Below are 48,708 nucleotides of genomic sequence, written 5' to 3'. Positions count from 1 at the left end.
GGGTGGGGGTCAGGGCTTCGGTCAGGTCGGGGGTGAGGAGGTTGATCTGCCACTCGCGGGCGTTGAGGCCGCGCAGGGTCTCCGCCACCGACTCCGGGGTGATCTCCTCCGGTGGGGTCCAGGCCAACCGGCGGATCGAGTCCGGAGTGATCAGGTTCTCCGGCGGCAGGTTGTGCTCACCGGCGATGCGGATCACGACCTCCCGGCAACGGGCCAGCCGACCCGCCGCCACCGGGTCCCGTTCGGCCCACCGGTGCGGCGGAGGCGGGCCCTCCACCGCCGGCGAGACCGGCAGGGAATCCTCCGGCAGCTGCCGGGCGTCGTCGAGCGCGGCCAGCCAGGTGCGGGCCAGCCGACGGACCGACCGACCACCGAAGCCGGGCAGGGTCAGCAGGGTCTTCTCGTCCTTCGGGTCCAGCTCCGCCGCGGCGATGATCGCCGAGTCGGGCAACACCCGCCCGGGAGCGGCGTCCCGCCGGGCCGCGATCTGGTCCCGGGCGTACCACATCGAGCGGACCCGGGCCTGGGCCCGCGCCCCCCGCAGCCGGTGGATGCCCGAGGTGCGCCGCCACGGCTCCGCGCGCACCCGGGGCGGGCGGGCCCCGGTGCGGACCAGCGCGGCGAACTCCTCCGCGGCCCAGGCCGACTTGCCCTGCCGGGTCAACTCCGCGTCGAGCGCGTCCCGCAGGTCGGTGAGCAGCTCCACGTCGAGGGCGGCGTACGTCAGCCACGACTCGGGCAGCGGTCGGCTCGACCAGTCGGCCGCCGAGTGGTGCTTCTCCAGGGTGAACCCGAGCAGCTGCTCGGTGAGCGCGGCCAGCCCGACGCGTTCGAAACCGGCCAGCCGGGCCGCCAGTTCGGTGTCGAACAGTCGGCGCGGGCGCAGCCCCACCTCGGCCAGGCAGGGAAGATCCTGGCTGGCCGCGTGCAGAACCCACTCGGCCTCACCGATCACCGCGTCCAGCGCGCTGAGGTCGGGCAGCGGCAGCGGGTCGATCAGCGCCGTGCCCGAACCGGCCCGGCGCAGCTGCACCAGGTACGCGCGTTGGCTGTAGCGGTAGCCGGAAGCGCGTTCGGCGTCCAGGGCGACCGGGCCGGTGCCCGCCGCGAAGCGGGCCACGACCTCGGCGAGCTGGGCCGGGGCGGCCACCGGATCGGGGGTGCCGTCACGCGGGGCGGTCAGCGGAACTGGCCCACCGTCGGCCGGGTCAGCCCCCTCGCCCGCCGGCTGCGGCTGGGCCGACGGCGGGTGCTGGGGCGCGTTTCCCGGAAGTTCCTCGGTGGGCCGACGGCGCAGGGGTGGTTCGTCGGTCACCTGACAACCCTAGTGCGCGCGGAGATCCGGTGGGTGCAGCCGGTCCGGCGTGTGTCGGCCAGGTGTCCGCAAAGTTGCCAGCCGCATGCCGACCATCAGGCCGCGCCGGCCGGACGCCGGTCGGAGAGGGCGGTGACACCGGGCGGGGGGAGGCCGGCGGTGGAGGCGAGCAGCGCGCACCAGCCGAGCAGATGCGGGGTCAGGTCGTCGTCGACCGGCGTCCAGGACGCGCGGATCTCGATGTCACCGATGGTCGGTGGCCCGGCAAGATCGCCGAACCGGGTCGACATGGTCTGCGTCACCGTCCCGCCGATCGCGCGGTGGCCGGCGTCCTGGGCGTCCAACGCGTCGGTCAGCCACGTCCAGCCGACCCCGGGCAGCAGCGGGTCGGCGGCCAGGTCGACCTCCAACTCGGCGGTCACGTAGGTGACCAGCCGCAGGGTGCCCTGCCACGCCTCGTGCCCGGCCGGGTTGTGCAGCAGGATCAGCCGACCGGTCGCCACCTCGTCGTCGTCGCGCAGCACCGTCGCGGAGAGCGCGAACGCGTACGGGGCCAGCCGCTGGGGAGCGCCGACCTCCTCCAGGGTGATCTCCGGCCGGGGGGCGGCCGACCGCAGCCCGGCGACCGCGCGGGCGAACGTCTCCGGGAGCGCGATCGGGGGGGCCATGGTGGCAGCCTATGCCGACGTCCGCCCGCCGCTTCGACGGCGCGCCGACGCTCACCGAGGGGCCCCCACGCCGGTTCGGGGGTAAGGAACGGTGCCCTTCCTCTCACCCCCACCCGGTTGGGGCTGGTGGGCGTGGCACGATTGCGGCGATGAGCACGGACACCACGGGCACTGTCGCCCGAGACGGAGACCCACGCCCCGGCGGACCAGCCGACTCGCCCTTCATCCGGGCCTGTCGTCGCCGCCCCGGCCCGCACACGCCCGTCTGGTTCATGCGCCAGGCCGGCCGCTCCCTGCCGGAGTACCGGGAGATCCGGGCGAGCGTGCCGATGCTGGAGTCCTGCCGTCGTCCGGAGCTGGTCACCGAGATCACCCTCCAGCCGGTGCGCCGGCACGGGGTGGACGCGGCCATCCTGTTCAGCGACATCGTGGTGCCCGTCGCCGCGGCCGGGATCGACCTGGACATCGTGCCGGGCACCGGCCCGGTCGTCGCCGAGCCGATCCGCACCGCCGCCGACGTGGAGCGGATCCGCCCGATCATCCGCGACGACGTCCCGTACGTGGACGAGGCCGTTCGGCAGTTGGTGGTCGAGCTGGGCGACACCCCGCTGATCGGGTTCGCCGGCGCGCCGTTCACGCTGGCCAGCTACCTGGTCGAGGGCGGGCCGTCGCGCACCCACGCGAAGACCAAGGCCCTGATGTACGGCGACCCCGAGCTGTGGCACGCGCTCTGCGCCCGGCTGGCCGAGGTGACGCTGGCGTTCCTGCGGGTGCAGATCGAGGCCGGGGTGTCCGCCGTGCAGCTGTTCGACTCGTGGGCCGGCGCGCTCTCCGAGGCCGACTACCGCCGTTTCGTGTTGCCGCACTCGACAGCCGTGCTGAGCGGGTTGGCGTCCGCCGGGGTGCCGCGGATCCACTTCGGGGTGGGCACCGCCGAGCTGCTCGGCGCGATGGGCGAGGCCGGCGCGGACGTGGTCGGCGTCGACTGGCGGACGCCGCTGGACGTGGCCACCGGCCGCATCGGCCCGGACAAGGCGGTGCAGGGCAACCTGGACCCGTGCGTGCTGCTCGCGCCGTGGCCGGTCGTGGAGGCCGAGGTGCGCCGCATCCTGGAGCAGGGCCGGGCGGCCCCCGGGCACGTGTTCAACCTCGGCCACGGGGTGCTGCCGGAGACCGATCCGGAGGTGCTGACCCGGGTGGTCGCGCTGGTGCACGAACTGTCCAGCCGCCGAGCCGACCAGGGCTGAGAAACGTGACGCGGCAGCCCTGGCGGGTGGCGGTGGTCGGCGGCGGGATCGCCGGGCTGGCCGCCGCGGTCCGCTTGCGCGACCGCGCACCGGCCGGCACCGAGATCACCGTGTACGAGCAGTCCGGCGCGCTGGGCGGCAAGCTGCGTACCGGGGAACTGGCCGGTCAGCCGGTGGAGTTCGGCGCGGAGTCGTTCCTGATGCGCGACCCGACGGGCGCCGAGAGCGCGGCGGTGGCGTTGGCCCGCCGGCTCGGGCTGGCCGAGAGGATCGTGCACCCCACGGTGGGGCAGGCCGCGCTGGTCGTCGACGGAGGGCTGCGCCCCATCCCGGGCGGCACCCTGGTGGGCGTACCCGGGGATCTGGATCGGGTGGCCACCGTCGCCCGCCCGGCCGCGGACGCCGACACCGACGGTGGCCGGCCGCTGGTCGGGCCGGACGAGGACGTCTCGGTCGGTGCGCTGGTCCGGTCCCGCTTCGGGGACGAGGTGGTCGATCGGCTGGTCGACCCGATGCTGGGCGGCGTGTACGCGGGCCGCGCCGACGATCTGTCCCTGGTCACCACGATGCCGGCGCTGGCCCGGACGGCCCGGGTGGAGCACACCCTGGTCGGCGCGGTCCGGGCCGCGCAGGCCGCCGCGCCGCGGGTGCCCGGCGCCCCGGTCTTCGGCACCCTGGTCGGCGGGCTGAGCACCCTGGTCGAGGCCGCGGTGACGGCCAGCGGCGCGACGGTACGGCGCGACGCCGCCGTGCGTGAGCTGACAGCGACCGGCACCGGTTGGCGGCTCACCGTCGGCCCGACCCGGGACCCGGAGCTGGTGGACGTGGACGCCGTGGTGCTGGCGGTGCCGGCGCGACCGGCCGCCCGGCTGCTCGCCGGGGCGGCGCCGGCGGTGGCGGCGGGCGTCGGCGCGTTGGACTACGCGAGCGTCGCGCTGGTCACCATGGCGTTGCCGCAGCCGCGCCTGCCCGAGCTGTCCGGCTTCCTGGTGCCGAGCACCGAGGGGTTGCTGATCAAGGCGGCGACGTTCTTCACCACCAAGTGGGGGCACCTGCGCCGGCCGGACGGGTTGGCGGTGGTGCGCGCCTCGGTGGGCCGGTACGGCGAGGAGTCGCAGCTTCAGCGCCCGGACGCGGACCTGGCGGCCACCGTGCACCGCGAGCTGTCGGCGGTGCTCGGCACCCCGCTACCCGCCCCGGTCGACGGGCACGTGCAGCGGTGGGGCGGGGCCCTGCCGCAGTACGCGCCGGGGCACGCCGACCGGCTCGCCGCCGCGCGGACGGCGTTGCGGGCCGCGCACCCCACAGTGGCCCTCGCCGGCGCCGGCTACGACGGCGTCGGTATCCCGGTCTGCGTCCGCTCCGGCGAGACGGCGGCCGAGGAGATCATCACAGCACTGGGAGGATCGGCGAGATGACCGAGCAGACCAACGCGGCCCGGTTGCGGGAGCTGAACGACAGCATCCGCTACACCATGTGGTCCGTGTTCCGGGCCAGCGCCCCGCTGCCGTCGCTGCGGGACAACGTCACCGGCGAGGTCGAGTCCCTCTTCGAGGAGTTGGCCGGCAAGGACGTGGTGGTCCGGGGCGTGTACGACGTCTCCGGGCTGCGCGCCGACGCGGACGTGATGATCTGGTGGCACTCCGCGTCCAGTGACGCGTTGCAGGACGCGTACCTGCGGTTGCGTCGCACCACGCTGGGGCGGGCGCTGACGCCGGTGTGGTCGCAGATGGCACTGCACCGGCCGGCGGAGTTCAACAAGAGCCACATCCCGGCGTTCCTGGCCGGCGAGGAGGCCCGCGCCTACATCTGTGTGTACCCGTTCGTCCGCTCGTACGAGTGGTACCTGCTGCCCGACGCCGAGCGGCGCGAGATGCTGGCCGAGCACGGGAAGATGGCCCGTGGCTACCCGGACGTGCGGGCCAACACTGTCGCCTCGTTCGCGCTCGGTGACTACGAGTGGATGCTCGCCTTCGAGGCCGACGAACTGCACCGGATCGTCGACCTGATGCGGGACCTGCGCGCCTCCGGCGCCCGCCGGCACGTCCGCGAAGAGGTCCCGTTCTACACCGGCCGCCGCCGCTCGGTGGCCGAGATCGTCAACTGCCTGGTCTGACGCCCGCCGGCCGGCGCCGCACCCCCGCCCGGGTGCGGCGCCGGACGGGGGTCAACTGGTCGTCGTACAGGAGACCAGCGGAACCGGGTTGCTGCCGTTCCACGAGCCGAGGAATCCGAACGTGGTGCTCGCTCCGGCGGCGAGGGTGCCGTTGTGCGCGGCGTTGCGCGCGGTGACCTGCGTGCCGCTGCTGCTGACCGTCGCGTTCCACGACGACGTGACCTGCTGGCCGTTGGCGTAGTTCCAGGTGACCGACCAGCCCCGGGTGGGTGAACCACCGGCGGTCACCTTCACGTCGGCCTGGAAGCCACCGGACCACTGACCGGTGACCTGGTACGTCGCCGTGCAGGCACCGGCCGGCGGCGGGGTGCTCGGCGGCGGGGTCGTCGGCGGCGGGGTCGTCGGCGGCGGGGTGGTGGGCGGCGGGGTCGTCGGCGGGGGAGTGGTCGGCGGCGGGGTGGTCGAGCCGCCGCCGAAGTCGACGTCGCTGCACAGGTAGTACGACTGGTCGAAGTGGCTGGCCTGCCAGACGGTGTAGACGATGTGCCGCCCGGTGCGTCCGGGCGCGCTGACCGGGATCTGGATCGAGACGCCACCGGTGTCCGGGTCCCACTGCGAGGCCGGGGTGTTGCCGATCTGGCCCGCCAACTCCAGGTTGCCCCAGCCCAGCGGTTGGGTGGCGGAGTTGAAGCCCTGCTTGGTCACGTACACCCGGATGTAGTCGGCTCCGTGACTGGCCTGGTCGAAGAAGCGCAGCCGGAAGTTGTTCGACACCGCCGTGGTCTTCCAGGCGCCGACGGTGTCCAGCGCGTTGTAGCGGGGGCTCTGGGTGCGTCCGCCGCTGCACAGCTGGCCGTCGGGGACGGCGGCCTGGTGGTTGCCCCCCACGCCCTCGCGGAACAGGCCGTTCCAGTTCCACATGGCGGCCGGGTCGGCCTGCCAGGCCTGCCAGCACATCGGGTCCTCGGTGGCCATCCGAGGGTTCTGGAAGTCGCCGCCCCACCGCTGCCAGCAGCTGTAGTTGCGCGAGGCCGGGTCGACGACCGAACCGTGCGCCGAGGCGGGCCTGGTCAGCACGGTGGTCAGTGCGGTCGTCAACAGGAGCGTGGTGGTCGCCACGATGGCGAACAGCCAGAGCACGCGTCGTGATCGGGTGAGAGTGGACATGGAGCCCCCGGGGGGATGAGGTCGGACGTCGACACCCGGATCGCCGGGAGTTGCCCACTCCCAGGCCTCATCGCTGGCTCCCGCGACGGCGCTACCCGGCACGATGCCATTTTGATCGTCACACGTCAATGGGTTCGCGTCGCATCGGCGTGTGCGGGATGCCGTCCTCGACGTACTCGGGGCCGCTGACCGCGAAGCCGTGCCGGGCGTAGAACCCGACCAGGTGCGACTGGGCCTCCAGCACGCACCGCCGGTTGCCCACCACCTCCAGCGCCGCGCTCATCAGCCGGCCGGCGTGTCCGCCGCCGCGCGCCGCCGGGGCCACCACCACCCGACCGATCCGGGCGGTGCCGTCCGGGTCGGCCAGAATCCGCAGGTACGCCAGCGGCGCGCCGCCGTCGGTGAGCCAGAGGTGGCGGGTGCCCGGCTCGACGTCGCGCCCGTCGAGCTCCGGGTACGGGCAGTTCTGCTCCACCACGAACACGTCGATGCGCAGCTTGAGCAGGTCGTGGAAGGTGCGGGTGTTCAGGTCGGCGAAGGAGGCCGTCCGGACCTCGGTGGTCTGCTGGGGCATCCACCGATCGTAGGTCGGGCGGTTTCACCTGCTGTCCGCCCGGTCGGGCGCGAGGTAGGTGGCGGCCACGGCGGTGAGCAGCAGGACGCCGCCGACGATCACCGGCAGGGGAAGCGGTTCGCGCAGCAGCGCCACCGCGAGCGCCGCGGCGGTGAGCGGTTCGAGCAGCGTCAGCACGGCCGCGACGCTGCCCGGGGTGGTGCGCAGTCCGGCGTAGAACAACGCGTACGCGACCGCCGTGGTGACCACGCCGAGGTGCAGCAGCAGCGCCACGGTGTCCAGGCGTACCGGCAGGCCGACCCCGGCGACCAAGGCGAACGGCGCCAGGGTCAGCGCGCCGACCACCGTGGAGATGGTGGTCAGGGTCATCGGCGCGGTGCGCTGCGACACCTGGCGGCTGATCAGGGTGGTCACCGCGTACCCGAGGCCGGAGCCGGCCGCCGCGAGCAGGCCGAGCAGCGGGGCGGGCGCCGCCGCGCCGGGCTGCCCGGTGGCGCCGGTGATCAGGACGAGGCCGGCCACCGCCGCGACCAGCGTGCCGAGGCGCAGCGGGCCGGGGAGCCGGCGGGCCTGCACCGACTCCCAGGCGGCGGCGAGCACCGGGGCCAGGCCCAGGCTGACGATGGTGGCCACGCTGACGCCGGCCCAGGCCACGGCGGCGAAGTAGAGCGCCTGGTAGAGGCCGAGGCCGACGCCGGTGAGCAGCAGCGGTACGGGTGCGGCGCGCAGCGTGGACACGATCGTGCGGAGCCGGCCGGCGGTGCAGGCCAGCAGCACGAGCGCGGCGATGGCGAGGCGGTGGAAGCCGATGCTCACCGGGCTGAGCCCGGTGCCCTCGCGCAGGAGTTGCACCGCCACGCCGGTGGTGCCCCACAGCACGCCGGTGACGGTGATCTGGATCAGGCCGCTGCGGGCGGCGTGGCGGGCGGCCGAGGCGGCCGGCAACGGGGTACGGGTGATGGACACGGGAGCGCTCCGAAGGGTGAGCCGTTGACGGGGACGACGTCGACGGAGCGCGTACGACAGGATGGCCGAGCGGGGTCAGGTCACCCGGTCGGCGAGAGGCGCGGCGCTCCGCTCAGGAGCGCGGCGGGGGCAGGACGCCCAGAAACGGTCGCATGGCGACGACCGTACCCCAGTCTGGTGACCCGGCTGACCCGCGGCCGGTTTGGCGCGGTCAGGCCGGGCGGGCGCCGACGGCGTCGCGGACCTCCGCGCCCACCGCGCCCTCGACGGCGCGGGCGCAGTGCGCGCAGCAGAAGAAGCGGCCGTTGACCTCGACACCGTGCCCGACGATCTTGACCTGGCAGTGCTCGCAGATGGGTGCCATCCGGTGGATCGCGCATTCGAACGAGTCGAAGGTGTGCACGTCGCCGCTGACGGTGTGCACCTCGAACGCCATCCAGTAGTCGTTGCCGCAGACCTCGCAGGTTGCCACCGAAAAACCTCCGTTACGTGGACAAGTGCCTACAGAATCCCCCAGGGCTGTCGGGGCGCGCGGCGGAACGTCGACGCCTGACCCGGGTGGCGGCGTGTCGGCGTCGGCGTGTTGCCCGTTGTGCCTGGTGAACCGCCGCGACCCCCGGAGGATCACCGTGATCAAGCGCAACAGGCTCTTCGGCAACCAGACCCGGGTCACCTTCTGCCTGCCCCGTGACGTCCCGCCCGGCCCGGTGAGCGTCGTCGGCTCCTTCAACGGCTGGGAGCCGGGTCGACACGAGTTGGTGGCCCGCCGCGACGGCACCAGGACGGTGACGGTGAAACTGCCGCCGGGGGAGCACCGGTTCCGGTACCTCGGCACCGGCGGCGTCTGGTTGGACGACGAGTCCGCCGATCAGGTCGACGACCGGGGCAGCCTGCTGCGGCTCTGAGAAGAAAACCGTCACCATCGATGTATTTATCGATGAGAGTCTTTACTGTTAACAATGTTTAAATTACGTTGAGGGGCACCTCACCGCACCTGGAGAAGGAGCTGCCCCGATGCGTCGAAGAATCACTGTTCCGCTGGTGGCGGCGGGCGCCGTCGCCGCCACCCTGACCGTCGCCGCCCCCGCGCAGGCGCACGGTTACGTCTCCGCCCCACCGAGCCGGCAGGCGCTCTGCGCGCAGGGCCGGGTGCCCGACTGCGGGCAGATCAAGTACGAGCCGCAGAGCGTCGAAGGGCCCAAGGGTCTGCGCAGCTGCAACGCCGGAATCGCCCAGTTCGCTGTCCTCAACGACGACAGTCGGGGCTGGCCGGCCACCTCGGTGGGCAGCTCGCTGACCTTCACCTGGGTGAACACCGCCCGGCACGCCACCAGCAACTGGGAGTACTGGATCGGCAACACCCGCGTCGGCGTGGTCAACGGCAACGGTCAGCAGCCCGGCGCCACCGTCTCGCACAACGTCAACCTCGGCGGCTTCACCGGCCGGCAGAAGATCCTCGCGGTGTGGAACATCTCCGACACGGCGAACGCCTTCTACTCCTGCATCGACGTGCAGATCGGCGGCGGCGGGACGAACCCCACCCCCACTCCCACACCCACCCCCCCGGCGACCCCACGGCCCACCCCGACCCCCACGCCGACCACTCCACCCGCGCAGGGCGGCACCTGGGCGGCCGGTCGGGCGTACCAGGTCGGCGACCAGGTCACCTACGGCGGAGCGACGTACCGCTGCCGGCAGGCGCACACCGCGATCGCGGGCTGGGAGCCGCCGAACGTACCGGCGCTCTGGCTCCAGGTCTGACCGCACGGGTGCGGCCGGTCGGTCGCACCCGTGTCGCCACCCTCGCGTGAACGGAGCATCGGCATGCCCCGCCGTACCCCACTGGCGTCCCTCGTCGCCGCTCTGCTGCTCAGCGGAGCGTGCGCCGGATCACCCACGTCGAGTCCGTCGGCAGTGCCGCAGCCGGCCCCCGCGTCCCCGGCCAGCTCAGCGCCGGCCGGGTCCGCGGGCGTCGGATCGTCGACCGACGGGGCCGCGATGAGCGGGATCGACGTGGTGTTCCTCAGCACCATGGTCGGGCACAGCGAACGCACCCTGCAGATCGTCCGGCTGGCCCGGGAGCGGCTGCGCGACGATGCGCTGCGCACCCTGGCCGCCGCCATCGAGGCGACCGAGGCCGACGAGCTGACCACGATGCGCGGCTGGCTGGCCACGGCCGGGCCGGGCGCCAGCGCGGCGGCACACCACCACGACGGGCACGGCGATGACGCCGCGCTCGACCGGCTGCGGACCGCGCCGGACGCGGACGTCGACCGGGTGTTGCGCGAGGTGCTCGCCGACCACCAGCGATCGGCCGCCGACCTGGCCCGATCCCACGTCGACGTCGGCCGCGACGACCGGGTCCGCGACCTGGCCCGGCGCGTCGAACAGTCCCGGACCGCCGAGATCGAGCTGCTCAGGGGTAGGCAGTGAGTGGCTCCGTGGTCAGCGGGGTTCCAGCTTGATGGAGACCGAGTTGACGCAGTGCCGGGTGTCCTTCGGGGTGAAACCCTCGCCGTGGAAGACGTGCCCGAGGTGGCTGTCGCAGCGGGCGCAGCGGATCTCCGTGCGGGCCATGCCGAGGCTGCGGTCCTCGATCTCCTTGACCCGGCCCGGGATGGCGTCGTCGAAGCTCGGCCAGCCACAGTGCGAGTCGAACTTGGTGTCGCTGGAGAACAGCTCCAGCCCACAGGCGCGGCAGTGGTAGACCCCCTGGGTCTTCGTGTCCACGTACTCGCCTGTCCACGGGCGTTCGGTGCCGGCCTCCCGCAGGACGTGGAACTCCTCGGGGGTCAGCCGGACCCGCCACTCTTCGTCGGTACGGGGCAGCTCGTTGTCGTCAAGACTCACCCGTCAACGGTACGTCGAACGTCGGGGGCGTGGCATAAGGTCGCGGGATGGGTGGCACCAAGGCCACGGCCGCCGAGATCGAGGTGGCCGGGCACACCGTCCGACTGAGCAGTCCGGATCGGGTGATCTTCCCGCAGCGGGGGTTCACCAAGGCGGACGTCTTCCACTACTACCTCGCGGTCGGCGACGGGATCATGCGCGCCCTGCGGGACCGGCCGACCACCCTGCAACGCTTCCCCGAGGGCGTCGAGGGCGAGGCGTTCTTCCAGAAGCGGGTGCCCACCCGAGGGGTTCCGCCGTGGGTGACGACCGCCCAGATCACCTTCCCGAGCGGCCGGAGCGCGGCGGAGCTGTGCCCGGTCGACCTCGCGCACGTGGCCTGGGCGGCGCAGATGGGCACCATCGTCTTCCACCCGTGGCCGGTGCGGGCCGCCGACGTCGACCGTCCCGACGAGCTGCGCATCGACCTGGATCCGCAGCCCGGCACCGACTTCGCCGACGCGGCCCGGGCCGCCGGGGAGGTCCGTGCGCTCCTCGACGAGCTGGGCGCGACCGGTTGGCCGAAGACCTCCGGTGGCCGGGGCGTGCACGTCTACCTGCGCATCCAACCCCGCTGGACGTTCACCGAGGTGCGCCGGGCCACCATCGCGCTGGCCCGGGAGGTGGAGCGCCGCAACCCCGACCTGGTCACCACCGCCTGGTGGAAGGAGGAGCGCGGCACCCGGGTGTTCGTCGACTTCAACCAGATGGCGCGGGACCGGACGATCGCCTGCGCGTACTCGCTGCGGGCCAACGCGCGGGCCACCGTCTCGACCCCGGTCACCTGGGACGAGCTGCCCGACGTCGACCCGGACGACTTCGACCTGCGCACCGTCCCGGCGCGGCTCGCCGAGCGCGGTGACCCGCACGCCGGCATCGACGACACACCGTGGGACATCACCCCGCTGCTGGAGTGGGCCGAGCGCGACGCCGCCGCCGGCCAGGGCGACCTGCCGTACCCGCCGGACCACCCGAAGATGCCCGGCGAACCCAAGCGGGTGCAGCCCAGCCGCGCCAAGCGCACCCCCGACGGTCCCTGACGGGTTTCCCGGGTGGGGCCAGCGGGCCTTCCGCGCGCCGCCCCGGCCTTGCGCCGCCCCGCCTTGCGCCGCGCCCTCCGCGCCGCCTTGCACCGCGTCGCGCCAAGGTTCGAGCAACTTTCCCGATGTTGCTGCCTCCGGTGGGTGGGAGACAGCAACATCGCTGATGTTGTGCGGATCTTGGCGACAGGCATTCCGTGCGGCGCCTGCGCCGGTGGTTCCGCACGTCTGTGACGGCCGAATTTTTGTCGTACACCTGTTCTAGAGTTTGTATGTGATCGATGAGTTGGTGCGGGCCGAGGCGGCAGTGGTGAGCTGTGCCGACGCTGCCGCCTGGGCCCTCTCCGAGCGCGATCTCATCGCGGCGCTCGACGCCACGCACCGGTTGCAGCAGCGGCTGGCGGCGGTGCAGTTGGCGGTCGTCCGGGAGTTGGACGGGCGCGGCGTCGCGCTGGCGCAGGGCGCGTCCTCCACAGCGGTGTGGTTGCGCGAGCGGCTACGTCTCGATGTCTCGGCCGCGCGTCGGCTGGTCGGCCTCGCGGCTTCGATCGACGTTGCGCCACCCGCGGTGCGTGACGCCCTGGCGAGCGGGGCGGTCAGCGTGGAGCAGGCCCGGGTCATCGCCGAGACGGCCGCCACGGTGACGGCGTCGGCGGGCTCCGAGGTGGCCGACAAGGCCGTCGGTGTGCTGGTCGAGTGGGCCAGGCAGTTCGACCCCACCCTGCTCCGCAAACTCGGCACCCGCATCCTCGACCACGTCGCTCCCGACCTCGCCGACGCTGCCGCCGCAGCGGCCCTGGCCGCCGAGGCCGCCCGGGCCACCCGCGACCGACACGTCACCATCTCCGAGCAGGCCGGCGGGCGGCTACGGCTCAGCGGCACCCTCGACGCGGAGGCCGCAGCACTGTTGCGTGCCGTCATCGACCCACTCAGCGCGCCCGCCGGCCCCGACGACACCCGCTGTGCCGGGCAGCGCCGCCACGACGCCCTCGCGGACGTGTGTCGGCTGGCGCTGCGCACCGGCGAGCTGCCCGAGAACGGCGGCGACCCCGCCCAACTCGTCGTCACCATCGACTACGACGGGCTGGCACGGCAGGTGGGTGGCGGGACCCTCGACGTCGGCCTGCGGCTCACCCCCGACACGGTGCGCCAACTCGCATGCGACGCGGCCATCCTGCCCGCCGTGCTCGGCGGCGCCGGGCAGGTGCTCGACGTGGGCCGACAGCGTCGCCTTGTCACCGGCCCCCTGCGCCGGGCCCTGGTGCTTCGCGATGGCGGCTGCGCCTTCCCCGGCTGCGACCGGCCACCCCGCTGGTGCGCCGCCCACCACATCCGGCACTGGGCCGACGGGGGCCCGACCAGCCTCGACAACGCGGTGCTGCTCTGCGGCCACCACCACCGGCACATCCACCAGACCGACTGGTTGGTCCGGCTGGGCGGCAACGGACACCCCGAGTTCGTGCCGCCGGCCTGGCTCGATCCAGACCAGATTCCGCGCCGCAACCACTACCACCAACGAACATAGGCCGACCGACTGCCACCGCCGAACGGAGGCCGACCGGCTGCCATCGCCGAACGGCGGCCGACCGGCATCCACCATCGAACGGAGGCCGACCGACTGCCACCATCGAACGGAGCCCGACCCGGTGCCGCCAGTCGGCACGGCGGTCGGGAGGTGGGGCGTCTTCGGTGGGCTGCCACTCGGCGACGGCCCGCCGTCGGGCCACGTAGCTCTCGTCGTACCAATGTGGATCTTGTCGACTAGCCTGTGTCGCATGGCCATGCGACCGGATGAGTTCTACGACCACGCGGTTGCCGCCGCGGACGACGAGCGCCGCCTTCCCCTGGCGCGCATGACCGGGTGGGAGATCAGTCCGTTCGAGCCGGACGGACTTCGCGTGGCGCCGCTGCGGCCGCCGGTGCTCCCCGAGCCGCCGCGCCACGGCGAGGATCCGTCAGACTGCGACGCCTGCCGCAAGCGGGACGAAGGGATCTGGTTCAACGAGCGGTGGCGGCTGACCCGGATCGAGGGTGTGGGTGTCCCGCTGGTGCTCATGCTGTTGCCGCGCGAGCACTACGACATGGCGGACCTGCCCGACGAGTTGGCCGCCGAGCTGGGGTTGTTGAGCACCCGCATCGTCCGCCACGTGCAGGCGCTGCCGCACATCTCACGCGCCCACGTCTACCGCTTCGGCGACGGCGGCGCCCACCTGCACATCTGGTTCTTCGCTCGGCCGGAGGGGCAGGCCCAGTTGTTCGGGTCGTGGCTGGTCGCCTGGGACGACCTGCTGCCGGAGTACCCGGCGCAGGTGGCCGACGCCGACGCCGACGTGGTGGCGGACGCGTTGGTCGAGTCCCACGGCGGGCACCGACTGTCAGACCCGGGGGTTAGCCTGCCGGCATGACGAGCGCTGAGCTGGACGAGCTGATCGTCGCTGACGCCGACGCGCTGCGCGCCTGGTTGTCGGCGAACCACGCCTCGTCGCCCGGTGTCTGGCTCGCGCTGACCAAAAAGGGCGGCACGGTCACGACGGTGACCTGGCAGCAGGCGGTCGACGAGGGCCTGTGCTTCGGCTGGATCGACGGGCAGGCCCGTAAGCGGGACGAGGGGTCCTCGTGGATCCGGTTCACCCCGCGCCGGTCCCGCAGCTCGTGGTCGCAACGCAACGTGGCGAACGTTGCCCGGCTGGAGGAACAGGGACGGATGCTGCCACCGGGTCGGGCCGCGGTGGATGCGGCGAAGGCGGACGGTCGGTGGGCGGCGGCGTACGCCCCGCCGTCGGAGGCCGAGGTGCCGGCCGACCTCCTCGCCGCGATCGCCGCCGAACCCGCTGCGCAGGCCATGTTCGACGTGCTCACCAAGGCCAACCGGTTCGCCCTCATTCACCGCCTCAACGCGGTCAAGCGGGCGGAGACTCGCGAGCGGAAGATCGTCGACTTCGTCGCCATGTTGGCCCGACACGAGGCGTTCTACCCGCAGAAGGCCAGGCCGTCCTCGGCGGCCGACGCGCCCGGCGCAACAGGCGGCAACTGACGAACCGATTGACTTTCGATAGGTAGCGAGCGAAACTCGATGCATGGTTACTGAGCATCGAGCGGTTGCCGCTCTCAGAGTCTTTCTCGTGGTGCTGTTCGGGGTGCTGGTCGTGTTCCAGACCCTCTCGCTGCCCGGCCAGTTCGCGTACATGGCTGAGCAGTCGCCGCAGGACGCCCACCTGCGCTGGCCGGCGACCGCCGTGACGGTGTTCTGGGTGCTCTGCGTCCAGGTGGTCATCGTCGCGACGTGGCAGTTGCTCAGCCTGGTCAAGAGCGACCGCATCTTCACCGAGGCGTCGCTCAAGTGGGTGGACGCCATCGTGTGGGCCATCGCCGCCGCCTGGGTGGTGCTGGTGGGCGTCTTCCTCTGGGTCGGCTTCAACGCGGACGACCCGGGACTACCCCTCCTGCTCTTCCTCCTGACGGTGGGCGTCACCGTGCTGGGGCTCCTCATGGTGGTGATGCGTGCGCTGCTGCGGCAGGCCACCACGCTGCGCAGCGACATGGAAGCGGTGATCTGATGCCCATCGTCGTCCGCATCGACGTCGAGTTGGCCAAACGCAAGATGAGCGTCGGTGAGTTCGCCGAGCGCGTCGGGCTCACGCCGGCCAACGTGGCGGTGCTCAAGAACGGCCGCGCCAAGGCCGTCCGGTTCAGCACCCTGGAAGCGATGTGCCGGGTGCTCGACTGCCAGCCCGGAGACCTGCTCGAGTGGGTGGAGGAGGAAACCCCATGAGGTACGCCCTGATCGCTGCCGCGGTCCTCGGGGTGGCGCTCGGCGTCGCCGCCGTCGTGCTCGGCGGGGCCGACGACTCCCCGGGCCTGCAGGGCATCGGCGTCCTGCTGGTGATCGGCGCGGTGGTGTTCGGCATCCGCAACGTTCGACGCGGCAGCTAGGCATTACAGCTAGCCGCCCGGCTTCGGCCGACCCTCCCGTAATAACGATCAAGTAACGGGCGCGAACCTTTCCCGGTAGGTGGCCTGTCTTGATGGTCGTCGGCCCGCCAGGGCCAGGGGAGGCGTCGGATGAAGCTGGTGTGGAGGCGGGCCCGGGAGGCGCGCGGGTTGCTGATGGCGGCGGTGATCGCTGCCCTCGTCGCCGTCGCGTTGGTCACGGGACTGTCCGACTACAACCGTCGGGCCGTCGACGCCGGGCAGCGGGCTCTCGTCGCCGCCTCGCCCGCCGAGGAGCGCGGCCTACTGGTCAGTGGCTCGGGCGGGCGGGACGCGGCGGAGTTCGCAACCCGGGACAAGGCGGTCCGCGCCGAGTTCGCCACCGGGCTCGGCGGCGTCCCGGTCGCTGTCACCGCCGCCCGGTACGGCACCGGCCGGGAGCTGACCGGCGACCTCGGGCAGATTCCGCGTACCGCCGACGAACCGGTCTTCGCGAGCCTGGCCACGCTCGACGACCTCGCCAGCCACGCCGAGCTGACCAGCGGTGCCTGGCCCCGCCCCGGAGCCAACCCCATCCAGGTGAGCCTGCCCGAGCGGGTCGCCGGCACCCTCGGCCTGACCGTCGGCGAACGCGTCCCGGTGCGGGACCGGGCCACCGAACGACGGGGAGAGTTGGTGCTCGCCGGCACCTGGCGGCCCCGCGACCCGACCGACGCGTACTGGCTGCTGGCCCCCGGCGTGGGAGCGGGCAGCGCCGGTTCCGGCACCTCGTACGGCCCGTTCACGCTCGACCCGGCGGACTTCGCGGCCACCTTCCCGGGCTCCGTGTCGGCGTCCTGGCTCGCCCAACCGGACCTCGGCGGCGTCGACACCGCCGACCTGCCCGCCGTTCGGAAAGCCCTCACCGAGGCGTTGTCGGCAGTGCCCGAGGCTGCCCAACTGGGCAGCTCCGGGCAGGCGGTGACGAAGATGGCGCAGCTGCTGGACCGGATCTCCCGCGCCGACCTGGTGGGTCGCTCGTCGCTGGCCACCCCGCTGCTGCTCATCCTGGTGCTCGGCGGGTACGCGCTGGTGCTCGTCGCCGCGCTGCTGCACGAGGACCGTCGCCCACAGACCGCGCTGCTACGCGCCCGTGGCGCCGCCCGTCGGCAGCTGGCCGGCCTGGCCGCCCGGGAGGCGACCCTGGTGGTCGCCCCGGCGGCCGTGCTCGGTCCGCTGATCGCCGGTGAGGCGCTGCGGTACATCCGGCCCGGCGGGTCGAGTGACCTCTCCACCGCCGGCGGCAACACCACACTGATCTGGGCGGCGGCAGCGGCCACCGCGGCCGGTTGCCTCGTCGCCATGGTCCTGCCGACGCTGCGCGGCGCCGGGACGTACGTCGCGGACATGGCGGCCCGATCCCGCCCGAACCGGGCCGCGAGCGTCCAACGCGCCAGCGTCGACCTGGTGCTGGTGGCGCTGGCCGTGCTCGCCTGGGTGCAGCTACGCCGCTACGCCTCGCCGCTGGCCGGCTCGGGCGGTCGGCTCGGCCTCGACCCGCTGCTGGTCGCCGCCCCCACACTCGGCGTGCTGGCCGGTGCCGTGCTGGCGCTGCGGGTGCTCCCACCGCTCACCCGGTTCGCGGAGCGGTTCGTCGACCGTCGTCCGTGGACCGCCACCATGTTCGGCATGTGGCAGGCCGGTCGGCGTCCGCACGCCGGCCCGGTCCTGCTGCTCGCCCTCGCCGTCGGCGGCAGCACCCTGGCCTGGTCCCTGATCAGCACCGGCGAGCGGTCCCAGGTCGAGCAGGCCGGCTATACGGTCGGCGCCGACATCCGCGTCACCGAACGGGCCGGGGGAGCCCCGCCGACCCGGACCGGTCAGCTCGCCGCGCTGCCGAGCGTGGACCGGGTGCTGCCGGTGTGGCGGGACGAGATCCGGGTCGGCCGGCAGAACCTGCCGGCGACGGTGATCGGCGTCGACCCGACCAGCGCCCCGGGCGTCGTCCGCCTCGCCGACCGCCTCGCCGACGGGTCGGCCTCCGAGCAGTACCAGCGCATGATCGATGAGCGTGCGGCACCAGCGGGTATCGAACTGCCCGCCGGGGCGCGCGCCGTCACCGGCACCGTCCGTACCCCGGTGAGCAACGCCGCCCGGCAGGTCCGGGTCGCGGTGACGCTGCTGGTCACCAGCCCCGACGGGCTCGCGGTACGGTTGCCGGCGACCAACGCCGACGGCGACGGTCGGGCTACCCGGTTCACCGTGCAGCTGCCCGACCTGGGTGGGGCGCGGCTGCGGTTGGCCGGATTCGAGGCCGACGGCGGGCTGGCGGCCGGCAACGCCTACCGACTCGAGATGGACGATCTGAGCGTGGTCATGGCCGACGGCGCAACCCAGCCCGCCGACCTTGGCGGCGACTGGGTGCTGGCCGCCCCCGGCGAGGCATCCACGCCGGTGCGGACCAACGGCGCCGGGTTCGCCGCCGTCCACGACGTGGAGGTGATTCCCGGCGGGCAGTTCGCGTACCAGCCGCCGACACGGTTCTCCGTCGTGCCGGGCGGGGACAACAAGCCCGTACCGGTGCTGATGACCCCGCAGGTACGCGAGGCGCTGAGCATGAACGTCGGCGACACCGTCGACCTCACCCTCTCCGGGGCGACGTTGCCGGTGCGACTGGTCGGTGAGCTCAGCGCCGTGCCGACCACCACCGCGGCCGGCGTGCTGCTGGACCTGCCCGCGGCGGTCGACGCGCTGATCCGTAGCGACGGGATGGTGCGACCCGTACCGGAATGGTGGATCCGCACCGCCGACGCGAACGCCGCAGCCCAGGCGGCCAGCGAACTCCCGGGCGTCACAGTGCTCAACCGGGAGGCGGCCATCGAGGCGGCCGCCGACGACCCGTACTGGCGCGGCTCCCGTACCGGAATGCTCGCCGCCGCGCTCGGCGCGGTGCTGCTCGCCATCGTCGGCCTGATGGTGGACGTGTGGGCGACCGCCCGGCGACGGCTCGGCGAGTTCGCGGTCCTGCACACCCTCGGCGCCACGCCCCGGCTGATGGCCAGGGCGCTGCTGGCCGAACAGACGTTCCTCGCCGGCATCGGCGTGGGCGTCGGGTTGCTACTCGGCACCGCCGTCGGCGCGACGATGGCCCCACTGGTCATCCTCACCCCGGCCGCCGGCCGGCCGGTCCCCCCGGCGGCGTTCGCGCTGCCCTGGGTGCCGATCGGCCTGACCGCGGTCGGTCTGCTGCTGGCGGCGCTCGCCTTCAGCGCGTTCATCGCCACCGGCATCCGTCAGCGGGTGGCGGCGGCGCAGCTGCGAATCGGGGGAGAACGATGAGCGTCGGGGCAGCCGTCCGGCGGGTCCGGGCGTACGGGGGGCAGTTCCTGCTGTTGGCGGTGCTGACCCTGGTGGTCACGCTGCTGATCAGTGGGGTGCCCCGGCTGGTCAACCGGCTCGCCGAGCAGGGGTTGCGAGCGCAACTCACCAGCGAGCCGGCGGAACGCCGGGACCTCACGTACACCAGCACCATGGCGCCCGCCCCGTCGCAGCGGACCGCGATGGGCAACGCCGTGGAGCGGTTCAACACCCTGGCCGCGGAGATGCCAGAGCAGGTGCGCTCGGCGGTGACCGAGCGGTGGTACAGCGTCGAGACCCAGGCGGCCCGGGTGGTCGGACCGGATCTGGCGGCCCGCAACCTGCTGCTCGACATGGGCCTGCGGGCCATGCCCGACATCCAGGGCGCGGGCACCCTGGTCGAGGGCGCATGGCCGAGCGAGACGTACGTTCCCGACCGGCCGATAGAGGTGGCGCTCGACGTCGACGTGGCCCGCAAGCTCAACCTGCGCGCCGGGAGCCAACTGCGCATCGGCAACACCGATGACAAGGGCAACCTCGTCGACGGTTCCCCGCTGCTGGTGTCCGGGCTGTTCAGCCCCGTCGACCGTTCGAACGGCATCTGGGACGCGCTGCCCCAAATGCTGCAGATCATCGAACCGGTGGGGGACGGCCAGCCGTTCATCATCACCGGCGTCGTCGCGCAGTCGGCCCTCAACAAGCGGGCTGTGGAGGGTTGGCCGATCCAGTCGATCTGGCGGTACCGCCTGGGCGTCGACCGGATCGACGCCCGCGAGCTGGACCAGCTGATCGACGGCCTGCAGGTGATGCAACGCAACCAGCCTGCGGACCTCGCCCTGACCCAGGGCGTCGACGTTCCGTTGCGCGCGTTCGCCGCCCAGATCGACGCGGTCCGCACCCTGCTCGCGGTGATCGCAGCCGGCGTACTGGCCACCCTGGCCGGGCTCATCGTGCTCGCGGCAGGTCTCGCCACCAGACGGCGTCGGTCCGAGTTCGTGCTGCTGCGTGCCCGCGGCGGCGGGGCCACCGCCGGCGCCCGGCGCAGCCTCGCCGAGTCGGTGCTGGTGGTGCCGGTGGCCGCCGTGCTGGGCTGGTGGCTGGGCACCCTGGTCCCCGGCGCCCCCGACCCGACAGTGCCGTACCTCATCGCGGTGACCGTGCTGGTCACGCTGGCGCTGCCGTTGGCGACGCTGGCCGTACCGGCTGGCGCAGCGGCGCGCCGGGACCTGATCCGGGTGCGCCCGTCGGCCCGTCGACTCACCGTGGAGGTCTCCCTGCTGCTCCTGGCCGGGCTCGCCGCGGTGCTGCTGCGCCGACGGGGGCTGACTCTCGGCGAGGTGGACCCGCTGCTCGTGTCGGTGCCCGTGCTCCTCGCGGTCGCCGCTGCGGTAGTGGCGCTGCGGGCGTACCCCTGGCCGTTGTTGCTGGTCAGTCGGCTGGCCGCGCGGACCCGGGGCAGCGTGGCGTTCCTCGGCACGGCCCGCGCCGGCCGCGCGGCGGTCGCCGCCCCGCTGGTCGTGGTGGTGCTGGCGATCGGCACCGCCGCGTTCTGCGCGGTCGTCGCCGCCGGCGTCGACGCGAGCCGGGAACGCGCCGCCGCGCAGCTCGTGCCCGCCGACGCGGTGATCCGGGGGGAGCGCTTCGCACCCGACACCGTCGACGAGTTGGGTCGCCTGCCGGGGGTCCGGGCCGTCACGCGGGTGCTGTACGAGGACGATGAGCGGCTGGCCGCCGACGAGGTCGGCACCGACGCCGCCATCGGGCAGACGGACGTGCTGCTGGTCGACGGCTCGGGGTTGGACCTGGTGGCCCACGAATCCCAGGTGGACCTGTCGATTCCGGCCGCGCTGCGCACCGCCCTGCCCGGCCCGGGTCCGCTGCCGGCGATCGTCTCACCGGCGATCGCCGCCGACCTGGCGAAGGCCGGGCTGGCCGACTCCGCCTTCGTCGTGGTGCAGGGCGAGCGGTACGAGTTCCGGGTGGCCGGCACCGAGGCCGGTTTCCCGATGCTGGCGGCGAACGCCAGCCGGTTCGTGATCCTGCCCTGGCAGGCCCTGCCGACGCGGACCACCACACCCGTGCCGACCAGCCTGCTGATCGCCGGGGACGCACTGGACGCGGAAGCGCTGCGCGTCGTCGGCGACCAGGGCCAGGAGCGCTACCAGCGCGACGGCGCCGTCACCGGTCGGGAACGGCTGATCGGGGTCACCGTCGACACCCGGGCGGACGTCCGCCGGGATCTCGGCGAGGGCGGGGCGAACGGTGTGCTGGCCTTCGGGTTCCTGGGCGGTGCCGTCGGCGGCACCCTGCTCGGACTGTTGGCCATCGCGTTCACAGTGCTGGCCGGCGCGCGGTCCCGGGGCCAGGTGCTGTCCCGGCTGCGCACCCTCGGCCTGTCCCGCCGTCAGTGGCGAGGGCTGCTGCTGGTCGAGTTGACCCCGCTGGTCGCGGTGTCGGTGCTGACCGGTGCGCTCGTCGGCGCGGTCCTGCCCCTGCTGCTCAACCCGGTGCTCGGCCTGTCCGCGTTCACCAGTGGTGTGCCCGTCCGGGTGGCATTCGAGCCCAGTCTGGTCGCCGCGGTGCTCGCGCTCGGGGCGGTCGCCCTCGGCTTCGCGGTCGCCGTCGAGGCCTTGAACAACCGCCGGTTGCGCCTCGGAGAGGTGCTTCGGCTCGGAGAGGAGAGCTGAGATGACCGCTACCGCCCAGACGCCACTGGTGCCTGACCTGGCCGCGCTGCAACAGCGGGCAGCGCTTCGCGCCGCCGAGCGGGCCGGCGGGCAGGACCGTCTCCGCGGGCACATCGTCTGCGACGGCCTGGTGCGCATCTTCAAGACCGAGGGGGTGGAGGTGGTCGCCCTACAGGGGCTCGACCTGGTCATCGACCGGGGTGAGCTGGTGGCGATCGTCGGTGCCTCCGGTTCGGGCAAGTCGACCCTGCTCAACATCCTCTCCGGCCTGGACACGCCGACCGCCGGTATCGCCCGGGTGGCCGACTACGACCTGCTCTCGCTGTCGGCCAAGCGGCGGCTGAGCTACCGGCGGCAGCTGGTCGGGTTCGTCTGGCAGCAGACCGGCCGCAACCTGCTGCCGTACCTCAACGCGCTGGAGAACGTCGAGCTGCCGATGCAGTTGGCCGGCAGGCGCAGCCGCAGGGCTCGCCGGGAGCGGGCCCGGGAACTGCTCGACCTGGTTGGCGTGGGCTACTGCGCCGACCGGCGGCCGGGGCAGCTCAGCGGCGGCGAGCAGCAGCGGGTCGCGGTGGCGGTGGCGGTGGCCAACGACCCCGAGGTGCTCTTCGCCGACGAGCCGACCGGTGAGCTGGACGAGGCGACCGGCGCGGAGGTCTTCGCGGCGCTGCGCACCATCAACGCGGAACTGGGCGTGACGATCGTGGTCGTCACCCACGACCACGCCGTGGCCACCCAGGTCCGCCGGACCGTCGCGATCCGCGACGGCCGAACCGCCTCCGAGGTACGCCGGACCGCCCGGATCGACGCGGACGGCAACACGGAGTTGGTCAGCGAGGAGTACGCGGTGCTGGACCGCAACGGTCGGATGCAGCTGCCGGCGGCGTTCGTCGACGCGCTCGCGCTGAAGGAGCGGGTCCGGCTCGACCTGGAGCCCGACCATGTGCAGGTACGGCCCGGCGACCGGGCCTCGGAGGATCGGGGGGCGCGGGCATGAGCCGGCGGAACATGGTGGTGACCGGCGCGACCGGCTTCGGCGGCGGGCTGACGACGAACTCCGACGAGGTGGTCCGCGTCAGTGGGGTCAGCCGCACCTTCGGCCGGGGTGAGCACGCCGTGCACGCCGTGCGGGACGTGTCCTTCACTGCCGGGCGAGGCGAGTTGGTGGCCATCCGAGGCCGCTCCGGGGCCGGTAAGACCACGCTGCTGAACCTCATCGGCGGGCTGGACCGACCGGACAGCGGTCAGGTGGTGGTGGCCGGGCACGAGGTGACCTCCGCCGGGGAGGCGGAGCTGCTGCGGCTGCGCCGGGGCACCGTCGGGTTCGTGTTCCAGACCTTCGGGCTGGTGCCGATCCTCTCCGCCGCCGAGAACGTGGGCGTGCCGTTGCGGCTGGCGCAGGTGCCGGCTGCGGAGCGGGAAGAGCGCGTCGCGGTGCTGCTGGAACTGGTCGGCCTGGGCGGGCACGCCGCGCAGCGCCCGTACGAGCTCTCTGGCGGGCAGCAGCAGCGGGTCGCGGTGGCCCGCGCCTTGGCCAACGAGCCGGACCTGCTCATCGCCGACGAACCCACCGGTCAGCTCGACTCGGAGACCGGGCGGTCCATCATGGACCTGCTGCGCGCGGTGGTGCACGCCCGCGGCATGACCGCACTGGTGGCCACGCACGATCCGGCCCTGATCGACCTCGCCGACCGGGTGCTCGTCCTGCGCGACGGTCGTCTGGTCGACGGCTGAACGCTGTCGCGGCTGGCGCTCTTGGGCGCTGGCCGCTGTCGGGCGCTGGCCGCTGTCGGGCGCTGGCCGTTGTCGGGCGCTGGCCGTTGTCGGAGGCTGGCTGCTGTCGGCTTGTCGGGCGGCCGGCGTGACAGGTAGGGCATGGTGTTCGCGCCCACTGTGGAGCTGATGTCGTAGCTGAATCGCGGCGGTGAATCGTTTACGACATCAGCTCCAAAGGGCCCGAGGGAGAAGTGCTGGCCCCCGTCCGGTATCGACACCGGCCTCGCCCGGTCAGGGCATCCAGCCCTCGGGCTGGTTGCCTCCGGGCTGGTTGGTCGGTTGGTGGCGCTCGGGAAGCGCGCCGGCGAGCGGGATCAGGAGGCAGCCCACCAGGGCCAGCACGATGCCGGGGCCCGGCGCGGTCGAGAGCAGCTCGTGGCCGACGAAGGGATCCTCGGCCTCGAAGTACCAGTACACGCCGGTGAGGCTGCCGCAGGCGAGCGCGTTGGCGATGAGCAGTCCGCGGCTGGCCTGCCGCCACACCCGACGAGCGGGACCCTCCGTGGTGGTCAGCGAGAGCACCGCGCTCCCGGCGGCGATCACCGCGAAGGGCAACGCCCAACCGACCAGCCGTGCGCCCGGGACGACCTCGGTCCGGTCGGGGTACACGCTGCGCCACCCGGGCAGCCAGAACGCCGCCACCAGCAGCACCACCCCGACCGCCAGGAGCAGCAGACCTCGCCGACGCCGTGGTGGGCGCTGCTGCGGGCTCCCGGGGCTCCTCGGCTGGCTCATGGCGGCGAACGTAGCCCGTGTGCGGTCAGAGGGCGAGCTTCATGCCCTCGTGGCTGGCCACGAAGCCGAGGCCCAGGTAGAAGCGGTGTGCGTCGGTGCGGGTCTTGTCGGTGGTGAGCTGCACCAGCGCGCAGCCGCGCTGCCGGGCCTGGTCGATCGCCCAGGTCATCAGGTCCCGGCCCAACCCCTGGCCACGTCGGTCGGAGCGGACCCGGACCGACTCGATCAGTGACCGCTCGCTGCCGTGCCGACCCAGACCCGGGATGTAGGTGATCTGCAGGCAGCCGACCAGGTCGCCGCACTGCTCGGCCACGATCAGCTGGTTGCGCGGGTCGGCGTCGATGGCCGCGAACGCCCGCTCGTACGCCTCGTCGACCTCGGTGAAGTCGCGGGCCTTGCCCAGCACGTCGTCGGCGAGCAGGGCGATGACGGCGGGCAGGTCAGCCCGGACCGCTTCCCGGTAGATCAGATCGGTCATGCCGGGAGCCTGTCACACCGCTCAGCGGGGCGGGCAGCGCAGGCCCTCCCGGGGGACCGTCAGGTCGAGCAGGTAGGCGTCGACCGCATCGGTGATGCAGGACGTCTGCGGGTACGCGGTGTGCCCCTCGCCCTCCCAGGTCAGCACCCGGCCGACGCCCAGCATCGACGCGAGCCGGGGGGTCTGCTCGTACGGTGTCGCCGGGTCGCCGGTGGTGCCGACCACCACGATCGGCGGTGCGCCGTTCGCCTTGCCGGTCGGGTACGGGTCACGCCCGCCCGGCCACTCGACGCAGCTCAACATGCCGACCGCCAACGCCGGCCCGAACAGCGGATACTTCGCGCGCCACTGCGACTGCAACTGTCGGATCTGCTCCCGGCTCGGCTTCTCCGTCTCGTCGGCGCAGTTGATGGCCAGGTTGGCGTCGAACAGGTTCGAGTAGTGCCCGTCGTCTTCCCGGCCGGCGTACGCGTCGGCGAGCCGGAACACGTCCTTCGGGTCGCCCTCGGCCAGCTTGTCGATCGCCTGTGCCAGCTCCTGCCAACCCGACTCGGTGTAGAGCGAGGAGATGACGGCGTAGAACACCCAGCCGGCGGTGGCCTCCCGCCCGTCCGCGCCGCGTACCGGGGAGACCTTGGCCTTGTCGATGGCCGAGGTGACGGCCGCGCGGGCGTCCGGAGCGATCGGGCAGCGGCCCGCGTTCGCCGCGCACCAGGTGGTGAAATTGGTGAAGGCCCGTTCGAAGCCGCGGGCCTGGCTTTCCGAGCCCTCGACCAACCGTTGCTGCGGGTCGACCGCGCCGTCGAGCACCAGCGCCCGCACCCGCTGCGGGTACAGCTGGGCGTACGTGGCGCCGAGCAGGGTGCCGTACGAGTAGCCCAGGTAGGTGAGCTTGTCGTCGCCCACGGCGGCGCGTACCGCATCCATGTCCCGGGCGGCCTGCTCGGTGCCGTACAGCGGCAACTGGTCGCCGTACCGGTCGCCGCAGCCGCGCCCGATCCGCTGGCTCAGGCCGACGAAGCCGTCGAATGCCGCCTGGCTCGCCGGGTCCGGGTCGTAACCGAAGCTGGCGTCCAGGTCGGCGTCGGAGATGCACTTCACCGGGCTGGACCGGGACACCCCGCGCGGATCGAAGCCGACGATGTCGAAGCGCTCGGTGATCGACGTGGGCAGCCCGCCGAACTGGGGGCCGAAGGACAGGTAGACGGCGGTGTCGACGCCGGACCCGCCCGGACCGCCCGGGTTGACCACCAGCGAGCCCACCCGGTCGCGCTGCTTGGTGGACCGGGCGCGCAGCAGGGCGATCTCGAAGGTCTCCCCGGCGCCCGGGCCGGTGCTCGCCCCGCCGCCGGTGCCCCAGTCACGGGGCACGGCGATGCGGGTGCACTCGTAGCGCATGTTCGGCGCGCTCCGCCCGACCAACTCATCGGGCACCTCCGGGCACGGCCGCCAGGTGGGTGCGCTGCCGGTCGGGGCAGCCGCGCCCTCCACCTCGGTGCGCGGCGCGAACGCCGGCAGCGTGCAACCGGCGGTGAGCAGCGCGGCGACGCCGAAGGCGACGAGAGTGCGACGGACCCGGCGGCTGGTCGCCATCCGAGGCTGGTCGGCGGTGCGGGTCACGTGGTCCTCCGGGATCGGGTCGACGGCCAGGCTACGCCGGGCCGGTGGCGGCGCGGTCCACGGTGGCCGTCGGATCGCCGCGCAGCACCTGGTCGACGTCGAAGCGGATCGGCCGGTCGAGCTGGTCGTAGCGGCAGGACCGGGGGTCGCGGTCCGGGCGCCACCGGACGAACTGGGCGGTGTGCCGGAAGCGTTCGCCCTCCATCGCGTCGTAGCCCACCTCGACCACCAGCTCCGGGCGCACCGGCTCCCACTCCAGGTTCTTCGTGCCGGTCCACCGGCTCACCCCACCCGGGATGCGTTGGCCGCGCTCGTGGTCGCCGTGCACCCACGGGTGCTCGCCGCCGGTGTCCCGGTAGGGCGCCAGCTCGTCGAGCAACTCGGTGCGGCGGGCCATGCTGAACGACGCGCTCACCCCCACGTGGTGCAGGACCCCGGCGTCGTCGTACAGGCCGAGCAGCAGCGAACCGACCACCGGGCCGGACTTGTGCCAGCGGAAGCCGGCCACCACCGCGTCAGCGGTGCGGGCGTGCTTGACCTTGAACATCAAGCGCTTGCCCGGCTCGTACGGCAGGTCGGCCGGCTTGACGATCAGACCGTCCAACCCGGCGCCCTCGAAGACGTCGAACCAGCGCCGGGCGGTGTCCGGATCGGTGGTGACCTGGGTGACGTGCACCGGCGGACGCACCCCGGCCAGCGCCTGGACCAGCCGCTCCCGGCGGCGCGGGTACGGCTGGTCGAGCAGCGCCTCGTCACCGATGGCCAGCAGGTCGAAGGCGACGAAGTCGGCCGGGGTGGTCTCGGCCAGCATCTTCACCCGGGACGCGGCGGGGTGGACGCGCTGGGCCAGCAGCTCGAAATCCAGCCGGGGCTGGCCGCTCGGCCCGTCGCGCCGAATCACGATCAACTCACCGTCGACCGCGCACCGCTGCGGCAACTGCCGGCGGGCCTGCTCGACCACCTCGGGGAAGTAGCGGGTCATCGACTTGCCGCCCCGGCTGGCCAACTCGACCTCGTCGCCGTCGCGGAACACGATGCACCGGAACCCGTCCCACTTGGGCTCGTAGGTCACCCCGGGGGTGGTGGGCAGCTTGGGAACACTCTTGGCCAGCATCGGCTCGACCGGCGGGTTGATCGGCAGGTCCACGCCGACCAGTCAATCAGACGGTGCCGACAGTCGTGAGGCAGATCACCGTGGGTGCCGGGGCGGCGTGTCCGCCTACGCGTCGCTCGTCCCGACCGGGCGAATCGAATAACCCCAGGTCAGAGCTACTTTCGCGAGGTGTCCGAGTGGGTCTGTGACTGCTGCGGGCGGTGGCGGGTGAGCGTCGAGCTGATCCGGGGCCGCTACCGCTTCCGGCTGACCCGCCGTTACCCGGAGCGGTTCGGCGGTGGCCGCAACGTGCTGGGCGAGGTCGGTTCGGTGCCGGAGCTGGAGGAGCTGCTGCGTCGGCGTACCCCACTCACCCTGGCCGACCTGCACGAGGCCGCCTGACCGCGGGCCGGCCGCCGGCCTCCACTGAGGAGGCTCGGACTGTCACAATGCTCGCGGCGGCCTCGTCCGTACCCGGGGCGGTGCCGAGCGGCGCCGCCGGGGAGGAAACGTGATGCGGTTCGAGGCCGATACCGAGATCGCCGCGGACGCCGAGCAGGTCTGGGCGGTGCTCGTCGACGTGGGGAGCTGGCCCGAGTGGACCGACTCGGTGACCCAGGTCGAGCGGGGGGAACCGGGGCCGCTCGCCGTCGGCGCGACCGCCCGACTGACGCAGCCGAAGCTGCGGCCGGCCCTCTGGCGGGTCACCGAGTTGACCGAGCGGCGGGAGTTCGTGTGGGTTTCCGGCGCGCCGGGTGTGCGGACCACGGGGGAGCACCGGCTGCTGTCGCTGCCCGACGGGCGTACCCGCGTCGAGCTGGCCATCGACCAGTCCGGTCCGCTGGCCGGCCTGATCGGCCGGCTGTACGGCGGGCTGCTCCGCCGTTACCTGCGGATGGAGGCCGACGGGCTCCGGCGTCGCTGCGAGCGGGGCTGACAGTCGGGCTCTCCCGCCGCCGCATCGGTGGGTGCAGGCTGGGCCGTACCGTGTCGGCTCTGCGCCGGCCGGTGAGCGCGTCCGCCCCCAACGGGTCAGTAGCCGGCGAACGAGCGGATCGGGGCCCGAGGGCCGTACTTCGGCGCCCGGATGCCGGCGGCCTCCAGCAGCAGACACACCCGGCCCCGGTGACCTCGGAACGGCTCCAGCAGGGCCAACATCCGGGCGTCGTCGCCCCGCGGTTCGCCGGCCAGCGCCCAGGCCACCGTGTTCGGGATGTGGTAGTCGCCGACGCTGACCGCGTCCGGGTCCCCGTAGGCGATCCGGACCACCTCGGCGGCCGTCCACGGCCCGATGCCGGGGATCGCGGTGAGCCGACGGGTGGCGTCGGTGGCGTCGGTGCTGCGCTCCAGGCGGTCGGCGAGCGCCGCGGCGCGACGAAGCGTGTCGGCCCGACGCTGCTCCACCCCGAACGGGTGGAACACCCAGTACGGGGTGGCGGCCACCGCGGCGGCCTCGGGCGGTAGGAGCAGCGGCTGCAGCGGCCCGGGAGCCGGGTCCCGGAAGTGCCGCACCATCGCCGCGTACGCCCGGTAGGCCTCCTTGCCGGTGACCTTCTGTTCGAAGACCGCGCGCAGCAGCCGGGGGAAGACCTGCCCGGTGGCGGGCATCCGGAGCCCTCGGTGCTCCCGGGCCAGCCGGGCGACCAGCGGGTGCGCCGAGGCCAGCTCGGTGAAGCCGGTCAGGTCGTCACGCAGCCCCGCGATCGCGTCGGCGCGGGCGAGGACGTGCTCGGCCCCCGGCCCGTACCCCTCGGCGAGCAGCTCCCCGCCGGCCGGTCGCAGCGCGAGCGTGGCCGGACCGTCCGGGGTGCGGGTCGCCCACCAGAAGGTGCCGGCCGCCACCCGGGCGCACGGGTCGTACGGGCTGAAGGTGAGCGCGCGGACCGAAGCGGCCAGCCGGTAGCCGACCGGTGGGTGCAGCACCCTCGTCGCGGCGGGTCCGGTCTCGGTCACCCCGCTACTCTGCCAGGTCACGGCAGCGGCCGGCGATCGGCCGTACCGGTCGCACGCGAAGTTGAGCAGCTTCGCGAGGGTACGTTCGGTCGACCGACCCGGTGTCATTGAACCACCCGAATGGCCAGGATTATCTTCTCGAATACCCCCATACCGCCCTTATGCCATTTTTACCTGTAGGCCAGGTATCGATCATGTGGTTATTTGATGGCCTGCAGGTAACATGCACTGCCCCGGGCCACCTGCGGCGGCCAACGTCGTCCCTCACGGGAGAACACGGTCCGGCCCGGAGATCGGTGTCCGCCGCCAGCCGCCGCCAGGCGACGCGCGGTTGACGCCAGATCGCCACGCGGTGCCAACGGGGGATCTGTGGAAAGGCATGCAGTGATGGCCGCACGGGTGTGTGTCGAATCATCGCGAGTGGGACGTCGCCCCGCCAACCGTACGCAGGGCTGAACGGTGCCCGCTGACGAGGCGGCCGTAGCGAACGGACGGCCCAGCGCATGATCGCCCTGAAGATCTACCGACTCCTGCCGTCACCGGCCCGGCGGCGACTGCTGGGCATGCTGCCCGCGCACCGGCGGATGGGCCTGGTGCAGACGCTCTCCCGCCCGCGCGGCGGCGACACGGTGCATCCCCTCGGCGCCCGGGTGGCAGTGACCGACGGTGGCGTTCGCACCCGGGCCGAGGTCGTCGCCACGGCGACCCCGTTGCAGCAGTGGCACCGCAACCTCACGGCCGTCACCACCGCGCTGCACGCGGCCGGCATCGAATACCACTGCATCCGTAACGACGACCACCTGCGCAGCACCGTCGCGGTCCTGGACGACCACCGGCCGGCGGTCCAACGCCTGATCCGCTCCGCCCCCGCACTGGCCGGCGCGGACGTCCGGGTGGTGCAGGTCCAGCCCCGTCGGGACCAACCGGACGCCACCCCGACCGAGGTGATCCAGGTCTGCTTCCCGGTGACCGACACCCGCGCCGGTGTGGTCCTCGGCGCACAGTTCGCCTGCGAGATCGAGTTCTGGAGCCGGCACGGGGACATGGTCCGCGCGCCGCGGCGCAACGGGGTCGTCGACGAGGCACCCGCCCGTGCGCAGCCGGTCCGGGTGGCGGCGGCGCTGATGAGCCACTTCGTGCCCGAGGCCGACGACCACACCTACGGCACCCGCCGGGACCTGGCCGTTCGAGCGCCGGACCGGATCGGCTTCCCGATCGACGCCGTCTACACCTGGGTGGACGGCTCCGACCCGCAGTGGCTGAAGCGGAAGTCGCTGGCGCTCGGCGCCCCCGAAGGCCCGCTGCACGCGGTCGCCGCGAACTCCTCGCGCTATCACAACCGCGACGAGCTGCGGTATTCGCTGCGGTCGCTGCACAGCTTCGCGCCCTGGCTGCGGCGGATCTTCCTGATCACCGACAGTCAACTGCCGAGCTGGCTCGACCCGAGCCACCCGATGATCACGGTCATCTCGCACGCCGAACTCTTCGCCGACCTCGGCGGCCGGTCGTCGTACAACTCGCACGCCATCGAGTCCCGGCTGCACCGCATCGACGGCCTGTCCGAACACTTCCTCTACCTCAACGACGACGTGTTCCTCGGTCGCCCGCTGCTGCCCAACCACTTCTTCCACGCCAACGGAATCGCGAAGTTCTTCCCCTCACCGGCCCAGTTCGGCCTGGGCGAGGCGAAGCCGGAGGACCCGCCGGTGAAGGCCGCCGGGAAGAACAACCGCCGGCACATCCAGCGGCAGTTCGGCGTGACCATCACGCAGAAGATGAAGCACACCCCGTTCGCGCTGCGCCGCAGCATCATGCAGCAGATCGAGGGCACGCTGCCGGACGAGGTGATGGCCACCGCCCGGCACCGGTTCCGGCACCACGGCGACCTGTCCATCCCGTCGTCGCTGCACCAGTACTGGGCGTTTTTGACCGCGCAGGCCGTCCCCGGCGACATCGAGTACGAGTACGCCGACCTGGGCCACCCCTCGACCCCCGCCCGACTGGCCGAGCTGCTGGCCCGCCGCAACCGCGACGTGTTCTGCCTCAACGACACCGACTCCGACCCTCGGACGTTCGCCGAGCAGGAGCGGATGCTGGCCGACTTCCTGCCGCGCTACCTGCCCTTCCCCGCCCCGTTCGAGCTGCCGGACGACGTGGTGGCGGAGCGGCGGAGCGTGGGCGCCGGGGAGCTGTATCGGCGCTCGTACCGCTCGGTGCAGGACGCCCGTCGGGGCGCCCCGATCGACGCTCCCACCATGCCCAACAACATGCTCAACACGGTCACCGACTTCAAGGCGGTTCCAGACCGGAGGAACCGGCCCTACCGAGGACCCGACCCCGTTGGGGAACGCCGTGACGTCTGATCGCCAGCTCAGCGGCAGCCCACGGTCCATGGCGATCGTGGCCCATCAGGACGACGACCTCTATTTCATGAACCCGCTGCTCGTCAACCAGCTGCGCCACAGCCAGCTGCACGTGACCGTCTGCCTGACCGCCGGTGAGGCGGACGGACGTAACGCTCCGGCCGGGTCCGAGGCACATGCCGCGCTGCCGGTGAACTTCGAGGGCTTCGCCGCCGCCCGATTCAACGGGCTCCGGCGCGCGTACGGGGAGATGGTTCTCGGCGATCGGGACGCCAAGTGGCGCCGGGATGCGGTCACCGTGGGTCCGGGCATCGAGGCGGATCTCTCGACACTTGTCGACGCGCCACAGGTCCGGCTGGTGTCTCTCAACCTCTGGTGCACGCCGCCCCCCGGCTCGCCAAGCGAGGCTGGCCCACTGCAGCGCCTGTGGACCGGCGAAGCAACCGTCACACCGACCATGGTGCCGCTCGGTTCGCCGGTCTCCGGGAGCTTCGTCTACTCCCGGGAGAGCCTGATCGGAGCGCTGCTGCACCTCCTGCGCGAGGTCGAGCCGACGTTGCTGTGGACGATGGACCCGGACCCGGACCGTCAACTGCACGACAGGGCGAACCCGCAGCACGCCGACACCGGTGACTACTCGGACCACATTGCCCACACCGTCACCGGACTGTTCGCACACGAGGCGGCCCAACGGTGGTTCGCCGAAGGGGGTGGCAAAGCCACGTCCGTCGAGGCGTTCCGCGGCTACTACGTCCGGCGGTGGCCGTCCAACCTCAGTCCCGAGGCGCGGGCAGTCAAACAGCGGTACAAGGACATCTACGGCTGGGCGGACGGTCTGCCCGCCGACGGTCCAGTGGGCCGCGGTGACCGCAAGGTCGGGGGCGACGCGATCGGGGGTGGGAACGCGTCAGGCACCACCTTGCGCTATCCCGGCTCGCAGGCATGGTCCGCGCCGGGCCCGAACGGCAGGTTGTCAGCCTTCGCGGTACGTGGCGGCCAGGTGGTCCACTGGCAGCAGACCGACACCGGTGCGTTCTCCCCAGGACGGGAGCTCGCCGGCGCCGGGTTCCTGCCGCACGTCGTCGCGCTGGCCGCCGCGGACGGTGGCTTGCGGCTGTTCACGGTGCGGCAGAAGATCACGGCTGAGCCCGACCGACACGTTCGTGACATCTGCACGACCGTGCTGCCGGCGGCCCCGGGTGACACGGACGTCCGCTGGGAGTCGCTCGGCAACCCCGCCGGGCTCGACGATCCGTCGAAGCGTCGGCACCTCGGCATGCCGCACGCCGTCCCGCTGCCCGGCGGTGGCGTGCTGCTGCTCGTACGCAACGCCGACAAGGGACTGAGTTGTCGGTTGCACGACGGGACGTCCTGGACGCGGTGGCAGGATCTCGGCGGCCGGGACGTCCAGGACGGCCTGACCGCGGTCGCGCTCGACGGCCACATCGTGGAGGTCTTCGCCGCGGCGCGTACCGGGACCGCACGTTGGCTGGTCTCCGTACCGGAACTCACGGCCGAGTACGCCGTGCTGGAGACGGAGGCACCGGCGGGTCCCCCCGCCGTGGCGCGGCTGCCTGACGGCGAGCGGCTGCTGCTGTTCCGACGACGGGACTCGGCGTCGTTGTTGTCGTACCGCACCCGGGGGGCCGGTCGGGAGTGGGACCTGTCGACGGCGGCCGACCTCGGCGGACACGGCGGTCCCGGCCCGCTGACCGTCCGGTACGTTTCCCGGGCGGGCGCGGTCCTGCTCGCGGTCCGCGACGACGCTTCCGGTTCCAGCGTCGCCTGGTTGGACCCGGACGGGTCGACGCCCTGCCGATGGTTTCGTGAGGCGACGCCGATCACCGGTGGGCACGCGGTGCAGATTGACGGCAGCGGCCGCCCCGTCGTCCTGGCCGTGTCGACAGCGGGTGGCCTACGCGTCTCGCGACCGCAACGATTCGGATCGTCAGTGACATCGATGAAGGAAGTGCCGTGAACAACACGCCGGTGGCACCGCAGCGCGCGGTCGTACCATCCCGGGCCGTCAACGTGGCCGGGTCCGTGCCGGCGGGCGGCGCTGGGCATGGCCCGGGCGAGGTGCGTGAGGTCCTGGTCGACGGTGGACGTCGTACCGCGCACGTGCATGCCGACCTGACTCCGATCCTGGGGCGTCAGCTGAACGTCGACGCGGTGAGCGGCGCGCTGGAGGCGCACGGGGTGGACTACTTCCTCGTGCGCGGCATGGACGACCGGACGCCGGTCATCGGCGTGAGTGAGGTCGACCGGTTGGCCGCACTTGGCGCACTGGAGAAGCTCGGCGGGGCGGAGACCTGCTATGTGAGCCAGGTACTGCCCCGGCCGCCGATCGTCGGCGGGCTCACCGACGCGTCGGAGGCGCCGGCCTGGACCGAGCTGTACGCCGCGCAGGCGATCAAGCTGACCTGGTTCCGCGCGGACCCGAGCCTGAAGCTGATCCTGGGCCCGGCGTACGGCTGCGACATCGAGTTCTGGAAGCCCGACCGGAAGGCCGGACTGCTCCGCTCGCCCCGGCCCAACCGGATGATGCGGGCGGTGGCACTGGACGGCACGCCGGTACAGGTGGGCGAGCACCGGCTGAGCCGCCTCGCGTCCCCGGTGAAGTGGCACCCGCCCCGCCGTAGCCGCCCCGAGTTCGACCACCTGCTCCCGGACGACATCGACTTCCCGATCGACGTTGTCTACACCTGGGTCGACGGCGCGGATCCAGAGTGGCAGCAGCGCCGCGCGGGCGTCCGTGGCGAGTCGTTGCACGCTGAGGCGGCGAGTGAGTCCCGGTACATCAACCGGGACGAGCTGAAGTTCTCGTTGCGGTCTCTGCATCTGAACGCGCCGTGGGTTCGCAACATCTACATCGTGACCGACCACCAACGGCCCGCCTGGCTCGACCTGAGCGCTGGCAACATCTTCCTGGTCAACCACGAGGAGATCTTTGCGGCCCCGGACGCGCTGCCGACCTTCAACTCTTGCGCTATCGAGAGTCAGCTGCACCGCATCGACGGCCTCGCCGAGCATTTCCTGTACCTCAACGACGACATGTTCTTCGGTCGCCCGCTGGCGCCGCAGACGTTCTTTCTGGCCAACGGCAACACCAAGTTCTTCCTGTCCCAGAACCGAATTCCGCTCGGCGAGATCAGCGAGTTGGACTCCCCGGTGGACGCGATGATCAAGAACAACCGGGCACTGATCGAGAAGCGGTTCGGCCGTACCCTCACCCAGGGTAGCCAGCACGTGCCCTATCCGCTGCGGCGCAGCATCCTCGCGGAGATCGAGCGGGAGTTCCCGGTCGAGCACGAGGCCACCATGCGCAGTCGATTCCGCAGTGCCAACGACCTGACCATCACGTACTCACTGCACCACTACTACGCGTTCCTGACCGGCCGCGCGCTGCCCGGTCGCGTCAACTACGGCTACGTCCAGCTCGCGGTACCCGACCTGGAGGCACGGCTGCGCCGGGCGGAGGCACGGCGGGACTGGGACACCTTCTGCATCAACGACGCCTACTCGACCTTCGCCCAGTTGCAGCACCAGATGACCATCCTCGAACCGTTCATGGAGGCGTACTTCCCGGTCCCCAGCCCCTACGAACTGAGGACCATCGGGTGAAGTTCGCCTTCCTGATCCACAACATGTACGGCGTGGGCGGCACCAACCGCGCCGTACTCAACCTGGCGACCGCCCTGGTGGGCCAGGGTCACGACGTCGAGATCGCCTCCGTGTTCCGCCGTACCGACCAGCCGATGTTCGACATCGATGACCGGATCGCGCTGGTGGCTCTCGTCGACACCCGGCCGCGACGTCCCGACCGGGCCGATCCCCAGCTTCGGGAGCCGTCCCTGCTGGTGCCGAAGAGCGAGGAGTTCCACACCCAGTACAGCCGGCTCACCGACGAACGGATGATCGGCTATCTGCGCTCGACCTCGGCTGACGTGGTCGTGGGAACCCGACCGGGCATCAACCTGGTGGTGGCGCGGCACGGCCCCGACCACGCGGTCCTTGTGGCGCAGGAGCACATGACACAGGACCTGATCGATGACGCGTTGAAGGAGGAGATCCGGCTCTCGTACGACCGGATCGATCTGGCCTTCACGGTGACCGAGGCTGACGCCGCCGCGTTCCGTTCCGGCAATCCGGTACCCCACACTCGCGTCGAGGCGCTGCCGAACAGCGTTCCCCAGCCCACGGTCCCGCCCACCGACGGGTCCAACCGGATCGTGGTCACCGCCGGTCGGCTCGACCCGATCAAGCGGTACGACCGGCTCATCGCCGCCTTCGCGAGGATCGCCGGCGACCACCCGGACTGGAAGTTGCGGATCTACGGCGACGGCCCGCAACGCCCCGCGCTGACCGCACAGATCCGTGAGTTGGGCCTGTCCGACCAGGTCCAACTGATGGGCCGGCGCGAGGACATGTCCACGGAGTGGGTCAAGGGCTCCATCGCCGCAGTCTCCTCAGAACGCGAGTCGTTCGGCATGACGATCGTGGAGGCGATGCGGCTCGGCCTTCCCGTTGTCAGTACCGACTGCCCGGTAGGCCCCCGGGAGATCATCCAGCACGGCGTCGACGGCCTGCTGGTCCCGATGGACGACATCAACGCCTACGCCTCCGCGCTGCGGACGCTGATGAGCGACGACGACCTCCGGGCCAGGCTGGCCAAGCTGGCGCTGGTGAACGCGGCGCGGTTCGATCCGGACACGCTGGCCGAGTCCTTCGCCCAGCAGTGCGCCGCCGTGCTGGCTGAGCGAGGCCCGGCAACCGGGCGGCCCCCGCGGGTCACCCGGTCGGCCAAGGGACCGAGAACCGGCCGTTCGGTGTTGGCTCGTGGCGGTGAGGTGGTCCGGGAACCTGGTCTGGCGCGGCTGTTGGGCGACCCGCTGCTGCGCGGGATCGCCGGCAGCGACCTGGCTCGCCGGGCGAGCATGGGTGCTCTGGTCCGCCTCTCCCGCATCCGGCAGGCTCGGGCCACCTCCGCCCGGTTGCAGAAGGCGATCCGTCGGCGGGCTGCCGCGCCGGGCGCTGGGCCGAAGGTGAACTGCCAGGTGTTGCCGGACCACGGTCTCAGCCTGCATGTCAACGCGTCCGGGCTCGCGGCGGGTGCGCACCTGCTCCTGCGCGACCGCGACAGCGGGCAGAAGGTGCGGATGCCACTGGAACCACAGGACGACGGGATCTACCAGTCGGTGGTGCTGCCCGCCGACGCGCTGCCGGAGGGCCGCTGGAACGCGTACGTGCAGCCGGTAACGGGGGCGCGCCAGCGACTGACGCCCGACCGGATCGACACGCGGGTACTCGCCGGCGGATACCAACCGGTGGATGGTCCGAGCGGTGCAAACCCGATCCGTGCGCACCTGCCGTACCGAACGGCGGACGGCTTTCTGGCCGTACGCAGTTGGGTGCGGGAGGAGCACGCGGAGGTGCGACGGATCGCGCTCAGCGGTGAGCGGGTGTCGATCGAGGCCGTCTGGTGCGGTTCGGGCACCCCGGACCGGGCCGTGCTGCACCGACGCGGCCACCGCGAGGGCATGGTCTCCGTGCCGGTTCTGCGGACCCGTGGCGGTCATCTGCGCATCGACGTGGCCGTCGACGAACTGGCCGCACACCGACTGGGCCGTTACGAGGACTGGGATCTCTGGCTACGGCGAGCCGACACGGATCGGGAGGTCCGCTTGGGTCTGCTCGTCGACGACGTGGTCGACAAGAAGCTCGTCTACAACTATCCGGAGATATACCTGGTGGACGACCCAGGACTGGAACTCGTCGAGGAGGACCCGGCGCCACTGCTGCGGGTCCGGCCGTACTACACCCGCGACAGCGAACTGTCGATCGTCGTCGTTGACCGTCCGTGAACCCGGACGCAGGGAAGGGACAAGCGTGACCGGACCGACGCCCACCCCGGGCGAGCCACCCCGGGCACTGGCCGAACCCACCGGGTTCGTCGAGGTGTACCGGCGGGTGCTCAGCCCGCAGACCCGGCGCGCCATCGCGACGAAGGTGAGCCCCCGGGCCCGGCACCAGCTGAAGCAGTGGGTCGCCCGGGCCGCCCGCGACGGTCACCTCTCCGAGCGCCGGGGCGAGCGGCTGGCCCGCCGCCAGCCGGAGTTGCTGGCTGGCGCGGACCGGGTGGTCGTCACCGCCGACCGAGGGCCCCGGGTGGCCCGGATCGGGGCGTCGGTCACCCCTCTGATGGCACGGCTGGACAATCTCACCGCGGTGACGGCGGCGCTCGACGAGGCCGGCGTACCCCATTTCCGGGTGCGGGGGGAGTCCCACCGCTCGTCGGTGGTGGCTGTCGAGGCCACCCACCGCGCGCAGGCGTGCGCCGCGCTCGCCGCCGCGTGCGGCCGGGTCCCCGGCTACGTCTCGGTGCCGGAGGGCACCGGGCAACCGGCCGCCGGGTTCGAGACGAAGACCTGGGACCGGCTGGCGGACGCCCCGGTGGTACGGCTGACCTGGTACTGGACGGACCCCCAGCGTCGGCTGGTGCTGGGGCAGGCGTACGGGTGCGACGTCGAGTTCTGGACCCGGGAGGGTGACACGCTTGTCGCGCCGCGGTCCAACGCCGTGGCCGAACAGGTGACGGTAGCGGCACCGCTGGTGCTCGTACCGGAGTCGCGGTTCACCGGGTTGGCGTCCCCCTCCGCGCCGGCCACCGCCTGGACCCGTCCGGAGTTCGCCGCACCGCGCCCCGACGACGTGCCGTTCCCGGTCGACGTGGTCTACACCTGGGTCGACGGCACCGACCCGGCCTGGCTACGGCGACGGGCCGAGGTGGCCGGGGTGCCGTACCACGCGGAGGCGGCGAGCGCGGCCCGCTTCCTCAGCCGCGACGAGCTGCGCTACTCGCTGCGGTCGCTGCACCTCTTCGCGCCCTGGGTACGCCACGTCTACGTGGTGACCGACGACCAGGTGCCGGCCTGGCTGGACCCGTCCGCCAGCGGGCTGCGGGTGGTCAGCCACCGGGAGATCTTCACCGACCCGACGGTGCTGCCGACGTACAACTCGCACGCCATCGAGAGTCAACTGCACCACATCGACGGGCTCTCCGAGCACTTCCTGTACTTCAACGACGACGTCTTCCTCGGCACCGAGGTGCTGCCCCAGGACTTCTTCCTGGCCAACGGCATCTCCCGGTTCTTCCCCTCGCCGGCGCTGGTGCCGCCGGGGCCACCCACCGCCGGGGACATCCCGTCCTCGGCGGCCGGGAAGAACAACCGCGCGTTGATCGCGGAGCGGTTCGGCACCGTACTGACCCAGAAGATGAAGCACATGCCGCACGCGCTGCGGCGCAGCGTGCTCCAGGAGATCGAGCAGACGTTCCCGCAGCAGTACCGGCGGACCGCGGCGAGTCAGTTCCGCAGCATGGACGACCTGTCGATCGCCTCGTCGCTGCATCACTACTACGCCTTCCACACCGGACGCGCGGCACCGGGGGACCTGCGGTACACCATCGCCGAGCTGTCCCACCCGGACACACCCGCCCGGTTGGCGCACCTGCTCGCCCGCCGGGACCGGCAGGTGTTCTGCCTCAACGACGCGTTCTCCGTCGAGGAGGACCTCGACGCGCAGATGGCGTTGCTCATCCCGTTCCTCGAGACGTACTTCCCGGTGCCGAGCCCGTGGGAACGGGCCTGACCCACCCCCGGACACGACGGTGGCCGGTCGCGCCCTCCCCGGCGACGACCGACCACCGTGCCCTCGCGGGCGGTCAGGCTCAGTACGAGTAGCCCGAACCCCCGGCGTCGTTGGAGCCGCTGTCCGACGGCGGCGCGACCGCCTTCGGGGTGCCCTTGGGCAGGCAGCTCAGGTTCTTCTTGCCGTCCGGCTGGACCACGAACCAGGTGCCACCGACAGCCTGGCCCTTCCACTGGCCGGGCTTCTTGTCACCGATGTAGCGGTAGACCGGCCAGCCGCCGACGGTGAGCTGACGGGTGCCGTCCTGCCGGGTCACGCTGCCGACCTTGTCGTCGGAGACGCCGGTGAGCTCCGGGTTGCCGTCGGTCAGTGCCGGGGGCCACACCTCGGCGCACTTGTCGACACAGTTCGACGACGGCGGGTCGGCGGTGTCCTTGTCGAAGCGGTACAGGATCCAGCCGTCCTGGTCGGTGACCACCTTGCCCATCCGGGCGACGCTCTTACCGACCAACTTCTCGGTCAGGTCGACGTCCGCGGGCGGCGCGTCGGCGGCCGGCGCCTCCGCGGACGCCGACACCTCGGGTTCAACCGTCGCGGTGGGCTCGGCCGCGGCGACGGCGACCGGCTCCGCCGCGCTCGAGTTCGCGGGGTCGTAACCCGCGGGAGCGCAGGCCGTTAGTGCGACCATCGCGCTCGCGACGATGACGGTCCGCTTCATCTGTGCCACGTGCCCTCCTCATTCTTGACAGTTCACCCATAGGTACGGGGGGCGGGCTGTCAAGGTTGAAGCAGTAACAGTGGTCAATTTCACGTAAAACGATTGAACCGTTTCCGGCTGCGCTGCGTACGCCCCCGCAGGGGATGCCTCCCGCAACGACAGATCGGCGCCGGTCATTGTGGAAATGACCGGCGCCGATGCGGCAGGCGCGCCTACAAGGATACGGTGACCAGCGGACTCGCCACACCGTTGGCATTCACCGACTGCACCTGGAGCTGCTTGATATCCGCCGGCAGAGCCGACGTCGAGGCACTCAGCTCAAGACCCTGCGGCCGGGTGTTGGTGCCGTAGCCACCATCCGGCACCGACCAGCTCGAGATGACCTCGGTGCTGCCGTTCTTGCGCACCACCACCAGACGGCAGACGCGCGGGCCGGGCAGTTTCCGCAAGCTGAAATTGATCCGGGTGCCGTAGTCCTTGGTCACCAGGAACATGGTGGTCTGCACACCGGTGGTCGGGTCGGTCGCCTCGACCTGGTCACCCTCCACCTCGGTGCCACCCACACCCGGGCCGCTCGGCGCGGCCGTCGGCACGCTCGTCGGCGGATCGTTGGGCGCGCTCGGCGTCGACTCGGCGAGCACCCCCGGCGGCTGCTCGTTGCCCGTCACACTGACGAAGCCGTACCCGGTCAGACCGCCGAAGACCACCACCGCGGCGGCCGTCGCGAGCATCTGACGAAACCGGGTACGCCGCCGATCCGCCCGGACCGCGCCGAGCGTCCGGTCCAGCAGGGCCGGATCCGTCGCCGTCTGCTCCAGCGCCATCATCGTCTCGCCGTCGATGTCGGAGAGCAGCCCGACCACCGGCACCATCGTCTCCAACTCGGCCGCGCACGCCCAGCAGGTGGCGAGATGCTCCTCGAACCGCTCAGTGTCCTGCTCGTCGAGCACACCGAGCGCGTACGCCGCGACGTCCATGTGGTCCGGCCGGCTCATTCTGTCACCCCCCGCTCCTGCAGAGCCGTGCGCAGCGCGCGCAGCGCGTAGTAGACCCTCGACTTGGCGGTGCCCAGCGGCAGGCCCAACTCCTCGGCCGCCTCCGGCACCGTCCGCCCCCGGAAGTACGTCGAGATCAGAATCTCCCGGTGCGACTGACTGAGCGTACGCAGCGCGTCCGCCACCGTCATGGTGCGCAGCACCCGGTCCGTGCTGTCCGCCTCGGCGAAGGCGGTGAGGTCCCGGTCGTACGTCTCCGGCGGCCGGGCCTCCTGGCTGCGGTGCTCGTCGATGGCGATGCGGCGGGCCACAGTGACCAACCACGGCCGCAACGAACCCTGCCCCTGCGTGCCCAGGCGGTGCGCGTTGCGCCAGGCCCGCAGCAGCGTCTCCTGGACGATGTCCTCCGCGCGCTGCCGGTCCCCCCCGGTCAGGCGCATGACGAACATCAGCAACGGGCCGGCGTGCTCGGCGTAGAGCTGACGGATCAACTGGTCGGAGTGGCTGGCCTCGGTTGACGTCGCCTGATGGCGCCCGGGCGCCGGTCGCGGCGTCACCGGACCATTCTGGCGAGACGTCGCTCTCGCGTCGACCCCCCGGGCAGACGAGGTCGACCGTGACGAGGGTCGCGCCGACAACCAGTCAGCGCGGACCGCGTCGCCATGCCAACCGGCCGCCACCGCGTGCATGCAGACCTCCGGGATCTCCGTGACCAACGCCGGCCCACGAGGCGGGCCGCCCGGTGGTACGCAGCACCGGTCCCAACGGATCAACAAACGGCGAAAAAACTTCCGCGCCGCCCGTCGGGTGGACGATCAGCGGCGTACCGAGAACAACCCCGGCGGTGGCGGATCCGAACCCGTCGCGTCGGCGTCCCGCACGACCTGCGCGCCACCGACGAAACGGTCCAGCTCGTCGCCGGCCACCACCCGGCCCGGAAACCAGTCACCGGCGGCCCGTCTGGTCAACTCCGGCACCGGCGGCTGGGACCGCCCGGCGACCAGCACCAGATTGCCGTACCGGCGCCCGCGCAGCACCGCCGCGTCGCCGACCAGACAGGCCTGCGGCAGCACCGACCGGACCGTGGCGACCTGCCCCCGGGCGTGCCGCAACGGCGGGCCGTCGGCCAGGTTCGCCAGGTACCAACCGGCCGGGCGGAGCACCCGGGCCACCTCGGCCGCGTACTCCAGCGACGTGAGGTGCGCCGGGGTACGCGCCCCGGCGAACACGTCGGCGACCACCACGTCGTAGCTGGCCTCCCGGGTAGACGCCAACACCGCCCGGGCGTCCTGCACCCGAACCTTCAACCGGGGGTCCGACGGCCAGGGCAACGCCCGACGGACCAACTCCACCAGCGCGCCATCCACCTCGGACACCCGCTGGGTCGACCCCGCCCGGGTGGCGGAGACGTACCGGGGCAGGGTCAGGGCGCCGCCACCCAGATGCAGCACCCGCAGCGGCGCGCCGGCCGGCGCGACCAGATCCACTGCGGCAGCCAGCCGACGCACGTACTCGAACTCCAGGTGAGTGGGGTCGGCCAGGTCGACGTGCGACTGCGGCGCGCCATCCAGCAGCAACGTCCACGAGCCGGCCCGGTCCGGATCCGGCACCAGCTCCGCCAGCCCGGTGTCCACCTGCTCGACCACCCGCTCAGCCGCCCGTTTACGCCCCATCGGAACCAGTATCCGCGTTCAACGGGCGGCGCGGGCCGCTGTGGTCAACGCGCGGTGCAGCAGCCGGGAATCACCCAGCAGGGCCCGCAGTCGGCGCTCCAGACCGGCGATCGGGATCAGGTTCTGCGGGGCCCGCGGGTCCTTGTACGGGGTGGACGCGAAGCGCGGCAGGGTCACCAACGACAGATCGGCCAGCTCGATCGCCGCCTCGACCGGCAGGTCGGCGGAGCACTCCACCCGGACGATGCCCGCCCACGGCGCGCCGATCGCCACCGGCAGCCGCAGATACCACGACCAACCGCCCCAGGCGGTGCCGAGCCGGAACACCGGGGACCGCTCACCCGACGCCATCCCGGTCACCACGGCGGTCAGCCGAGCATCCAGATACTGACTGTGCTGCGTCTTGATGTAGCCCAGAGTGCGCGGCAACTGCCGACGACTGCGCAACGGGCCGTCCACCACCAACAGGTCACCGTCGACCCGGGCCGCGTCGGACACCGCCACCTCCAACGCGGTCAGCGGACCCTGCACGGCGGCCGGAAGCTTCGCCAACTCACCGGTGCCACCCACCCGGTGCACCGGGTAACGGATCGCGCCCGCCACCACATCCCGCGCCGACGGGCTCGCGGTGAACAGACCCCTACCAACCTGGGTGCCCGCCAACTGCGCCGCACCCCGGCCCAGGTCACAGCGGACCACCCCGGCCGCGTACGAGGCCGCCAACCCGGGAAACGACCCGCCGTCGGTCTCGGCCGTCCAGATGCTCGCGTCGATCCGACGCACCCCGTCGACCAGCAACACCACGTCGGGTGCGCGCACCCCGGGGCGTACCCCGATCGCCCGCCAGTCCACGGCGGGCAGCTCCACGTCCGCGTCGACCTGGGCGCTGCTCGGCGCGGCCGGCCCGGCCGCCGACGCCTCGAACGACGCCCCGTACGCCGGATCCCACGAGTCGACGAAGAACGCTGCGTCGCCCCGCACGTTCACCGGGCTCGCCTGTCGTTCGCGACTGCGGGGCTCCGCTGCGCGGCACTCCTCGCGCTCACCGGCCGGTCCGTTCCACCCGGGCGGAGCGGGCGTCCTTGCGCACCTCGAAGCGGACCGGGATCCGCTCGGCCAACGCCGGCACGTGGGTGACCACGCCGACCATCCGATCGCCCCGGGCCGCCAGGTTCTCCAGGGTCGCCGCCACCGTGTCCAGCGTGGCGGCGTCGAGGGTGCCGAAACCCTCGTCCAGGACGATCGACTCCAGGCTCGCCGCCGTGGTGGACATCCCGGCCAACTGTTCGGAGAGCGCCAACGCCAACGCCAGCGACGCCTGGAACGTCTCACCGCCGGAGAGGGTGCGCACCCCCCGACGCAGCCCGGCGTCGTGGTGGTCGACGACGACGAACTCACCCTTGTCGTGCACCAGCTCGTACTGCCCGTTGGACAACTCCCGCAGAATCCCCGACGCACCGTCGACCAGCAGGTCCAACGCCTCGGCCAGCAACCACCGCTCGAAGTTGTTGGCCCGCAGGTGCCCGGCGAGCGCGCGCGCCACCTGCGCCTCCCGCTCGTGCCCCGCCCGCTGCTCGCGCAACGCACCGGCCTGCTCGCGACGCTCGTGCAGCCGCCGCCGGTCGGCGTCGGCCCGCTCCACCGCCACCGTCGCCGCGTGCACCGGATCGTCCCCCACCGGCACGTCGGCGTCGGCGAAGATGGCCGCGATGGCCCGTTGCACCCCGTCGGCCACCGACTCGGCCGCCGCCACGGCAGCGGCCCGACCGTCCCGGTCGGCGCGGCGGCGGTCCGCCTCGCTGGTCGCCCAACCGGTCAGCGTCGACCAGGCGGCGGCCACATCGTCCCGGTCGGTCGCCGGGGGACCGAACCGGGCCAACCCGTCCCGGGCGGTGTCGAAGGCCCGCCACGCCGCCCGCAGCCGCTCCTCGGCGGCATCCACAGCGGCCCGGGCCTGGCGAGCGGTCTCGCGGCCGGCCCGGACCGCCGTCGCCGCCTCGTCCAGTGCGCGCCGCAACCGGGCGTGCTCGGCCAACTCCCGGCGCAGCACGGCCGGCTCGGCAGCCCCGGAAAGCTGCCCGTCCAGCTCGGCCAGCCGGGCCTCCAGCTGCTCCTGCCGGGCCCGCGCCTGCACCAGCAGCCGCTCCAGCTCACGCGCCGCCGCGTCCCGCTGCCGCACCGTCTCCTGCGCGGCCTTGGTCGCGGCCCGCGCGGCCTTGCCGGCCGCCGTCGCGGCGGCCACCGCCGAATCGGCCGGCACCGCCGGCACCTCGGCCACCGGCTGCTCGCACACCGGGCACGTTGCCCCCGCATGCAGGTGCACCCGCAGGCTGACCGCCAGGTCGGTGGCCTTCGCCTCCTCGTGCGCCCGGAAGGCCGCCTCCAGGTCCGCGTCGGCCCGCTCGGCGACCGCGCGGGCGTCGACCAGCGCCGCCACCGCCGTGGTGTGCTCGTCGTGCGCCGTGCGCACCGCCTCGCGGACCGTGTCGGCCTCGCCGGCCAGCCGGTCCCGATCGTCGTACGCCCGCAGTTGCAGTCGCAGCGCGCTCTCGTCACCGGCGGCGGCCAGCTCGCCGCGCAGCTTCTCCTCCCGCTCCTCGGCCAGCGACACCCCGGTCGCCGCCGCCTCCGCCTCGGCCCGCGCCGCGGTGACCGCGCGAGCGACAGCGCTCACCCCACCCGGCGCCCGCACCCCCGTCAGCACTGTCAGCTCGTCGTCCAGGGCGGTCAGCGCCGCCGCGGCCTCCCGTGCGGTGACCCGCGCCGCCGCCAACTCCGGCACCGCCTCGGCCACCGCGGCCGCCAGCTCGGTCATCCGGTCGACCCGGGCGTCGGCCTCGGCCAACGCCTCGTCGTCCACGCCGGTCAACCCGGCGAGCACCTGGTCGACCGCCTCCAACCGGGCCTCCGCCTGCGCGGCGCGCGCCGTCGCCTTCTTCTGCACGTCCTCGTAGACGCCGAGGCCCAGCAGGTTGACCAGGATCTGCTGCCGCGTCGCCGGCTTGGCGTGCAGGAAGTCGGCGAACTGCCCCTGTGGCAGCACCACACAGCTGGTGAACTGCTCGTACGGCAGCCCGACCGCCTCCAGCACCGCCTGCTCCATCTCGGCGGGAGTGCCGGCCACCACCTCGCCGAGGTCGTCCGGGCTCAGACCGGTGTCCAGTTTGGTCACGTCGAAGCCGGCCGGCATCAGCTGCAACCCGGCGTTGGCGGTCTTCACGTTGCCCCGGCCGTCCCGGCGGACCACCCGGGTCGCCACGTACCGGGCACCGCCGGACTCGAAGACCAACCGCACCCGCGCCTCGGTCGCCGACGGGGCGAGCGCGTTGGCCAACCCCCGGGCGCCGCCCCACCGGGGCACCATGCCGTACAGGGCGAAGCAGATCGCGTCCAACACAGTGGACTTACCGGAACCGGTCGGGCCGATCAGCGCGAAGAAGTCGGCGTCGGTGAAGTCGACAGTGGTCTCGTCCCGGAAGACCGTGAACCCGGCCATGTCCAAGCGCATCGGACGCATCAGTGCTCGACCTCCTCGAAAAGCTCGTCGAAGAGCTCCCGGACACCCTCGTCGGCGTGGCCCCGGCTGTCCAGGTAGTCGGCGAACAACTCCCGGGGCGAACGCCCCGAGCGCTGGGCGATGCGCGTGCCACTGCCCGGCGCGGCCACCAGCTCCGGGTCGATCCGGATCTCCAGGGCCCGGGGGAGCAGCTCCTGGACCTCCTCGCGCAGGCCGGCACGCGGTTGCTCCCGCACGTACACCCGCAGCCACGCGTCCGGCGCCTCGATCTCGGCGAGCTGGGCCAGGGTGCCGCGCACCGTCCGCAGCGCGCTCGCCGCCGTCACCGGCACCTCCCGCACCCGGGCTGCGGTGCTGGCCGTCACCTCGACAATCGTCACCGAGGGGACGTTCTCCTGCTCCCCAAAGTCGACAGCGAGCGGGCTGCCGCTGTATCGCACCGGGCAGGGGCCGGCGACCCGCTGCGCCCGGTGCAGGTGACCCAGCGCCACGTAGTGCGCGGTGGCCGGGAAGACGGTGGCCGGCACCGCGTAACCCAGCACCGTGTGCGCGTCGCGCTCGCCGCCGCCGGTGGCCGCGCCGGTCACCGTCAGGTGCGCGCTGACCAGGTGCACCCGGTCCGGCTCGGTGAATCCCTCGGTCAGTCGCCCCAGCACCCGGCCCAGGTGGTCGGCGTACGTCTGGTTGGTCTCCGCGGCGGTCAGCTCGTACATCTCCAACGCGCGCACCGCGTACCGCTGGGACAGGAACGGCAACGCGGCCAGCCGCCACCGCTCGCCACCGGCGGTGGTGCCGTCGATGATGTGCTCGTCCGGATTTTCGCGTACCCCGCCGCGCAGCGTGATGCCGGCGGCGTCGGCCCACGGGCGCAGCGCGTCCAGTGCGGGGCCGTTGTCGTGGTTACCGCCGATCGCCACCACGTCCGCGCCGGTCCGCCGCAGCGCCGTCAACGCCCGGGTGACCAGGCGGGTCGCCTCCGAACTGGGCGCGGCGGTGTCGTAGAGGTCACCGGCGACGATCACCAGATCCGGCCGCTCGGCATTGGCGATCTCGATCACCCCGGCCAGCACCGCCTTGTGCTCGTCGGCCCGGGACTGCCCCTTGAGCACCTTGCCCACATGCCAGTCGGAGGTGTGCAGGATCTTCATGGCTTGCCGGCCCCCTAGAACGGGATGTCGTCGTCGGTGGTGCCGCCGCCGGAGCCCACCACGGCGAACGGGTCGGCGGACTGGGTGATCGAGCGCAGCGTCTCCGATGGTGCCCGGCCCGCCTCGGAGACCCGGGTGGCCCAGGCCGGGAACGGAAACTCCAGGCAGAGCGGAACCGGAATGTCCGGCTGGTTGACGAACATGGTGCCCGGCTTGGCCAGCAACGCCCGCTGGCGCTGCGCGGGCGGCAGGAAGCCGTATTCCGGGCGGGACGCCTCGGCCGGGTCGAGCCGGCCGACCACCCGGATCGCCGAGTTGGTGACGATCCGCCGCTCCACCTCGCTCGCCGTCTGCTGCGCGCCGATCAGGATCACCCCGAGCGAGCGGCCCCGCTCGGCGATGTCGAGCAGCACCTCCTTGATGGGGGAGGAGCCCTCCCGGGGGGCGTACTTGTTGAGCTCGTCGAGGACCACGAACAGCAGCGGCTTGGCCGTGCCGGACTTCTCCTTGCGCTCGAACTCGCTCTTCAGCGTCACACCGACCACGAACCGCTGCGCCCGGTCCGGCAGGTTGTGCAGGTCGACCACGGTGACCTGCGCCGACTCGCTGGTGTTGATCGAGTGCGGGCGGCGGGCCGCGAGGTCACCACGGATCAGCCGGGCCAGGTCCTTCTTACTGCCGATCAACCGCCGGGCGAACGCGTTGACGGTGCCCAGCCCCACCGCGCTGCCCGCCCAGTCGGAGCGGGTCTCGTCGTCGTTGAGCTGGTCGACGATGTGGTCGACCAGGTCGCCGTACGAGCCGAGCCGAACCCCGTCGATGCTCACCCCGCCGTCGGCGGGCTGGGCGTAGCGGGCCAGGTGCGCGGCCACCGAGTGAACCACCATCGTGTACTGCTGGCGCTCGTCGTCGGCGTCGGCGAACACGTACGGCAGCAGGCGGTCGGTGCAGAACTCGCTCAGCGTCCAGTAGAAGCTGTCGACGCCGGTGAGCCGGCTGCTCACATCCGGCGTGCCGGCCGCGTCACCGACCCGTGGTGGGGCGTAGACCCGCA

General features: G+C 72.5%; 44 protein-coding genes (1 of these 44 cut by a window edge). 24 read left to right on the top strand and 20 right to left on the bottom strand.

Features of this window, described 5'->3' with window-relative positions; all coding sequences use genetic code 11:
- Both KBX26_RS23765 and KBX26_RS23760 read right to left on the bottom strand, forming a co-directional pair.
- The coding region (locus tag KBX26_RS23765; RefSeq protein WP_210866464.1) for a ribonuclease D at positions 1-1,315 on the bottom strand (1,315 nt) is incomplete at its 3' end.
- 95 nt (positions 1,316-1,410) lie between these two features.
- Positions 1,411-1,983, bottom strand: a complete 573-nt coding sequence (locus KBX26_RS23760) for a DUF3000 domain-containing protein (protein ID WP_030336243.1) — start codon at positions 1,981-1,983, stop codon at positions 1,411-1,413.
- Between the two features lie 149 nt (positions 1,984-2,132).
- Between KBX26_RS23760 and hemE the strand changes: the two genes are divergently transcribed.
- Genes hemE through hemQ form a run of 3 tightly spaced genes read left to right on the top strand, consistent with a single transcriptional unit; the run spans position 2,133 to position 5,346 of the window.
- Complete coding sequence (gene hemE, locus KBX26_RS23755) at positions 2,133-3,230, top strand: uroporphyrinogen decarboxylase (protein ID WP_210866463.1); 1,098 nt, start codon at positions 2,133-2,135, stop codon at positions 3,228-3,230.
- Positions 3,231-3,235: 5 nt separating this feature from the next.
- Complete coding sequence (hemG, locus tag KBX26_RS23750; RefSeq protein ID WP_030336240.1) at positions 3,236-4,648, top strand: protoporphyrinogen oxidase; 1,413 nt, start codon at positions 3,236-3,238, stop codon at positions 4,646-4,648.
- The gene (hemQ, locus tag KBX26_RS23745) at positions 4,645-5,346 is read left to right on the top strand and encodes a hydrogen peroxide-dependent heme synthase (protein ID WP_030336238.1); all 702 of its coding nucleotides are present in this window, start codon (positions 4,645-4,647) and stop codon (positions 5,344-5,346) included. Before hemG ends, hemQ begins: the two co-directional genes overlap by 4 nt.
- Positions 5,347-5,397: 51 nt before the next feature.
- Here the strand turns inward: hemQ and KBX26_RS23740 are convergent, their stop codons facing one another.
- From KBX26_RS23740 to KBX26_RS23725, 4 genes are all read right to left on the bottom strand, one after another.
- Entirely contained in the window at positions 5,398-6,513 is a 1,116-nt protein-coding gene (locus KBX26_RS23740) for a lytic polysaccharide monooxygenase (RefSeq protein WP_030336237.1), read from the bottom strand.
- A 118-nt stretch (positions 6,514-6,631) separates the two neighbouring features.
- Positions 6,632-7,087 (bottom strand): GNAT family N-acetyltransferase, encoded by a 456-nt coding sequence (locus KBX26_RS23735; RefSeq protein ID WP_030336235.1) that lies wholly within the window; start codon positions 7,085-7,087, stop codon positions 6,632-6,634.
- Positions 7,088-7,111: 24 nt separating this feature from the next.
- Positions 7,112-8,053: a DMT family transporter gene (locus tag KBX26_RS23730; RefSeq protein WP_156057870.1), complete on the bottom strand. Its 942-nt coding sequence runs from the start codon at positions 8,051-8,053 to the stop codon at positions 7,112-7,114.
- Positions 8,054-8,264: 211 nt separating this feature from the next.
- Positions 8,265-8,525, bottom strand: a complete 261-nt coding sequence (locus KBX26_RS23725; protein WP_030336232.1) for a hypothetical protein — start codon at positions 8,523-8,525, stop codon at positions 8,265-8,267.
- Between the two features lie 157 nt (positions 8,526-8,682).
- Between KBX26_RS23725 and KBX26_RS23720 the strand changes: the two genes are divergently transcribed.
- From KBX26_RS23720 to KBX26_RS23710, 3 genes are all read left to right on the top strand, one after another.
- Positions 8,683-8,958 carry an isoamylase early set domain-containing protein gene (locus KBX26_RS23720; protein ID WP_030336230.1) on the top strand — a complete coding sequence of 92 codons (276 nt, stop codon included), beginning with the start codon at positions 8,683-8,685 and terminating at the stop codon, positions 8,956-8,958.
- Positions 8,959-9,067: 109 nt separating this feature from the next.
- On the top strand, positions 9,068-9,814 hold the full coding sequence (locus KBX26_RS23715; protein ID WP_210866462.1) for a lytic polysaccharide monooxygenase: 747 nt from the start codon (positions 9,068-9,070) through the stop codon (positions 9,812-9,814).
- A 63-nt stretch (positions 9,815-9,877) separates the two neighbouring features.
- Complete coding sequence (locus tag KBX26_RS23710) at positions 9,878-10,486, top strand: DUF305 domain-containing protein (protein WP_210866461.1); 609 nt, start codon at positions 9,878-9,880, stop codon at positions 10,484-10,486.
- Positions 10,487-10,498: 12 nt separating this feature from the next.
- On the opposite strand, the gene msrB is transcribed toward KBX26_RS23710, so the two are convergent.
- Complete coding sequence (msrB, locus tag KBX26_RS23705) at positions 10,499-10,903, bottom strand: peptide-methionine (R)-S-oxide reductase MsrB (protein ID WP_030336225.1); 405 nt, start codon at positions 10,901-10,903, stop codon at positions 10,499-10,501.
- Between the two features lie 47 nt (positions 10,904-10,950).
- Between msrB and ligD the strand changes: the two genes are divergently transcribed.
- The 11 genes from ligD to KBX26_RS23650 all read left to right on the top strand — a co-directional run bounded on the left by ligD (position 10,951) and on the right by KBX26_RS23650 (position 23,669).
- Positions 10,951-11,982 carry a non-homologous end-joining DNA ligase gene (gene ligD / locus KBX26_RS23700; protein WP_210866460.1) on the top strand — a complete coding sequence of 344 codons (1,032 nt, stop codon included), beginning with the start codon at positions 10,951-10,953 and terminating at the stop codon, positions 11,980-11,982.
- Positions 11,983-12,256: 274 nt separating this feature from the next.
- Positions 12,257-13,507, top strand: a complete 1,251-nt coding sequence (locus tag KBX26_RS23695; RefSeq protein ID WP_210866459.1) for an HNH endonuclease signature motif containing protein — start codon at positions 12,257-12,259, stop codon at positions 13,505-13,507.
- Positions 13,508-13,757: 250 nt separating this feature from the next.
- On the top strand, positions 13,758-14,387 hold the full coding sequence (locus KBX26_RS23690; RefSeq protein ID WP_210866458.1) for a hypothetical protein: 630 nt from the start codon (positions 13,758-13,760) through the stop codon (positions 14,385-14,387).
- Complete coding sequence (locus KBX26_RS23685) at positions 14,384-15,016, top strand: YdeI family protein (protein WP_030336220.1); 633 nt, start codon at positions 14,384-14,386, stop codon at positions 15,014-15,016. Before KBX26_RS23690 ends, KBX26_RS23685 begins: the two co-directional genes overlap by 4 nt.
- Positions 15,017-15,104: 88 nt before the next feature.
- Positions 15,105-15,539, top strand: coding sequence for a DUF2975 domain-containing protein (locus KBX26_RS23680; RefSeq protein WP_245233731.1), 435 nt, complete (start codon positions 15,105-15,107; stop codon positions 15,537-15,539).
- Positions 15,539-15,754, top strand: a complete 216-nt coding sequence (locus tag KBX26_RS23675; protein ID WP_030336216.1) for a helix-turn-helix transcriptional regulator — start codon at positions 15,539-15,541, stop codon at positions 15,752-15,754. The genes KBX26_RS23680 and KBX26_RS23675 overlap by 1 nt, the downstream gene beginning before the upstream one ends.
- Positions 15,751-15,915, top strand: coding sequence for a hypothetical protein (locus KBX26_RS23670; RefSeq protein ID WP_210866457.1), 165 nt, complete (start codon positions 15,751-15,753; stop codon positions 15,913-15,915). Before KBX26_RS23675 ends, KBX26_RS23670 begins: the two co-directional genes overlap by 4 nt.
- Before the next feature lie 129 nt (positions 15,916-16,044).
- Positions 16,045-19,230: an ABC transporter permease gene (locus KBX26_RS23665; protein ID WP_210866456.1), complete on the top strand. Its 3,186-nt coding sequence runs from the start codon at positions 16,045-16,047 to the stop codon at positions 19,228-19,230.
- Positions 19,227-21,935: an FtsX-like permease family protein gene (locus KBX26_RS23660; protein WP_210866455.1), complete on the top strand. Its 2,709-nt coding sequence runs from the start codon at positions 19,227-19,229 to the stop codon at positions 21,933-21,935. Before KBX26_RS23665 ends, KBX26_RS23660 begins: the two co-directional genes overlap by 4 nt.
- Before the next feature lies 1 nt (position 21,936).
- Entirely contained in the window at positions 21,937-22,932 is a 996-nt protein-coding gene (locus tag KBX26_RS23655; protein WP_030336210.1) for an ABC transporter ATP-binding protein, read from the top strand.
- A gap of 11 nt (positions 22,933-22,943) precedes the next feature.
- Positions 22,944-23,669, top strand: coding sequence for an ABC transporter ATP-binding protein (locus KBX26_RS23650; RefSeq protein WP_051708782.1), 726 nt, complete (start codon positions 22,944-22,946; stop codon positions 23,667-23,669).
- Positions 23,670-23,942: 273 nt separating this feature from the next.
- Here KBX26_RS23650 and KBX26_RS23645 read toward each other — a convergent pair whose 3' ends face one another.
- The 4 genes from KBX26_RS23645 to KBX26_RS23630 are packed head-to-tail and all read right to left on the bottom strand — an operon-like array spanning position 23,943 to position 27,691.
- Complete coding sequence (locus KBX26_RS23645) at positions 23,943-24,446, bottom strand: hypothetical protein (protein WP_210866454.1); 504 nt, start codon at positions 24,444-24,446, stop codon at positions 23,943-23,945.
- A gap of 25 nt (positions 24,447-24,471) precedes the next feature.
- Positions 24,472-24,924, bottom strand: a complete 453-nt coding sequence (locus KBX26_RS23640; protein ID WP_210866453.1) for a GNAT family N-acetyltransferase — start codon at positions 24,922-24,924, stop codon at positions 24,472-24,474.
- 21 nt (positions 24,925-24,945) lie between these two features.
- Entirely contained in the window at positions 24,946-26,517 is a 1,572-nt protein-coding gene (locus KBX26_RS23635) for an alpha/beta hydrolase (RefSeq protein WP_051708781.1), read from the bottom strand.
- A 58-nt stretch (positions 26,518-26,575) separates the two neighbouring features.
- Positions 26,576-27,691 carry an ATP-dependent DNA ligase gene (locus KBX26_RS23630; RefSeq protein WP_210866452.1) on the bottom strand — a complete coding sequence of 372 codons (1,116 nt, stop codon included), beginning with the start codon at positions 27,689-27,691 and terminating at the stop codon, positions 26,576-26,578.
- A 135-nt stretch (positions 27,692-27,826) separates the two neighbouring features.
- Here KBX26_RS23630 and KBX26_RS23625 point away from each other — a divergent pair, with 135 nt between their 5' ends.
- Both KBX26_RS23625 and KBX26_RS23620 read left to right on the top strand, forming a co-directional pair.
- A complete protein-coding gene (locus KBX26_RS23625) occupies positions 27,827-28,039 on the top strand; it encodes a hypothetical protein (protein ID WP_030336201.1) in 213 nt (70 codons plus the stop codon).
- 112 nt (positions 28,040-28,151) lie between these two features.
- On the top strand, positions 28,152-28,574 hold the full coding sequence (locus KBX26_RS23620) for an SRPBCC family protein (protein ID WP_030336200.1): 423 nt from the start codon (positions 28,152-28,154) through the stop codon (positions 28,572-28,574).
- A gap of 95 nt (positions 28,575-28,669) precedes the next feature.
- On the opposite strand, the gene KBX26_RS23615 is transcribed toward KBX26_RS23620, so the two are convergent.
- A complete protein-coding gene (locus KBX26_RS23615; RefSeq protein WP_210866451.1) occupies positions 28,670-29,590 on the bottom strand; it encodes a DNA-3-methyladenine glycosylase in 921 nt (306 codons plus the stop codon).
- Positions 29,591-30,093: 503 nt separating this feature from the next.
- Between KBX26_RS23615 and KBX26_RS23610 the strand changes: the two genes are divergently transcribed.
- From KBX26_RS23610 to KBX26_RS23590, 5 genes are read left to right on the top strand one after another with little or no spacing between them, the layout of a single operon-like run.
- The gene (locus KBX26_RS23610; RefSeq protein WP_156057864.1) at positions 30,094-31,953 is read left to right on the top strand and encodes a stealth family protein; all 1,860 of its coding nucleotides are present in this window, start codon (positions 30,094-30,096) and stop codon (positions 31,951-31,953) included.
- On the top strand, positions 31,943-33,931 hold the full coding sequence (locus tag KBX26_RS23605) for a PIG-L family deacetylase (protein WP_210866450.1): 1,989 nt from the start codon (positions 31,943-31,945) through the stop codon (positions 33,929-33,931). The genes KBX26_RS23610 and KBX26_RS23605 overlap by 11 nt, the downstream gene beginning before the upstream one ends.
- Positions 33,928-35,577, top strand: a complete 1,650-nt coding sequence (locus KBX26_RS23600; RefSeq protein WP_210866449.1) for a stealth family protein — start codon at positions 33,928-33,930, stop codon at positions 35,575-35,577. The genes KBX26_RS23605 and KBX26_RS23600 overlap by 4 nt, the downstream gene beginning before the upstream one ends.
- Positions 35,574-37,817, top strand: a complete 2,244-nt coding sequence (locus KBX26_RS23595) for a glycosyltransferase family 4 protein (protein WP_210866448.1) — start codon at positions 35,574-35,576, stop codon at positions 37,815-37,817. The genes KBX26_RS23600 and KBX26_RS23595 overlap by 4 nt, the downstream gene beginning before the upstream one ends.
- A 25-nt stretch (positions 37,818-37,842) precedes the next feature.
- Complete coding sequence (locus tag KBX26_RS23590) at positions 37,843-39,603, top strand: stealth family protein (protein ID WP_210866447.1); 1,761 nt, start codon at positions 37,843-37,845, stop codon at positions 39,601-39,603.
- Positions 39,604-39,682: 79 nt separating this feature from the next.
- Here the strand turns inward: KBX26_RS23590 and KBX26_RS23585 are convergent, their stop codons facing one another.
- From KBX26_RS23585 to KBX26_RS23550, 8 genes are all read right to left on the bottom strand, one after another.
- A complete protein-coding gene (locus tag KBX26_RS23585) occupies positions 39,683-40,330 on the bottom strand; it encodes a hypothetical protein (RefSeq protein ID WP_030336186.1) in 648 nt (215 codons plus the stop codon).
- A 203-nt stretch (positions 40,331-40,533) separates the two neighbouring features.
- Positions 40,534-41,316 (bottom strand): anti-sigma factor, encoded by a 783-nt coding sequence (locus KBX26_RS23580; protein ID WP_030336184.1) that lies wholly within the window; start codon positions 41,314-41,316, stop codon positions 40,534-40,536.
- Positions 41,313-42,005, bottom strand: coding sequence for a sigma-70 family RNA polymerase sigma factor (locus KBX26_RS23575; RefSeq protein ID WP_030336181.1), 693 nt, complete (start codon positions 42,003-42,005; stop codon positions 41,313-41,315). The genes KBX26_RS23580 and KBX26_RS23575 overlap by 4 nt, the downstream gene beginning before the upstream one ends.
- A 126-nt stretch (positions 42,006-42,131) precedes the next feature.
- Complete coding sequence (locus tag KBX26_RS23570) at positions 42,132-42,989, bottom strand: spermidine synthase (RefSeq protein ID WP_210861962.1); 858 nt, start codon at positions 42,987-42,989, stop codon at positions 42,132-42,134.
- An 18-nt stretch (positions 42,990-43,007) separates the two neighbouring features.
- Complete coding sequence (locus tag KBX26_RS23565; RefSeq protein ID WP_374224324.1) at positions 43,008-43,976, bottom strand: hypothetical protein; 969 nt, start codon at positions 43,974-43,976, stop codon at positions 43,008-43,010.
- A 55-nt stretch (positions 43,977-44,031) separates the two neighbouring features.
- Complete coding sequence (locus tag KBX26_RS23560; protein ID WP_210866446.1) at positions 44,032-46,506, bottom strand: AAA family ATPase; 2,475 nt, start codon at positions 46,504-46,506, stop codon at positions 44,032-44,034.
- The gene (locus KBX26_RS23555; RefSeq protein ID WP_210866445.1) at positions 46,506-47,654 is read right to left on the bottom strand and encodes an exonuclease SbcCD subunit D; all 1,149 of its coding nucleotides are present in this window, start codon (positions 47,652-47,654) and stop codon (positions 46,506-46,508) included. The genes KBX26_RS23560 and KBX26_RS23555 overlap by 1 nt, the downstream gene beginning before the upstream one ends.
- Positions 47,655-47,668: 14 nt before the next feature.
- Positions 47,669-48,708, bottom strand: the 3' portion of a protein-coding gene (locus tag KBX26_RS23550; protein WP_030336172.1) for an ATP-binding protein. Its footprint extends 715 nt past the window's final position; the window shows 1,040 of its 1,755 coding nt (coding positions 716-1,755); its start codon lies beyond the right edge, outside the window; its stop codon occupies positions 47,669-47,671.

Origin of the sequence: Micromonospora sp. C97 (assembly GCF_018070385.1) — a bacterium.
Lineage (GTDB): Bacteria > Actinomycetota > Actinomycetes > Mycobacteriales > Micromonosporaceae > Micromonospora > Micromonospora parva.
This window is presented reverse-complemented; position numbering and strand designations above follow the sequence as displayed.

Coding starts and splice junctions, on each gene's coding strand:
- KBX26_RS23760 (WP_030336243.1), bottom strand. CDS start 1,983: ATGGCCCCCCCGATCGCGCTCCCGGAGACGTTCGCCCGCGCGGTCGCC.
- hemE (WP_210866463.1), top strand. CDS start 2,133: ATGAGCACGGACACCACGGGCACTGTCGCCCGAGACGGAGACCCACGC.
- hemQ (WP_030336238.1), top strand. CDS start 4,645: ATGACCGAGCAGACCAACGCGGCCCGGTTGCGGGAGCTGAACGACAGC.
- KBX26_RS23740 (WP_030336237.1), bottom strand. CDS start 6,513: ATGTCCACTCTCACCCGATCACGACGCGTGCTCTGGCTGTTCGCCATC.
- KBX26_RS23735 (WP_030336235.1), bottom strand. CDS start 7,087: ATGCCCCAGCAGACCACCGAGGTCCGGACGGCCTCCTTCGCCGACCTG.
- KBX26_RS23715 (WP_210866462.1), top strand. CDS start 9,068: ATGCGTCGAAGAATCACTGTTCCGCTGGTGGCGGCGGGCGCCGTCGCC.
- KBX26_RS23710 (WP_210866461.1), top strand. CDS start 9,878: ATGCCCCGCCGTACCCCACTGGCGTCCCTCGTCGCCGCTCTGCTGCTC.
- ligD (WP_210866460.1), top strand. CDS start 10,951: ATGGGTGGCACCAAGGCCACGGCCGCCGAGATCGAGGTGGCCGGGCAC.
- KBX26_RS23690 (WP_210866458.1), top strand. CDS start 13,758: ATGGCCATGCGACCGGATGAGTTCTACGACCACGCGGTTGCCGCCGCG.
- KBX26_RS23685 (WP_030336220.1), top strand. CDS start 14,384: ATGACGAGCGCTGAGCTGGACGAGCTGATCGTCGCTGACGCCGACGCG.
- KBX26_RS23675 (WP_030336216.1), top strand. CDS start 15,539: ATGCCCATCGTCGTCCGCATCGACGTCGAGTTGGCCAAACGCAAGATG.
- KBX26_RS23670 (WP_210866457.1), top strand. CDS start 15,751: ATGAGGTACGCCCTGATCGCTGCCGCGGTCCTCGGGGTGGCGCTCGGC.
- KBX26_RS23665 (WP_210866456.1), top strand. CDS start 16,045: ATGAAGCTGGTGTGGAGGCGGGCCCGGGAGGCGCGCGGGTTGCTGATG.
- KBX26_RS23660 (WP_210866455.1), top strand. CDS start 19,227: ATGAGCGTCGGGGCAGCCGTCCGGCGGGTCCGGGCGTACGGGGGGCAG.
- KBX26_RS23655 (WP_030336210.1), top strand. CDS start 21,937: ATGACCGCTACCGCCCAGACGCCACTGGTGCCTGACCTGGCCGCGCTG.
- KBX26_RS23650 (WP_051708782.1), top strand. CDS start 22,944: ATGGTGGTGACCGGCGCGACCGGCTTCGGCGGCGGGCTGACGACGAAC.
- KBX26_RS23645 (WP_210866454.1), bottom strand. CDS start 24,446: ATGAGCCAGCCGAGGAGCCCCGGGAGCCCGCAGCAGCGCCCACCACGG.
- KBX26_RS23640 (WP_210866453.1), bottom strand. CDS start 24,924: ATGACCGATCTGATCTACCGGGAAGCGGTCCGGGCTGACCTGCCCGCC.
- KBX26_RS23635 (WP_051708781.1), bottom strand. CDS start 26,517: ATGGCGACCAGCCGCCGGGTCCGTCGCACTCTCGTCGCCTTCGGCGTC.
- KBX26_RS23620 (WP_030336200.1), top strand. CDS start 28,152: ATGCGGTTCGAGGCCGATACCGAGATCGCCGCGGACGCCGAGCAGGTC.
- KBX26_RS23610 (WP_156057864.1), top strand. CDS start 30,094: ATGATCGCCCTGAAGATCTACCGACTCCTGCCGTCACCGGCCCGGCGG.
- KBX26_RS23580 (WP_030336184.1), bottom strand. CDS start 41,316: ATGAGCCGGCCGGACCACATGGACGTCGCGGCGTACGCGCTCGGTGTG.
- KBX26_RS23575 (WP_030336181.1), bottom strand. CDS start 42,005: ATGCACGCGGTGGCGGCCGGTTGGCATGGCGACGCGGTCCGCGCTGAC.
- KBX26_RS23570 (WP_210861962.1), bottom strand. CDS start 42,989: ATGGGGCGTAAACGGGCGGCTGAGCGGGTGGTCGAGCAGGTGGACACC.
- KBX26_RS23560 (WP_210866446.1), bottom strand. CDS start 46,506: ATGCGTCCGATGCGCTTGGACATGGCCGGGTTCACGGTCTTCCGGGAC.
- KBX26_RS23555 (WP_210866445.1), bottom strand. CDS start 47,654: ATGAAGATCCTGCACACCTCCGACTGGCATGTGGGCAAGGTGCTCAAG.